Below are 54,393 nucleotides of genomic sequence, written 5' to 3' on the forward strand. Positions count from 1 at the left end.
GCCGCGTGGTCACGCTGACCGAGAGCTCGAAGCCCGGCACTTTTTCGAGGATCGTGCGGGCGATGGTGGACTTGCCGGCGCCGGACGGCGACGACAGGACAAGCATCAGGCCCCTGCGGCGGATGCCGTTGGAAGAAAGGTCCGGTTCCATTGCCCGCTACTCCAGATTCTGCACCTGCTCCCGGAACTGGTCGACGACCGCCTTCAATTCGAGGCCGATCGCCGTCACGGAAGCGGCGTTGGATTTGGAGCACAGCGTATTCGATTCGCGGTTAAATTCCTGCGCAAGAAAATCGAGCTTGCGCCCGATCGGCCCGCCAGTGGCGAGAAGCGCACGGGCGGAGGCGACATGGGTCTTCAGCCGGTCGATCTCTTCGCGGATATCGGCCTTGGTGGCGAGGAAGGCCGCTTCCTGGTTGAGGCGGTTCTCGTCGAGGGCGGGCGCGGCATCCATGAGAAGCCGCACCTGCTCTTCGAGGCGGGCGCGGATATTGGCGGGCTCGCGCGAAGTGTCCGCTTCCGCCCGCAGGGTGAGCGCCTCGATTGCGGCGAGGTGGCCTTCGAGGACGACGCCGAGCGATACGCCCTCCTCGCGACGTGCCGCCGCCAGCTCGTCCAGCGCCGTATCCAGCGCCCGCAGGGCGAGCTCGTCGAGCCGTGCGCGGGCCTCTTCGTCGGCGCTGGCATCGGGCATCTCCATGACCCCGCGCAGCGCCAGAAGGCCATCGGCCGTCGCCGGGGCGGCGCCGTGTTCCCGCTCCAGCCGGTGGGCGAGTTTGGCCACCTCGGCTAGGAACGCCTCGTCGACCACGGGGCGACGCAACGCCTCGCCGCGCGTAACGGAAAGGCTCGCCTGTATGTTGCCGCGGGAAAAGCGCTTGCCGACAGCGCCTTTGGCCGCCTGCTCCAGCCGCTCGAAGCCCGGCGGCAGGCGCAGGCGCGCCTCCAGCCCACGGCCGTTGACCGAGCGAAGCTCCCAAGTGACCGCGGCCATCTCGTCGACGAGCCCGGCGCGGGCAAAGCCCGTCATGCTTTGTAGTGCCATCTTCTTCCCCACCGCCTGCGGTGCCTGCCGCGAGCGGCCGCGTCAGTTGCGCTCATCGCCCTCTTGGGCATCGTTCTCGGCGGCCTCCGCCTCGGCCCTCCGTTCGCGCTCGATCTTGCGCCAGCGCGCCACGTTCTCGTTGTGCTCTTCGAGTGTCGTGGCGAAGACGTGTCCGCCCGTGCCGTCGGCGACGAAGTAGAGTTCGTCCGTCTGCGACGGATTGGCCACCGCCTCCAGCGCGGCACGGCCCGGATTGGCAATCGGCGTCGGCGGCAGGCCGTCGACCAGATAGGTGTTGTAGGGCGTTTCCTTGGCAAGGTCGGAGCGGTAGATGGGGCGGTCGGCCGGTTTGCCCTCGCCGCCGAACAGCCCATAGATGACCGTGGGGTCGGATTGCAGGCGCATGCCCCGCTCCAGCCGGTTGAGGAAGGCGGCGGCCACGCGCGAGCGCTCGTCGGCCTGGCCCGTCTCCTTCTCGACGATGGAGGCCAGTGTCACGAATTCGTCGATGTTCTGCAGCGGATGGTTCTCGGCGCGCCTTTCCCAGATGCTCTGGACGAGTTCTTCCTGCTGGGCTCTCAGCTTGGCGATAACCTCCTTGCGCGGCATGCCACGGGTGAAGCGCAGCGTGTCGGCGGCGAGGCTTCCCTCGGGAGGCGTTTCCTCGGGTATCTCGCCCGACAGTTCCTGGGTTGCAGCCACCGCCTTGAACACCTGGGCGACCGTACGCCCCTCGGGGATGGTGAGCGAATAGAGCACGGACTTGCCGCTCTCCAGAAGCTCCATGATCTCGGCCATGGAAGCGCCGGCCTTGATCTCGTATTCGCCGGCCTTGAGGCTAGCGTCGGCGCCATGCACGCGCAGGCCGATGAGGAAGATGCGCTGGTCGCTGATGAGGCCCTGGCGCTCCAGCATCTCGGCGATCTCACGCACGCCGGTATTGGGCCGAATGAGGATCGTCTCGGCCGCCGTCGACGGTCCCGGGCTCTCGAATTCGCGCTTGCCGAGATAGAGGACGACGCCGGTGACGATCACCAGGAAGACGACGGAAGAGACGACGAAATTCAGAAACACGACAAACTGGTTGCGCGACTGGCGCGAGCGCTTGGGCGGAGGTGGCGTTCCCGCCTCGGGGCGCAGCGCCTCGCGCGCCGACCTGGCGGCGAGCGGCCTTGCCGCCTGCTCAGACCTTCTGCCGAAATTGTCCGATTCTTCCGTCATCGCGTCAGCCGTCTCCTCTCCCGCGATCAGCGGATTCATCGCCACAAAGTGAGGCACAATAGCGTCAAATTTCCGGCGTCAAAGCCCCGATCGCACGCGCGATCAGGCTTCGAAGCGCCGGAACACCAGCGAGGCGTTGGTGCCGCCGAAGCCGAAGGAGTTGGACAAGGCCACGTCGATCTTGCGCTTGCGCGGCTTGTGCGGGACGAGATCGATCACCGTCTCGGCTTCCGGGTTGTCGAGATTGATGGTCGGCGGTGCCACACCGTCTCTGATGGCCAGGATCGAAAAGATCGCCTCGGCGGCACCCGCGGCCCCGAGAAGATGCCCGATAGAGGACTTGGTGGACGACATCGACACCTTGCCCGCCGCGTTGCCCATCAGGCGCTCGACCGCCTTGAGCTCGATGGTGTCGGCCATGGTGGAGGTGCCATGGGCGTTGATATAATCGACGTCGGCCGGCGTCAGGCTGGCACGCTTGATCGCCGCGCTCATGCAGCGGAACGCGCCATCGCCGTCCTCGGCGGGTGCCGTGATATGGTAGGCGTCACCCGTCAGGCCGTAGCCGACCACCTCGGCGTAGATCTTGGCGCCGCGCGCCTTGGCGTGCTCCAGTTCCTCGAGCACGACCACGCCGGCACCCTCGCCCATGACGAAACCGTCGCGGTCGCGGTCATAGGGGCGCGAGGCCTTTTCGGGCGTGTCGTTGAAGCGGGTGGAAAGCGCCTTGCAGGCGGAGAAGCCGGCAATCGACAGGCGGGTGACGGGCGATTCGGCGCCGCCGGCCAGCATCACATCGGCATCGCCCAGCATGATGAGGCGCGAGGCGTCGCCGATCGCGTGAGCGCCGGTGGAGCAGGCGGTGACCACGGCGTGGTTCGGCCCCTTCAAGCGATGGCGGATCGACACCTGGCCAGAAACCAGATTGATAATATTGCCGGGAATGAAGAACGGACTGATGCGGCGGGGGCCGCGCTCACGCAGAATGAGTGCGTTTTCGGCGATGCCCTCGATGCCGCCGATGCCGGAGCCGATCATGACGCCGGTGGCGTAGCGGTCGGCTTCGGTTTTCGGTTCCCAGCCCGAATCGGCCAACGCCTGGTCGGCGGCGGCGATGCCGTAGATGATGAAATCGCCGACCTTGCGTTGCTCGCGCGGCTCCAGGAAGGCATCCGGATCGAACGCCCCCTCCCCCTCGCGCGGGATGCTGTTGGCAACTTTGCACGGCAGGTCGTCGACCTCGAACTGGTCGATGCGCCTTGCCGCGCTCTTGCCGGAAAGCAGGCTCTTCCAGCCCAGCTCGGCGCCAAGGCCAAGCGGCGAGAGGAGCCCGATGCCGGTGACGACGACGCGTCTCATTTTTACGGAATGTCCCGCCATTGTGGCAGTTTCAGCCGGGAGCCAGCGCGCCGGCGTCAGGCAGTCGCCTTGTCGATGTACTTCACCGCGTCACCGACGGTGAGAATCGTCTCGGCCGCGTCATCAGGAATTTCGACGCCGAACTCTTCCTCGAAAGCCATCACCAGTTCGACGGTGTCGAGGCTGTCCGCGCCGAGATCGTCGATGAAGCTGGCCTGTTCGATGACCTTTTCGGCGTCGACGCCAAGATGCTCGACAACGATTTTCTTGACGCGTTCTGCAGTATCGCTCATGTGGGAACCCTCGACTTCATGAATTTCCGGTCTTCGTTAGCGGCAGGCTTGCCGCTAATCAAGCTGAAAAGATGACCGGATCAACGGCTTTCTCGCCCTTCACCAGCCGTCCTCGCCTTCTTTGATAGACAGCCAGCCGTACCGCGCGCGCCATATCACGATGCAGGGCAGGCGCCAAGCCGCTCCGTCAGAACCGTTTGATATTCTACTGCGGCGGGCACCTGTCGCGCCGCAGCGAATTCTCAAGCGGTCTCTAGATCATCACCATACCGCCGTTCACATGGATCGTCTGGCCGGTTACGTAGCCGGCTTCCGCGGAAGCCAGATAGACGACCGCGGAGGCGATCTCCCCGCCGGAGCCCATGCGCTTCATGGGAATGACACCCATGATGGCGTCGCGCTGCTTCTCGTTCAGCTTCTCGGTCATGGCCGATTCGATGAAGCCGGGGGCAACGCAGTTGACGGTGACGTTGCGGGTGGCGATCTCCTGGGCCAGCGATTTGGAAAAGCCGATGAGACCGGCCTTGGAGGCGCAGTAGTTGGCCTGGCCGGGGTTGCCGGTGACGCCGACCACGGACGAGATGTTGACGATGCGGCCGAAGCGGCGGCGCATCATGGGGTGGGTCAGCTCGCGCGTGAGGCGGAAGGCGGAGGTAAGGTTGACCTCCAGCACCGCGTCCCAGTCCTCGTCGCTCATGCGCACGAACAGGCCGTCGCGGGTGATGCCGGCATTGTTGACGAGGATGTCGACGCCTTCAAGCTCCGATTCCGCTTTTGCGGCCATGGCCTTGACTTCGTTGCGGTCGGACAGGTTGGCGGGAAATATCCGCGCGCGCTCCCCAAGCTCGCCTGCAAGGCTCTCCAGCTTCTCGACGCGCGTGCCGTGCAGGCCGACGATGGCGCCCTGTGCATGAAGAGCACGGGCAACGGCCTCGCCGATGCCGCCGGATGCTCCGGTGATGAGCGCCTTGCGGCCACTGAGATCGAACATGACCTTGTCCTTCTTCGAATCTGCCCGGGAAATTCCTACCACAACGCTCAGGCGAGCGCCTTGATCGCCGCGTCTATATCCACTGGCGCATTGACCGCGATCGCCTCGATATCCCGGTTGATGCGGCGGGCAAGGCCGGTCAGCACCTTGCCCGAGCCGATCTCGTAGAGCGTGCCGACGCCGTTCCCGCCGAACCACTCCACCGTCTCGCGCCAGCGTACACGGCCCGTGACCTGCTCGACCAGGCGGGCGGCGATCTCGTCGGGATCGCGGAGGGGAGTGACCGTGACATTGGCGAGGACAGGCACGGCAGGGGCGCTCTTGGCCACACCGGCCAGGGCTTCGCGCATGCGCTCGGCGGCAGGCGCCATGAGGGCGGAGTGGAAGGGGGCGGAGACCGGCAGCATGATGGCGCGCCTTGCCCCCCTGTCGGTGGCAAGCCTCGCCGCCTCCTCCACGGCGGGCGCGGCGCCGGAGATGACAAGCTGGCCGCCGCCATTGTCGTTGGCGACCTGGCAGACCGTGCCCTTTCCGGCTTCCACGCAGACCGCCTCGACGTCATCCGTCTCAAGGCCGATGATGGCCGCCATGGCACCCTCGCCCACCGGGACGGCGGCCTGCATGGCGTTGCCGCGGATGCGCAGGAGGCGGGCCGTGTCGGCAAGCGAGAAGGTGCCGGCCGCGCAAAGGGCCGAATATTCGCCCAGCGAATGGCCGGCGACATAGGCGACCTTGTCTTTCAGCGACAGGCCGCCCTTCTCCATCACGCGGATAGCCGCCATGGAGACCGCCATCAGCGCGGGCTGGGCGTTGGCCGTCAGCGTCAATTCGTCCTCCGGCCCTTCCCACATGAGCTTGGAGAGCTTTTGGGCGAGCGCCTCGTCCACCTCGTCGAAGACCGCGCGCGCTTCCGGAAAAGCTTCGGCCAGATCGCGTCCCATGCCGACCGCCTGGCTGCCCTGGCCGGGAAAAGTGAAGGCGATGCTCATTGCCGGCTACTCCCACGTGTTTTGCTTGCCCGTTTGGGGCGCACGTGGTGGCGCAACAGCCAGGCCACGTCAAGCCTTTTGCCGGTGTCCGCGCCGGCGGCGGACACGAGAGGTGGCGGCCGCGCTGATCGGCCTGCCTGTCCTCAAGTGTGCGCAGCTTGCGCTGATCGCCGAGATGAACCCGGCAAACGATTGATTTTGCGGGATTCTGCGGCGGCCGTGTCAGGAAATGTAACCCTCTCCGAAACGCCGGTATGGCAACCGGAGACCAAGTGGCCTATATGAGACCGGCTTTGGCTTTCAGTGCCGTTCGGCGTGCCGCACCGTGGCGCGTATCGAGTGCCGTTCCATTCCCCAGCCATACGGTCTTCCATGCAGCACGCGATCTCCATTTCCAGACTTTCCAAAGTTTACGATTCGGGTCTTGCAGCCCTGCAAGAGGTCGACCTCGACATCCACAACGGCGAGATCCTCGCCCTGCTCGGCCCCAACGGCGCCGGCAAGACGACGCTGATCTCCATCGTCTGCGGCATCGTCAACGCGACCAATGGCAAGGTCAGCGTGCAGGGCCACGACATCATCAGCGAGTTCCGCGCCGCGCGGGAACTCATCGGGCTGGTGCCGCAGGAACTGCACGTGGAGACCTTCGAGACCGTGTGGGACACGGTGAGCTACAGCCGCGGCCTGTTCGGCAAGAAGCCGAAGCCCGAACTCATCGAGCAACTCCTCAGGGACCTCACCCTGTGGGACAAGAAGGACAATAAGATCCTCGAGCTTTCCGGCGGCATGAAGCGGCGAGTCATGATCGCCAAGGCCCTGGCGCACGAGCCGAAGATCCTGTTCCTCGACGAGCCGACGGCGGGCGTCGACGTGGAATTGCGCAAGGACATGTGGCAGCTGGTGCGGCGGCTGCGCGAGGAGGGCGGCGTGACCATCATCCTCACCACCCACTATATCGAGGAGGCGGAGGAAATCGCCGACCGGGTGGGCGTGATCAACAAGGGCCGGCTGATCCTGGTGGAGGAGAAGAACGAGCTGATGCGCAAGCTCGGCAAGAAGCAGCTCACGCTCGAGCTGAACGACGTTCTGGAATCGCTCCCCGAAGCGCTCGGCCGCTACGATCTCGATCTGGAGAACGGCGGCGAGCGCCTCGTCTACCGCTACGACACGCAGGCAGAGCGCACGGGCATCGGCTCGCTGCTTGCCGACCTCAACCGGGCGGGAATCTCGATCAAGGACCTCGACACCGAGCAGAGCTCGCTTGAGGACATCTTCGTCACCCTGGTGGAGGAAACGCGGTGAATTTCGAGGCCGTCAAAGCGATCTATATCTTCGAGATGGCGCGCATGCGGCGCACCCTGCTTCAAAGCGTGGTGTCGCCGGTGCTTTCCACCTCGCTCTATTTCATCGTCTTCGGCGCCGCCATCGGCTCGCGCATCGAGGAGATCAACGGCGTTCCCTACGGCTCCTTCATCGTGCCGGGGCTGATGATGCTGACGCTTCTGCAGAACTCGATCTCCAACGCCTCCTTCGGCATCTATTTCCCGAAATTCGTCGGAACGATCTACGAGGTGCTGTCGGCACCCATCTCCTTCCTCGAAATCGTGCTTGGCTATGTGGGGGCGGCGGCGACCAAGTCGCTCATCCTCGGCACCATCATCCTGGCGACGGCGCATCTCTTCGTGCCCATCGAGATCCGCCATCCCTTCTGGATGCTGTTCTTCCTGGTGGCGACCGCGGTCACCTTCAGCCTGTTCGGCTTCATCATCGGCATCTGGGCCGACAATTTCGAGAAGCTGCAGCTCATTCCGCTGCTCGTTGTCACGCCGCTGGTCTTCCTCGGCGGCTCGTTCTACTCCATCGAGATGCTGCCCGAATTCTGGCAGAAGGTGACGCTCGCCAATCCGGTGCTCTACCTCATCAGCGGCTTCCGCTGGAGCTTCTACGAGACGTCGGACGTGAGCGTGACGGTCAGCATCGCCATGATCTCGCTGTTCCTGGCGCTGTGCCTGGGGCTGGTGTGGTGGATCTTCAAGACGGGGTATCGGCTGAAGGTGTGAGGGATGGAGCCGGCGTGATTGCCGTGATGCCGCCAAGGCTGAAACCGGGCGATACGGTCCGTTTCGTCTCTCCCGCAAGCACGCCTGAGAGGGATCAGATTCTCCGGCGTGCCGAGTTGCTGGAGAGCTGGGGCCTCAAGGTGGAGTTCGGCGCACGCGCCTTTTCCAGCTTCGCCCGTTTCGCTGGCACCGATGAAGAGCGCCTCGCCGACCTCAACGATGCGCTCCGGGACCCCAACGTGCGGGGGATAATTGCTACACGCGGCGGCAAGGGCTCCTACCGGATTGCCGACCGGCTCGACTTCGACGCCGTTCGACGCGATCCGAAGCTGCTCGTCGGCTTCAGCGACATCACCATCCTGCATCTGATGCTTTGGAAGCAGTGTGGGCTGATCGGCGTGCACGGAGCGGTGACCCTTTGGGAGCCCTGCCGCGCCTTTATGCAAAATATCCTAATGGGGTCGGACGACATCGTGATCCAATCCCGCGCGGAGGAGCCGACATCCGCTCTAACGACGGAAGGGCGCGCGCAGGGCCGGCTTATCGGGGGCAATCTTGACATGCTCGCGACGGCCGCGGGCTGGGCATTGCCGAGCCTGAAGGGAGCTATTCTTCTGGTGGAAGCGGTGAACTCCCGTCTGGGTCAGGTCGACCGGCAGTTGACGATGCTCCGCAAGGGCGGCCACTTGGACGGTTTGGCGGCCGTCGCCGTCGGCCGGTTCACAGGCTTCGAGCTTACAGGCGACTTCACGATCATCGATCTGCTACGGGAGCATCTCGATCGACTGGATGTTCCCATTCTCGGTGGATTGCCGTTGGGCCATGACAAGGAGCCACTTGCCACCCTTGTGGGAGCTTCGGCGTTTCTGGACGCTGCGGCTGGAAAGCTTACGGCAACCAGAAGCACAGCAAATTCTCACTGAATGGCGCCGCTTACGACCACGCTATCTTAGGCAGATCAGGTGTGGGAGTTCGGTGGCAACGAGGGACCAGTTCTGCGCCCTGAACCAGACAAATCCGACTGTTCGACAAGCTCTCCATGAAGCTTGGCAGAGCGACGAAGCCGTGCGTTAGGCTCTGGCGGATTGATGAGCGCTTCCGCGAAACGCATCTGGTCTTCGGGCGTCAGACGCGGGACATTCGCCTGCTCCAAGGGTTGGTGTACACCTTTACTGTGCTTCTCCCAAATAGCCATGCGACGCTCCTCATGCGGTATACCCTTGTCATCGAAATCGGCGAACATCGCCCGAGACGAGATGGATAGGCAGACACCTTCGATCTCGTTCAGCTTTGTCATTGCCTCACGTCCGACGATAAACTTGCCAGTTCGGGCATCACGCTTGATAGAACTTCTCTCGGCCATATGCTCACAATATCACGGTTCACTCGCACTGCCAGGCATTCTCACCCGGCCACACCCTTGCATCCAGCCCAAAACCCTGTATATACGCGCCGTCTGCCGGTCCCAGTTGGGGGCTGAACGGAGGGCCGGGTGTTTGTCGCCCGTTGTGAAGGCAAAAGTCTTCCGCCTCCCGTGTCTCCGCTCTCGACCGTCTCCAATACGCGCCTTTCTTCTCCGGCCAAGCCGGCAAGATAGGTCGCTGAGGCTTTAGCCGCTGGGGCCCGACGGACGGAACAGAAGAAAGGCAAGACAATGGCTCTATACGAACATGTGTTTCTTGCCCGGCAGGACCTCTCGCAGCAGCAGGTCGATGCGCTCCTTGAGCAATACAAGGGTGTCATCGAGAACGGCGGAGGCACGATCGGCCGGGTCGAGAACTGGGGACTGAAGTCCCTCGCCTACCGGATCAAGAAGAACCGCAAGGCCTATTTCACGCTCGTGGACATCGACGCGCCGGCAGATGCCGTCAAGGAGATGGAGCGGCAGATGGGACTTTCCGAGGACGTGCTGCGCTTCATGACTGTGCGCGTTGACGCGCACGAGGAAGGCCCGTCGGCGATGATGCAGCGCCGCGACGACCGCGGCCCGCGCCGCGACGACCGTGGCCCGCGCCGTGACGACCGCGGCCCGCGCGGCGACCGCGACGACCGTCCGCGCTTTGATCGCGATGACCGCCCGCGCCAGCCGCGCGAAGCCAGTGAGGGAGGCCAATAATGGTCGACATCAACCAGATCCCGACGCGGCGCCCCTTCCACCGCCGCCGCAAGACCTGCCCGTTCTCCGGCTCGAACGCGCCGAAGATCGACTACAAGGACGTCAAGCTCCTGCAGCGCTACATTTCCGAGCGCGGCAAGATCGTGCCGTCGCGCATCACCGCGGTGAGCCAGAAGAAGCAGCGCGAGCTTGCCAGGGCGATCAAGCGGGCGCGCTTCCTGGGCCTTTTGCCCTACGTGGTGAAGTAAGACCGGCTGCGGGCGCATTTGCGCCCGCAGCCCCTCCCCGCGGCGGGCGCGGATCGAGGGACAGGAAAATCCCGAGTTGGGGCAAGGCCCCTAACTGCCAGAAGGGCAGGACAGCGAACCTGAAGCCGCAAGGCACCCGTTTCCTGACCTGCCTTCCATGCTCAAGCGGCGACTAGCCGCCGAAGCCCAAGCGGCTGATTGCCGCCTGAAGAAGGAAACGGAACGATGGAAATCATTCTCCTGGAACGCATCCCGCGGCTCGGCCAGATGGGCGACGTCGTGAAGGTCAAGGACGGCTTTGCGCGCAACTTCCTGCTGCCGCAGGGCAAGGCGCTGCGCGCCAACGAGGCCAACAGGAAAAAGTTCGAGACGCAGCGCGTCGAGCTCGAGGCGCGCAACCTGGAGCGGAAGAAGGAAGCCGAGGGCGTCGCCGAGAAGCTCGACGGCCAGAGCTTCGTCGTCATCCGCTCGGCCGCCGAGACGGGACAGCTCTACGGCTCCGTCTCGCCGCGCGACATCGTCGAGGTGCTGGACGAGAACGGCTTCAAGATCGGCCGCAACCAGGTCGATCTCAACCAGCCGATCAAGACGATCGGTGTGATGAACGTGGCGATCGCGCTGCACCCCGAGGTCGTCGTGACCATCAGCCTCAACGTTGCCCGCTCGGCCGAGGAGGCGGAGCGCCAGGCGCAGGGCGAGACGCTGGATTCGGCCGAGGCGATCTACGGCGAGGACGTCAACGAGAGCGCCCGGCCGGAGGAGTTCTTCGACCCGGAAGCCGAGTTCGCGGAGCCGGAAGAGGCGGAGGAGACCGCTGCCGAGGAGGCGCCCGCCGGAGGCGAGGAGGAAGAGAAGGCCTGAGCCGGGCCTTCCGTGGGTATGCTTTGAGGGGCCGGGCGGCAACGTCCGGCCCCACACTTTTTGTGAGCCAATATTTCAGGCGAATTGAGCCAATTGTGTCCAGAGGGTCGTCAGCGCCGTATTGGGCGGATTGCGGCGTTTCTCGCGATGTCAGCAGTCTTTTCGCCGTGGGTGCAGGCGAGCCTCGGGAACCCTTTTCAACCGAGGCGCTTGTGATACATAATCGCAACATCCCAGGCTAGCGGGGTGAGTGATGAACCAGTTGCTTGCGAAACTTGCTTCCCGCCTCGTGCGGTCGGGCTCCCTGAGCATCACGGACGCGGACGGCGCGGTGCACCGTTTCGGCGACGGGTCCGGCGAACCGGTGCATATCGTCATCCATTCGAGGAGAGCCGAGCGGGCGATCGCACTCGACCCGATGCTGGCGGTTCCTGAAAGCTATATGGAGGGCGAACTGGATTTCGAGCAGGGCGACGTCCTGGCGCTGCTCAAGCTCAGCTATCAGAACCTGGAGGGCGCCGGCGCTGAGGCGTTCGTCATGAAGCTGGGCGAAGGCGTGCGTTATCTTTTCCGCCGCCTGCACCAGTTCAACCCCGCCAGCCGTTCCAAGCGCAACGTCGCACGCCATTACGACCTCTCGGGCGAGCTCTACCGGATTTTCCTCGACGAGGATATGCAGTACTCCTGCGCCTATTTCCCTGACCCGGACACTTCCCTGGAAGAGGCGCAGCGCGCCAAGAAGCGCCACATCGCCGCCAAGCTGGCGCTGGAGCCGGGCCAGAAGGTGCTCGACATCGGCTCCGGATGGGGCGGGCTGGGGCTCTATCTGGCGCGCCAGTTCGACGTCGACCTCCTCGGCGTCACCCTGTCGGAAGAGCAGCACGCGGTCTCCCGGAAGCGGGCGAAGGAGGAGAAGCTCGACGGCAAGGCGCGCTTCGAGATCGCCGACTACCGGGCGCTTTGCGGACCGTTCGACCGTATCGTCTCGGTCGGCATGTTCGAGCATGTGGGCATCAACCACTACCGCACCTTCTTCGACAAGTGCGCACAGCTCTTGAGCGACGACGGCGTGATGCTCCTGCACACGATCGGCCGCACCTCCGGACCGACGGTCACCAATGCCTTCATCCGCAAGCACATCTTCCCCGGCGGCTACATCCCTTCCCTTTCGGAGGTGATTCCGGCGATCGAGAAGTCCGGCCTCTTGATCACCGATATCGAGGTGCTGAGGCTGCACTATGCGGAGACGCTGAAGAACTGGCGCGAGCGCTTCCTGGCCAATCGCGACAAGGTTCTGGAGATCTATGACGAGCGTTTCGCACGCATGTGGGAATTCTATCTCGCCGGCTCCGAGGCCTCCTTCCGCTGGCAGGATATGGTGGTCTTCCAGATCCAGCTCGCCAAGAAGCGCGAAACGCTGCCGCTGACACGCGATTATATCGGCGAGACGGAGAAGCGGCTGGCCGCCCCCAACGGGCGAAAGACGTTTACCGACGCGGCCGAATAGGAATATTATCCACCCTACGCTGGTGATTCGCTGTCAAGCATGGAAAACGCAGGAATGCGTTTTCCACGGTGCGCGGCGCGATTGCGTGTGGATAGCGGGATGCTTCGGCACAACAGCCTTACGCAGCGGCGCGCAAAGGTCTACGAGAGAACGGTTTTGGGGGCGCCGGATTTGTCCGCTGTTATCCGGCAGCCATAATAGCGACAAACGGAAATCCGATGGCTGAAGCAGTCCGCAAGCTGAACACGGCGGAAACGCCTCTTTATCGCGAGGCACCCAACAATATCGAGGCCGAGCAGGCCCTGCTCGGCGCCATCCTCGTCAACAACGACGCCTTCTACCGCGTTTCGGACTTCCTGAAGTCGACCCATTTCTACGAGCCGCTGCACCGCAAGATATACGAGGTGGCGGGCGAACTCATCCGCATGGGCAAGATGGCCAATCCGGTGACCATCAAGACGTTCCTGCCCGCCGACGAGAAAGTGGGCGAGATGACGGTGCAGCAGTATACCGCGCGGCTCGCCGCGGAGGCCGTCACCGTCATCAACGCCGCCGACTACGGCCGCGCCATCTATGACCTCGCCATCCGCCGGGCGCTGATCACCGTCGGCGAGGACATGGTCAACATCGCCTATGACGCGCCTGTCGATATGGCGCCGGGCGAGCAGATCGAGGATGCGGAGCGGCGGCTGTTCGAGCTTGCCGAGACCGGGCGCTACGACGGCGGTTTCGAAAGCTTCGGCGATGCCACCAAGATCGCCGTCGACATGGCCAACGCCGCCTTCATGCGCGACGGGCATCTGTCCGGCATCGCCACGGGCCTGCGCGACCTCGACCGGCGCATGGGCGGCCTGCAGCCGTCGGACCTCATCATCCTTGCCGGCCGCCCCGGCATGGGCAAGACGTCGCTTGCCACCAATATCGCCTTCAACATCGCCAACGCCTACGAGCCGGCGCCGCAGGCCGACGGCTCCTTCGCCGCGGCCAATGGCGGCGTTGTCGGCTTCTTCTCGCTGGAAATGTCGTCGGAGCAGCTGGCCACCCGCATCATCTCCGAGCAGACGGAAATCCCCTCCTCCAAGATCCGCCGCGGCGAGATCTCCGAGGCCGATTTCGAGAAGCTGGTGGGCTGCGCGCAGATGATGCAGAAGATCCCGCTCTTCATCGACCAGACGGGCGGCATCTCCATCGCCCAGCTCGCCGCGCGCGCAAGGCGGCTGAAGCGCCAGCGCGGGCTCGACGTTCTCGTCATCGACTACGTGCAGCTCATGCAGGGCACCAGTGCCCGCGCCCAGCAGAACCGCGTGCAGGAGATCACCGAGATCACCACCGGGCTGAAGGCGCTCGCCAAGGAGCTCGCCGTGCCGATCCTCGCGCTCTCCCAGCTTTCCCGTCAGGTGGAAAGCCGCGAGGACAAGCGCCCGCAGCTTTCGGACCTGCGCGAATCGGGCTCCATCGAGCAGGACGCCGACGTGGTTCTCTTCGTCTACCGCGAGGAGTATTATCTGGGCAACCGCGAGCCGAAGCCCGGCACGGAAGAGTACATCAAGTGGGAGAGCGAGATGAACGAGGCGCGCGGTAAGGCCGAGGTCATCATCGCCAAGCAGCGCCACGGGCCTACAGGCTCCGTCAATCTCGGCTTCCAGGGCGAGTTCACCCGCTTCTCCGACCTTGCCGAGGATTCCCACCTGCCGGAGCGTTTCGAGTAGAGGTGCCCTATTTGCCCGACATGACCGGCAGCGGGCCAGCGCCGCATCTGGCGGGGGGGCGGCTGACCGTCGATCTTTCCGCGCTGGCGGCGAATTACCGCCTTTTGGCAAAACGCTCGGCGCCGGCGCAGGCGGCCGCCGTGGTGAAGGCCGATGCCTACGGGCTTGGCCTTGGCCCCGTGGCGCGTGCGCTCTGGGCGGCGGGATGCCGGCGCTTCTTCGTGGCGCTGCCGGCGGAGGGCCTGGCGCTGCGCACCGTCCTGCCGGATGCGGAAATCTTCGTCTTCAACGGGCTTTTCGGCCCGGAAGCGGCGGCCGCCTACCGCGAGGGGCGGCTGATCCCGGTTCTCAACGCGCAGAGCGATCTTTCCATCTGGGAAGCCTATGGCTGGGACGACGGCGATACGCCGCGCCCCTGCGCCATCCATGTCGAGACCGGCATGAACCGGCTTGGCCTGGCGCCGGAGCGGGCCCGCACCCTGGCGGAGGAAAACGCGCTGACGAATGCGCTCACCCCGGTCCTGGTGATGAGCCACCTCGCCTGCGCGGACACGCCCGGCCACCCCATGAACCGGCGGCAACTTGAATCCTTTCAGGCACTTCGGGCGCTTTTCCCAGAAACCGAATCAAGCCTTGCCAACTCCGCCGGCATCTTCCTCGGCGGCGACTACCTGTGCGATGTCACACGGCCGGGCATCGCGCTCTACGGCGGGGCGCCGGTCAGCGACGCGGCAAACCCGATGCGGCCGGTCGTGACGGCGGAAGCGCGCGTGGCGCAGGTGAAGCAGGTGCGCGCCGGCGACGCCGCCAGCTACGGCGCCACCCCGCTTCATCGCGACACGATCATCGCCGTCGCCTCCACCGGCTATGCCGACGGCTACCATCGCGCCGCCTCGGGCGGCGGCGTGCCCTTGCGCGATGTGCGCGGCGGCGCCAGCGGCTTCATCCACGGGCACGAGGCGCCGGTCGTCGGCCGGGTGACGATGGACCTCACGCTTTTCGACGTCACCGCGCTCGGGCCGGACGCGGTGGCGGTGGGCGACCACATCGAACTGTTCGGGCCGAACATGCCGATCGATGCCGTGGCGGAGGCGGCCGGGACGGTCGCCTACGAGCTTTTGACGTCGCTGGGGCGGCGGTATCACCGCGAGTATGTGGGGGGTGGGGTGTGAGCCAATCGCTGAACTGCAACGACCTATCCATACGTGCGTCATCCCGGAAGCCGGAGCGAAGCGGAGGCTGTCCGGGACCCATTCCGGAATGTGGAAGAGTCACGGAATGGATCCCGGCTCGCGGGAGCAAAGCTCCCTTGGCCGGGATGACGCGCGCGGAGCGAGAAACAGCAGCCAACCGCACCAGGGCCGCCCACTGATGGCCAAGTCCCGCGTCCAGTTCGTCTGCCAGAACTGCGGCACCGTGCATGCCCGTTGGGCGGGCAAGTGCGATGGCTGCGGCGAGTGGAACACGCTTGTCGAGGAAGGCACCGTCGGCGGCATCGGCGCGGGGCCGCAGTCCCTGCGCAAGGCGCGGGCCGGCCGCGCCGTGGCGCTGACGACGCTTTCCGGCGACATCGAGGACGCGCCGCGCATCGTCACCGGCATCGGCGAACTGGACCGGGCGACGGGCGGCGGCTTCGTGCGCGGCTCGGCGCTTCTGGTGGGCGGCGATCCGGGCATCGGTAAATCCACCCTTTTGACCCAGGCGGCGGCCGCCCTTGCCGCGAGGGGCCACCGCGTCATCTACGTCTCGGGCGAGGAGGCGGTGGCGCAGATCAGGCTCAGGGCACAGCGGCTTGGCGTGGCGGAGACGCCGGTGGAGCTTGCCGCCGAGACCAATGTCGAGGACATCCTGGCCACCATCGGCGACGGCAAGAGGCCCGATCTCGTCATCCTCGATTCCATCCAGACGCTGTGGACCGACCTTGCCGAATCGGCGCCGGGCACGGTGACGCAGGTGCGTGCGTCGGCCCAGGCGATGATCCGCTATGCCAAGTCGACGGGGGCGGCCATCGTGCTCGTCGGCCACGTCACCAAGGAAGGGCAGATCGCCGGCCCGCGCGTGGTCGAGCACATGGTGGACGGCGTTCTTTATTTCGAGGGCGAAGGCGGGCATCACTACCGCATCCTGCGCACGGTGAAGAACCGTTTCGGCCCGACGGACGAGATCGGCGTCTTCGAGATGGGGGACAAGGGCCTGCGCGAGGTGCCGAACCCATCGGAGCTTTTCCTGGGCGAGCGTAGCGCGGCCGCACCCGGTGCCGCCGTCTTCGCCGGCATGGAGGGCACGCGGCCGGTGCTGGTGGAGATCCAGGCGCTCGTCGCCCCCTCCCCGCTCGGCACGCCGCGGCGCGCCGTGGTGGGTTGGGATTCGCCAAGGCTTTCCATGGTGCTGGCGGTGCTCGAAGCCCACTGCGGCGTGCGTTTCGCCACCCATGACGTGTACCTGAACGTGGCCGGTGGCTACCGCATATTCGAACCGGCGGCGGATCTGGCGGTGGCGGCCGCGCTCGTCTCCTCGCTCACCGGGCTTGCCCTGCCCGCCGATTGCGTCTATTTCGGCGAAATCAGCCTCTCGGGCGCCGTCCGCCCGGTCGCGCATGCGGCAAGCCGGCTCAAGGAAGCCGAGAAGCTCGGTTTCGGCCAGGCCGTCATGCCGCCGGGAAACGAAGAGCCCGCTGGCGGCATTTCGGCGCAGGCATGGCGGCCGGAGGGACTTGCGGATCTCGTTGCCCGGATCGCCGGGTCGCGTGCGCCGTGAAGGAGAAAAACCTTGGCGGATTGGCTGGCAGGATACGGGAAGAAGCGGTATTGGGCGTGCTTCCTAAAACGGAGTTGGGTTGACGATGCCAATCACGCTGCTTGACGGAATCCTCGTCGGCTTCACGCTCGTCTCGGCGATGCTGGCCATGGTGCGCGGATTCTCGCGCGAAATCCTGTCCATCGCCTCCTGGGCGATTGCCGCGATTGCCGCCTATTTCTTCTACCCGTTGGTGCTGCCCTATGTGACGCCCTATATAGGCAATGCGATGGTCGCTCTGGTGGCGGCGGCGGCAGGGGTATTCTTTGTCGCGCTCATCATCGTGACGGTGATCACGATGAAGCTGGCCGACTTCATCATCGATTCCAGGGTCGGCGCGCTCGACCGCACGCTGGGCTTCCTGTACGGCGCGGTGCGCGGCATCCTGGTGATGGCGGTGGCGCTTTTGTTCCTGAACTGGCTCCTGGGTGCGAACCCGCCGAGCTGGGTCGCGGAAGCGAAGTCGCGCCCGCTCCTCGAGGGCGTCGGAGTGTGGCTGCAGGACCTGCTGCCCGACGACCCGGAGACATCGATCCTCGACCGCGTGTCGCCCGGCTCGAATGCGGCGGGCGAGGCGGAGACGAACAACTGACGGCCCGGAAGGCCGCCAGAAGGTAAGCAAACCAAGGCACGAGGCGGCCAGCGATGGCGGACGACACAAATTTGCCTTTCATGGGCGAAGCCGACGATCATTTCCACGACGAGTGCGGCGTGTTCGGCATCTTCGGGCGCCAGGACGCGGCGGCCATCGCCACGCTGGGCCTGCACGCCCTGCAACACCGCGGCCAGGAGGCCGCCGGCATCGTCTCCTTCGACGGCACCCAGTTCCATGTCGAGCGGCATATCGGGCTTATCGGCGACACTTTCACCAAACCCACCGTCATCGAGCGGCTGAACGGCTCCCGCGCAATCGGCCACACCCGCTATTCGACCACCGGCGGCTCGGGCCTGCGCAACGTGCAGCCTTTCTTTGCCGAGCTTGCCGAGGGCGGGCTGGCGGTCGCCCATAACGGCAACATCACCAACGCGATGACCGTGCAGCGCCGGCTGCAGAAGCAAGGCTCGATCTTCTCCTCCACGTCCGACACCGAAACCATCATGCACCTGGTGGCGACCAGCAAGGAGCGCGACACCAACGCCCGCTTCATCGACGCGGTGCGCCAGCTGGAAGGCGCCTTCTCGCTGGTGGCGCTGACATCGAAGAAGATGATCGGCTGCCGCGACCCCCTGGGCATCCGCCCGCTGGTGCTGGGCGACCTCGACGGCGCCTCTATCCTGGCCTCGGAGAGCTGCGCGCTCGATATCATCGGCGCCCGCTTCGTCCGCGACCTCGGGCCGGGCGAGATGGTGGTGGTCACCGAACAGGGGATCGAGAGCTTCTTCCCCTTCAAGAAGGCCAAGCAGCGCTTCTGCATCTTCGAATACGTCTATTTCGCGCGGCCCGATTCCTCGGTCGAAGGCCGCAACGTCTACGAGGTGCGCAAAGAGATCGGCGCCGAGCTGGCGCGCGAGAACCCGGTTGAGGCCGACATCGTCGTGCCGGTGCCTGATTCGGGCACGCCGGCGGCCATCGGCTTTGCCCAAGCGGCCGGCCTTCCCTTCGAGCTCGGCATCATCCGCAACCACTATGTGGGCCGCACCTTCATCCAGCCGACCGATTCCATCCGCCACATGGGCGTGAAGCTGAAGCACAACGCCAACCGCCGCCTGATCGAGGGCAAGCGCGTGGTGCTGGTGGACGATTCCATCGTGCGCGGCACGACGAGCCAGAAGATCGTGCAGATGGTGCGCGATGCGGGAGCGACGGAAGTGCACATGCGCATCGCCTCGCCGCCGACGCGCGCTTCCTGCTTCTACGGCGTCGACACGCCGCAGACGGCGAAGCTGCTTGCCTCCCGCATGTCCGTTGAGGAGATGGCGGCGTTCATCCGCGTCGATTCGCTCGGGTTCCTCTCCATCGACGGGCTTTACCGCGCGGTCGGCGAAGCGGCGCGCAACAACGGTGAGCCGCAGTTCTGCGACGCCTGCTTCACCACCGAATACCCGACGGAGCTGACCGACCACCACGGCACCGACAACGTGCGCCAGCTCTCGCTGCTGGCGGCGGGCGGGCAGTAGGCGCCACGCAAGCGGGATCATTCATCCATGACAAACTCCCTCGACCTTTCAGGCCGCATCGCGCTCGTCACCGGCGCCTCGCGCGGCATCGGCTATTTCGTCGCCAGGGAGCTGGCGGCGGCGGGCGCCCATGTGGTCGCCGTGGCGCGCACCGTGGGCGGGCTTGAGGAACTGGACGACGAGATCAAGGCGGGCGGCGGCGAGGCGACGCTGGCGCCGCTGGACCTGGCCGACATGGCCGGCATCGACCGCCTGGGCGGCGCCATCCACGAGCGCTGGGGCAAGCTCGACATCCTGGTGGCCAATGCCGGCATCCTCGGCACCATTTCGCCCATCGGCCATGTGGAGGCGAAGACCTTCGAGAAGGTGATGGCCATCAACGTGACGGCCACCTGGCGGCTGATACGCTCGGTCGACCCGCTTCTGAGGGCCTCCGACGCAGGGCGCGCCATCGTCATGTCGTCGGGTGCCGCCCATTCCGCCCGCGCCTTCTGGGCGCCCTATGCGGCGTCCAAGGCCGCCGTCGAGGTCCTGGTGCGCTCGTGGGCGGACGAGACCAAGAACATGCCGCTCAGGGTCAACTCGGTCAACCCGGGGGCCACGCGCACGGCGATGCGGGCGCAGGCGATGCCCGGCGAGGACCCGCAGACCCTGCCGCATCCGGGCGAAGTGGCGGCGAAAATCCTGCCGCTGGCAAGCCCGGCGCTGACGCAGACCGGGCTCGTCTTCGACGTCCCCAAGGACCGCTTCCTGCACTACCGGATGCCGGAATAGGGCCCTTTCCCCCAAAACGCGATTGACCTTGCCCGGTCTTCGGTTACCCTCGCGCGGAGCGGCCACCAGAAGCCGCGGCAGGGAGAGAGCGCCGTCGGCCATTGTTGCGGTGAATCAAGTCGCGGCTCCAACTTATTGTTTATGTGAAAAATTAGACCGATTGCGGAGACCGGCCTGCGGCTGGGAGGTGCGGAAGAATGACGATAGCCATTGCGCTTGTGGCAGCGATCCTGGCTTTGTGGCTCGCCGCCGCGGTCTATTGCCGAATGCGGCGGGGCATGAGCCTGCACCAGGCGATGCTCTATGCGCCGCTGAAGGTTCTCTTCCGCATCGGCGACGGCGCCATCGCCAGGGCCCGCGCGGCGCAGCCGCCTGTCATCTATGCGGTGTGGCACAGCTCGCGGCTGGAGCCGGCGCTGATGCTCGCCCTCTTGCCGGATGATACGCTGCATATCCTCGATGAGGACTCGGCTGAGGCGTGGTGGCTCGATCCATGGCGGGCGCTGGCGCGCAATATTGTCTTCAACGCGCAGCATGTCTTCGTCAGCCGGCGTCTGGTGCGCCGTTTGAGGGGCGGAGGCCGGCTCGCTGTCTACCTGCCCGACGAGGAGGCGCCCGATCCCAAAGCCTTCCGCCTCTTCCGGGCGATCGCCCGCATCGCCGCAAAGGCGGAGGCGCGCGTGGTGCCGATCCACGTGGAAGGCTCTGAACGGTCGCTCTTCGCGCTGGCGCCGAACGGCGGGCGGCGGCCTCTGCCGCGCCTTTCGGTGGCCACGCTCGAACCCCTGACCATCGCCGAAATGATAGCGCTCGCGCCGACCGAGCCAAAACCGATGGCCGCCAACGCGCTGTTCGGCCGCATGCTGGCGGTCCGCCGCACGGCACCGCAGAAGATGGAAGACCGGGAGATGGCGTAATGTAACGCCCTCAGTCCTCGCCGTCCTTCGCGGCGGCTTCCTCGCGGGTCGCACGGCGCGAATAGGCGCGCACGCTGAAGACGAGGAAGACGAGATAGGCGATGGCCGAGGCCGTCATGGTCTGCCAGGTGTAGCTGGCCAGAAGCAGCGCGTAGAAGACGACGACGAGCATCAGGGGCATCACCAGCTCGCGGCGCACGCGGCTGCCGGAGCTCTTGCCTGAATAGACCGGCAGGCGGCTGATCAGGAGAACCGCGATAGCCAGCGTATAGGCCGAGGCGACAAACGCTACCGCGCGGTCCGGCACGAGGCCGAGAAACCCGAGATAGACCGGTAGCATGACGAGCGCGGCGCCAGCCGGCGCCGGCACGCCGACGAAGTAATCCGCCTGCCAGGCCGGGCGGTCCGCATCGTCGAGCATGACGTTGAAGCGGGCAAGACGCAGCGCGCAGGCGATGGCGAAGAGAAGCGCGGCGATCCAGCCGATGGCCCCTGCCTTGTCGAGCAGGTAGGCGTAGAGCACAAGCGCCGGAGCGACACCGAAATTGACGATGTCGGCCAGCGAATCCATCTGCGCGCCGAACTTCGACGAGGCCTTGAGCATGCGTGCCACGCGCCCGTCCACGGCGTCGAGGAAGGCGGCGAAGAGCACCATGATGACGGCCGTCTCCACCCGCCCCTCGAAGGCAAGGCGAATACCGGAGAGCCCGGCGCAGATGGCCAGCACCGTGATCAGGTTCGGCACCATCAGGCGCAGCGGGATCTCGCGGATGCGCGGCCCCCCGCCGCCATGCGGCTCGAAGGGTGGAAACGGCCCGGCCATCAGGAGACGCGCACGAGCGTTGGCGCTTCCTGGCTGCCGAACTCGGCGATGACCGTCTCGCCGCCGATCGCCGTCTGGCCGACGGCCACGCGCGGCCGGGCGCCTTGCGGCAGGTAGACGTCGACGCGCGAGCCGAAGCGGATGAGGCCGAAGCGCTCGCCGACGGCGATCTCACCCGGCGCCTCGGCCCAGCAGAGGATGCGACGGGCGACGAGGCCGGCGATCTGCACCACGGGGATCGGACCATGCGGGCTTTCGATGACGAGGCTGTTGCGCTCGTTCTCACTACTCGCCTTGTCGAGATCGGCGTTGAGGAAGCGGCCCTTCCGATGCTCGATCAGCGAGATGCGCCCGCGCACGGGGGCGCGGTTGATGTGACAGGAGAAGACGTCCATGAAGATGGAAATCCGCATCATCTCGCCCGCCCCGAGGCCGAGTTCGGCGGGCGGCGTGGCAGGGCCGACGGAGGAGACCGCGCCGTCGGCCGGCGCGATCACCAGCCTGTCGTCAACCGGTGTGACGCGCGCCGGATCGCGGAAGAAATAGGCGCACCAGGCCGTGAGCAGCATGCCGATCCAGAAGAGCGGTTCCCAGATGAGGCCGAGGACGAGGGAGGCCACCGCGAAGCCGGCGATGAAGGGATAGCCCTCGCGATGGATGGGCACGAATGTCTTTCGGATCGTGTCGGTCAAGCTCATCGGTTCTCCGCGCCCCTGGTGGATATCAAATATGGATATCAGGTGCGGATTTCCTATCGGAAAGGCGCGCGGGCTGCAATGTGGGTGGCTTGATCCTGCTTCCCATTGGGCGGTCAGCGGCCCTCGGCGTAACGTTTCAATCGCTTGTCCAGCGTTCCGGTGTGCAATTCGAACATGTGGTTGTCGGCGTCATAGAAGTAGATCGATTGCCCTTCGCCCGGCACGCGCGACCGCCCTTCGCGTACCTCCAGACCGAGCCCGCGAACGCGCTGCAGATAATCCTCGTATTCGTCGTCAGCAATCTTGAACGCCACATGATTGTAGGTCCGCGTTGGAAGCGCTTCACCCTCCATCGTGGCGACCCAAACTGGCGGCTCGCCCCCTCCGATGAGGAAAAAGCGCTCTTTTGACAGGGAGAAGGTTTCCGTGCCGCTATCATAGACCTTTCGTGCATCGAAAACCGTTGTGAGAATTTCCTCCATACGGTCGAGGTCACGGACGATGAACGTCATGTGGCTGAGGCCCTGAACCAACTGTTCCTCCTTTTTCGAGAGTGAGACGTGCCTGGGGAAACAGAAGCTCTCAATGGGAAGGAAGAATGGCAGCAATCGGCCCTAAAGCCGAATTTAACCCGGGCCCTCGCCCCCTCAGTAGCTCGGCACCTTCCTTACCACCACGCCCATCTCGTCGGTCTCGCGGGCACGCCGCAGGCGCTCCTCGGCCTCGCTCGCCTCGCGCTGGCGGTCCCACATCTCGGCGTAGAGGCCGCGCGCGGCGATGAGCCCGTGATGGGTGCCGCGCTCGGCGATGCGGCCGTCCTTCAAGACGATGATCTCGTCGGCGCCGATGACAGTGGAAAGCCGGTGGGCGATGACCAGCGTCGTGCGGCCCCGGCTGACCAGGTCGAGGGCGGCCTGGATCTCCTGCTCGGTGTGGGTGTCGAGCGCCGAGGTCGCCTCGTCGAGGATGAGGATGGGCGGCGCTTTCAGGATGGTGCGGGCGATGGCGACGCGCTGCTTCTCGCCGCCCGAAAGCTTCAGGCCCCGCTCGCCCACCATGGTGTCGTAGCCATGCGGCAGGCCGTCGATGAAATCGGCGATCTGCGCCAGTTCGGCGGCGCGGCGCACCTCCTCTTCCGTAGTGTCGGGACGGCCGTAGCGGATGTTGTAGGCAATCGTGTCGTTGAAGAGCACCGTGTCCTGCGGCACCATGCCGATCGCCGCGCGCAGGCTCGCTTGAGTGACGTCGCGCACGTCCTGGCCGTCGATCAGGACGGCGCCTTCCTGGACGTCGTAGAAGCGGAAGATGAGCCGCGAGATGGTCGACTTGCCGGCTCCCGAGGGGCCCACCACCGCCACCGTCCTGCCGGCGGGGATGTCGAAGCTGATCCCTTTCAGGATCGGCCGGTCCCCGTCATAGGCGAAGGCGACATCGTCGAAGCGCACATGGCCCTGATCGACCGCGAGGGGTGCTGCACCCGGCCGGTCCCGCACCTCGGCGGGAACGTCGAGCAGGTCGAACATCTGCTCGATGTCGGTAAGGCCCTGGCGGATCTCGCGGTAGACGAAGCCGATGAAGTTGAGCGGGATGGACAGCTGCATCAGCATGGCGTTGATGAAGACGAAGTCGCCCACCGTCTGCGTGCCGCGCATCACCTCCCACGCCGACAGCCCCATGGCGGCAGCCATGCCGAGGCCGAAGATGACGCCCTGGCCGAAGTTCAGCCAGCCGAGCGAGGTCCAGGTCTTGGTGGCGGCCTCCTCGTAGCGGCCCATGGAGCGGTCGAAGCGGCCGGCCTCCATCGCCTCGTTGTTGAAGTATTTCACCGTCTCGAAATTGAGCAGCGAATCGATCGCCTTGGTGTTGGCGTCGGTGTCGGACTCGTTCATCTCCCGCCGGATGGTGATGCGCCAGTCGCTCGCCCGCACGGTGAACCAGGTGTAGAGCCACACGGTGACGGCGATGATGGCCACATAGGCCCAGCCATAGGCGACAGCGAAGATGACCGCCGAAAGCGCGAATTCCAGGAGCGTCGGCACCGTGTTCAGGATGGTGAAGCGGACGATGGTGTCGATGCCCTTGGTGCCGCGCTCGATGATGCGCGACAGGCCGCCCGTGCGCCGCTCCAGATGGAAGCGCAGCGACAGCGCGTGCATGTGCACGAAGGTGCGGTAGGCGAGCTGGCGCACGGCGTGCTGGCCGACGCTGGCAAACAGCGCATCGCGAAGCTGGTTGAAGCCGAGCTGGACGACGCGCACCAGATTGTAGGCGACCACCAGCATCAGGGGGCCGGCAAGGATGGCCGGCAGATAGGCGGGTGCCGTGCCCTCGCCCGACAGAACGTCGGTGGCCCATTTGTAGAAATAGGGCACGAGAACGAGGATCACCTTCGCCAGGACAAGGAAGACGGTGGCCATCACCACGCGAAACTTGAGATCCCGCCGGTCCGATGGCCACATATAGGGCCACAGGTTCACAAGCGTGTGGAGCATGGAGCCGGATTCGGCGGAGACGGTTTTTTGGGCCAATGCGTGTTGCCTCAGATTTCCCTGCCGTTCTCGTCCGCCCGCGCGGCGCAGGCATTGAGCAGGCCGCCCACCGCCTCGGAAAGCGCCAGCAGCGCCTTACTGTCCACCGCATAGCGTGAGCGCTGCCCCTGCGGGCTCATGCGCACCAACCCCGCCTCCAAGAGGATTTTCAGATGCTGCGAGACGGTCGACTGGGCAAGCTGCAGCCGGCAGACCACATCCTTGCAGCAGCAATAATCGACGCCCGAGAGATAGCGCAGGATCTCGATGCGCGCGGGATGCGCCAGGGCGAATAGGCCGCGGGAAAGCACATCGGGAGTGCAACAGCCGGAGGCGGGAGGTTCGGAGATTTTTGCCAAGCTGTTCATCGTTCATCGTCGATATACGATGAACAGAGGATTGCCAAGGGGTGTTGTGGTTTTCCTGAAGATCGGGGCGATCAAGGGCCTGCTCCGGTTCTTGGAAACGCCGGCGCCCCTACCCCTCCTCGTCTGGCGCCCTTTCCTCCGGCGAGACGGCCTGGTCGCCGATGGCGCCGAGGTCGGCTTCCTCGCCTTGTTCGGTCCTTTCGGGAAGGGCGAATATCTGCCCCGGCCAGATGCGGTCGGGATCGCGGATCTGGTTCTGGTTGGCGCGGTAGATGGTGGTGTAGCGGATGCCGCGCCCATAGACGCGGCGGGAGATGTGCCACAGCGTGTCGCCGCGGCGGATGATGACCGCGCCGTCGACCGGCTCGAGCGGCAGCGCCATCCCGGCGGTCTCGCCGATGCCCGTATCCTGTCCGCCCTCCCCGGCTCCGGGCGGCGGCCGATCCCCGTCGGCGGCGTCGGCGCTGTCGGACGTGTCGCCGACCGTCCCGGTGTCAGGTATTCCGGCCCTTGCGTCCGGAGCTGCCCTCCTGGCCGGGTCGGGCGCCACGGCGGCGATCTTTTCGCCTTCCTCCCGCTGGAAGGGAACGGCGGCACGGGCGATCACGCTGGCGCCGTCCTCGCCGAGAACGTCGGCGCGCACGATATAGTCGCCCACCGGAAGGTCGCGTTCGGTCTCGACAAGGAAGCTGCCGTCAGGATTGACGGTTGCCTGGCCGAGCAGCACGTCGTTGGCATAAACGCGCACATTGCGGCCGGGCTCGGCCCTGCCGGCCACGAACACCTGCCGCCCGTCGATCTCGACCGCCTCGATGAAGGCCGAGGCGTCGGCCTCGGCCGCCTGCGCGGGCGCATCTTCCAGCGCGGGTGCCTCCGCCGCCTGCGCGTCCTGCCCCTCCTGCGCCGGTGCGGACGTGCCGACCCCTTCGCCCGTACGTGCCTCGGCTTTTGGGGCTTCGGCTGCCGGTCCGCCGCGCTCTTCGGCGGGGGCTTCCTCGCCGGTCGCACCCGCCAACTGCTCCGTCGTCTCTTCGGCTTCGCCAGCGTCCTCGCTGGCGCCAGGCACTGCTGCCTGTTCCCCGGAAGGCGCCTGCGCTTGTGCCGGTTCGCCCTCCGCTTCGGCGCTTTGCCCGGCCTCGGGGGCATCGCCAGCCGGCGCATCGGCGTCCGGCGCGGTGATCAGACGGCTCGGCTGACCCGGCTGCTGTACCAGGGCGACGACCTCCCCGCTGCCGGCGGACGGGATCGACACGATGGCCGTCTCGGCGGAGGTGGCGGCTACTTTGTCGGAAGACGTGGCGCGCAGCACGATGTTGTGCTCTCCCGGTGTCAGCGGCCGATCGAGCACAGCGGCAAAATCACCCGATGGTCCGGCCTCGGTCGTGGCCAGAAGCGTGGAACCGCTAAGGACTTCCACCTCGGCGCCGGGGGCGGCCCTGCCGGCGACGACCATGGAGCCATCGCGCTCGACGCGCAGAACGTCGAACGAGGGAACCACCACATTCTCCGGCTTCGGCGCAGCCGCGTCTTCCTCCGCCTCCTCGGGTGCTCCCGTGCCGGTGGAGGGCCTGTCACCGCGCTGCGACGACGATGCCCCGGCGTCCGCATCTCCAGCGTCGAGCGCGGCTGCCATTTCGCCGTCTTCTCGCGCCGCCGGATCGAATGCGCCGGCAAAATAGGCGGTGCCCACGCCGAAAACGACCATTCCAGCGAGGAAAAGCAGCACCTTGAGCGGAGTAATCGCCATCAAACCCGATCCCTTGGCCCCTATTTTGAGCGGTCTATCCTGTTTTTCCAGGGCCTACAAGGAAAAGCCCGCGGCGGCCGTCCCGGCCAGGAAAACCACTTGCGCGTCATTTCCATCTTGACCCGACTCGGCCGTGCAATCACCAATAAAGGCATGAGCACGATCACATCCGTCTGCGTCTACTGCGGGTCGTCCACGGGCCGCGACGGCAGCTTTATCGAGGCTGGGCGCAAACTCGGCAACGACCTAGCGCGCGCCGGCTTGCGGCTCGTCTATGGCGCCGGCGCCACGGGCATCATGAATGCCGTCGCCACCGGCTGTCTGGAGGAGGGCGGCGCGGTGACAGGCATCATCCCGCGCTTCCTTATCAACAGGGAGGCGCCGGGGTCGTCGCTCGACAGGCTCGACGACCTCATTCTCACCGAGGACATGCACCAGCGCAAGCACCTTATGTTCGACCGTTCGGATGCCTTTGTGGCGCTGCCCGGCGGCATCGGCACGCTGGAGGAGATCGTCGAGATCATGACCTGGGCGCAGCTCGGGCGGCACGAGAAGCCCATCGTCTTTGCCAATTTCGGCGGCTTCTGGGGGCCGATGCTCTCGCTCCTCTCGCACATGAAGGCGGAAGGCTTCATCCATTCGGAAGAGCGGGTGCGGCCGCTGGTCGTCGACCGTGCCGAGGACATCGTGCCGGCGCTGACCCGCACAGGCGCCTATTCGGAAGGCGATCCGGCCATCATCGGCCGCCTCTGACGAAAGCGCGCCCTGAGCATCGGCCACGTGTAGATCACCAGCGCCGCCCAGATGAGGGCGAAGGCGATGGCGCGAACGCCGCCGAAGGGCTCCTTGAAGGCGAAGACGGCGATGAGGAAGATCATGGTCGGCGCGATGTACTGCATGATGCCGATCGTCGAATAGCGCAGGAGCTTGGCCCCGAAAGCATAGAAGATGAGCGGCACCGCCGTGATCGGCCCGCAGGCCAAGAGCAGCCAGGTATCCGCCGCTCCCGCAAGGCGGAAATGCCCCTCCCCCGTCCACTCTCCCCAGGCGATGTAGCCGAGTGCCGGGATGCTGAGGATCAGCACTTCGAGGAAGAACCCCTGGCTGGGGCCGACGGGCAGTGTCTTGCGCAGGAAGCCGTAGGTGGCGAAGGAGAAGGCGAGCACCAGCGACACCCAGGGCAGCCCGCCCGCGTCGACCGTCAGCACGACCACCGCCAGCGCGGCAAGCCCCACCGCGGCCACCTGCATCGCGCTCAGCTTCTCGCGCAGGAAGATCGCCGCCAGCGCGATCGAGACCAGCGGGTTGATATAGTAGCCGAGCGCGGTCTCGACGGCGCGGCCGGCGCCGACGGCCCAGACATAGACGCCCCAGTTCACCGCGATCACCGTTGCCGTCAGCGCCGCCATCGCCAGCGTGCGCGGGGAGCCGAGGGCCCGCCGGATGTCGGCCGTGCGGCGCAGGAGAAGGAGCACGACGCCGGCGATCGGCACCGACCAGACGACGCGATGCGCCACCACCTCGCTCGCCGGAATATGTGCCACCGCCTTCATGAAGAAGGGCAGCATGCCCCACAGGAGATAGGCCGAGAGGGCGAAGAGGAAGCCCCGCAGCGATTCATCGTCGCCGGCGGGCCGGGGAGCCGTGACCGTTTCAACCATATCCTATTCGGCCGCGAGGCCGGCCCTTTCGCGGTTCTTCACCAGCTTGTAGACGATGGAATCCATCAATGCCTGGAAGGAGGCGTCGATGATGTTGTCGGAGACGCCGACCGTCCACCAGCGCGCGCCGGTGGAATCGTGCGATTCGATGAGCACGCGGGTCACCGCCTCCGTGCCGCCGTTCAAGATGCGCACCTTGTAGTCCGCCAGCCCGAGGTCGGCAATCTCGCTCTGATATTTGCCGAGGTCCTTCCTGAGCGCGATGTCGAGCGCGTTGACAGGCCCGTGCCCCTCGGCGACGGAAAGCAGCGTCTCACCGTCGACGGTCACCCGCACGACGGCCTCCGATACGGTCTTCAAATTGCCCATGGCGTCGAAGCGGCGCTCGACCATGCAGCGGAAGCTGTCGACCTTGAAGAACTCCGGCACGCTGCCCAGCGTGCGCCTGGCGAGCAATTCGAAGCTCGCATCCGCGCCCTCGTAGGCATAGCCTATCGCCTCGCGCTCCTTGACGAGCGCGACGAGCGTATCGAGGCGCGGATCGGCCTTGTCGACCTTGACGCCGCGCCGCTTCAGTTCGGCGATGAAGTTGGACTTGCCGCCCTGGTCCGAGACCATGACGCGGCGCGTGTTGCCGACGGCTTCCGGCGGCACGTGCTCGTAGGTCTCCGGCTCCTTGAGGATAGCCGAAGCGTGGATGCCGGCCTTGGTGGCGAAGGCGGAAGCGCCGACATAGGGCGCCTGGCTGTTGGGCGCGCGGTTCAAAAGCTCGTCGAAGGCGTGCGAGAGGCGCGAGATATCCTTAAGCCCCTCGCGCGAAATGCCGGTCTCGAAGCGGTTCGCATAGGCGGGCTTCAGCATGAGCGTGGGGATCAGCGTGATCAGATTGGCGTTGCCGCAGCGCTCGCCGATGCCGTTCAGCGTGCCCTGGACCTGGCGCACCCCCGCCTCCACCGCCGCCAGCGAGTTGGCGACCGCCTGGCCGGTATCGTCATGGGCGTGAATGCCGAGATGGTCACCGGGAATGCCGGTGGCGATCACGGCTCTGACAATGTCGCGGATCTCGCCGGGCTGCGTGCCGCCGTTGGTGTCGCACAGGACCACCCAGCGGCTGCCCGCCTCGTAAGCGGCCCTGGCACAGGCCAGCGCATAGTCCGGGTTGGTCTTGTAGCCGTCGAAGAAGTGTTCGCAATCGACCATCGCCTCCTTGCCGGCGGCGCTTGCGGCCTCGACGGAGGCACGGATCGATTCCAAGTTCTCCTCGTTCGTCGAGCCGAGCGCCAGGCGCACGTGATAGTCCCAGCTCTTGGCGACGAAGCATATGGCATCGCTCCTGGACTGCACGAGGGCCGCAAGGCCGGGGTCGTTAGAAGCCGAAACGCCGGCGCGCTTGGTCATGCCGAAGGCGACGAAGGCCGAACGGCTGGTGCGCTTTTCGGCAAAGAAGGCGGTATCGGTCGGGTTGGCTCCGGGATAGCCGCCCTCGACATAGTCGACGCCGAATCGATCGAGCAGACCGGCGATGGCGATCTTGTCCTCGACGGAAAAATCGACGCCCGGCGTCTGCTGCCCGTCGCGCAGGGTGGTGTCGAAGAGGTAGATGCGTTCTTTTTTCATGTAAGCACCGGCTGCGCGCGTTCCTTGTTCGTCAGTGTCCTTCCGGCGGCCACTGCTTGGTGTCGTGGTCCGGATGCTGATGGTTGGTGTGTCTTATCCTGTCCAGCAGTTCGGGCGGATCGGTCTCCTCGGTGGCGGTGCTCTCCAGCTCAGTGAGTTCGGCAAACCACGGCATCCGCCCCTCGCTGCCGGCCTGCCGCGCCGGCTTCACGCGCTCAGGGCGATCCAGCGAGCCGAGCGCGATGCTGATATGGCTGGTTCCCTCGACATGGCGGAAGGTGAGCGGCGTACCGCAGTCGCGGCAGAAGCCGCGCTCCACCAGGTCCGAGCTTTTGAAGATGGCGATCGTGCCGCGCGTGACCTCAAAATCCTCCATCTCGACGCCGGCGAGCGGCGCGAAATAGGAGCCGAAGGCCTTCTGGCACATGCGGCAATGGCAGATGTGCGGGTTATGCGGCTCCTTGTGCAGCGCATAGCGGACGGCGCCGCACTGGCAGCCGCCGGTGATCGGTTGGACGTTCATTGGCGTTCCTCCGGTGGCCATTTCTCCGTGTCGTGGTCGGGGTGCTGGTAGGAGACGAGGTCGGCGAGATAGCTCTCCGCCGGCGTGTCCTCCATGGTGTCGTGCCCCGGCAAGGTGTGAAGCGTGTCGACGTAGGGCAATTTGCCCTCGATGCCCCACTGGACGACGGGCACGACCTCCTCCGGGTGATCGAAAGCGCCGATGGCGAGCGCCGGCCCGTCCGGCGCTTCGAAAGTAAGCGGCGTGCCGCAGCGCGCGCAGAAGCCGCGTTTGACGTGGTTCGACGACTGGAAGCGGCTTGGCTCACCGCGGGTCCATTGCAGCTTCGCATGGCTCACCGAGACCAGGGGCGCATAGAAGCCGCCGAGGGCCTTCTGGCACATGCGGCAATGGCAGATGGAACCTTCGCCAACCGCGCCTTCGACGCGGAAGCGCACGGCGCCGCACTGACAGCCGCCAGTGTAGAGGGGCTCGTTATCAAGGCTCATGGTTGCCTCTCATGCTTACGCCGGCTGATGACAGACGGCCTCGACATTGTTGCCGTCCGGGTCGAAAACGAAGGCGCCGTAATAGTCCGGGTGATAATGCGGCCTCAGCCCCGGCGCGCCGTTGTCGTGCCCGCCGGCGGCGAGTGCGGCCGCGTGGAACGCATCGACCTCCGCGCGAGAGCGGGCCGTGAAGGCCACATGCTTCGATTCGCCTCCCCCCGCGCCCTCGTGCAGCCAGTAGACCGGCCGCTCGCGGCCATAGCCGCCGATCTTGATGCCGCCCGTATATTCCTCCGGCACCATCATCAAAAGGCTCGCGCCAAGCGGCGCCAACGCCTTGTCGTAAAACGCCCTGGCCCGCTCGAAATCCGCGACCTTGATACCGATATGGTCAATCATCGCTTCGCCTCCTCGCTACGTTCACCGCTTCACCTCCCACCGCGTCCTGCGCTCACCCGTCTCCGGGTCCTTGTAGTCCATGAGCTGAACACCCTGACCCGACAGTTCCTCGCGTATCCGGTCCGCCTCCGCGAAGTTCTTCTCACGGATGAAGGCGAGGCGCTGGGCGATATCGGCTTCCACCGCAGCCGGATCGACCTCGGCGCCTGCTGCCTTGCCGGAAAACCACTCCTCCTCCGTCATTTCCAGGAGCCCGAGCAGCGCCGCACCCGCCTTCAGCCCGGCTTTCGCCCCGTCGCTCCCCTTCGCCGCCTGCGCGCGCAGGTCGTGCAGGACGGCGATGGCTTCGGTGGTGTTCAGGTCGTCGAGCAGGGGGGCGAGCGTGTCGGCGCGGTTGGCGCCGGCCGCGTCGGCGTCGCCCACGGCGCGGTACCAGCCGTCGAGCACGGCTTCGGCCTCCTCCAGCTTGCGCTGGGAGAAGTCGATCGGCTCGCGGTAGTGCGTCATCAGCATGGCAAGCCGCAGCACCTCGCCCGGCCATTTACGGCCGCCGAAATTCTCCGTCGCCAGAAGGTCGTGGATGGTGACGAAGTTTCCCTCCGACTTCGCCATCTTCTTGCCCTCCACCTGCAGGAAGCCGTTGTGCATCCAGTAGTTGGCCATCGCCTCGGTGCCGTGGGCGCAGCGCGACTGGGCGATCTCGTTCTCGTGGTGGGGGAAGATCAAGTCGAGCCCGCCACCGTGGATGTCGAAGACCTCGCCGAGATAAGCGGCGGACATGGCCGAGCACTCGATATGCCAGCCGGGGCGGCCGCGGATGGCCAGCTCTTTGCCGTCGATGGAGAAGGTCGCCTCCCAGCCGGGCTCCTCGACGGACGATTCCTTCCACAGGACGAAATCGGCCGGGTTCTTCTTGTGCGCCTCCACCGCCACGCGGGCGCCGGCCTGCTGGTCTTCCAACTTGCGCTTGGAGAGCGAGCCATAGTCCGGCATGGAGGCCGTGTCGAAAAGGATTTCGCCTTTCGCTTCATAGGCATGGCTGCGGTCGATGAGGCGTTGAATCAGGTCCACCATGTCGGTCTTGCCGTCGGCGCGCGGCAACACGAACTCCGTCGCCCGCGGCTCCACGCTCGGCGGCAGGCAGCCGAGTGCTGCCACATCGGCGTGGAACTGGTCGGCCGTCTTCTCCGTCACCCGGCGGATCGCTTCGTTGAGCGAGAGCCTGCCCGCCTCGATCTCGGCGCCGTAGTCGCGCAGGGCGCGGGCGTTGATCTTGTCGTCGACGTCGGTGATGTTGCGCACATAGGTGACGCTATCCTCGCCGTAGAGATGGCGTAAGAGGCGGAACAGCACGTCGAAGACGATCACCGGCCGCGCATTGCCGATATGGGCGAAGTCGTAGACGGTCGGCCCGCAGACATAGACCCGCACATTGGCGGCATCGAGCGGAATGAAATCCTCCTTCCGCCGCGTCAGCGTGTTGTAGACCCGCAGTCCCTTGAACCCGTCAGACATCTTCGATCCCGTCATTTTGCCCCTCATCTCGCTCCGTCATCTCGAACACTTGCACTTGCACAGCGCAAGCTGAACCCTCGGCCTGCTGGCCTGGGCGTTTTTCGTGTCGGGCAAGAAAAGGCGAAAACGACCGGACCAGCGGGAGGCGCTAGCCGATAATGCAAATGCCGATGGTGGCGAACAGCGTTTTCATGGTCGTCCTTATCGCCTTCACGCCCGCCCTCGTCAAGCACGGAGATTGCCAGTGGTCTGACCCAAACGGATGGTACCCATCCGTTTGGAAAAGTCAGCCCACAAGATTGGTAGGGCATGTGTTGCAACGGCCACACAGTGTGAAGGAACTATTAAGTTTGTTACCGCAATTTTATGAACTGGTCCCCGGCGTAAGGTGTTTAGGGCGCGAAAGACATGAATATGTCGGAATCAGTACCCACCTGCCACCGGAAGGGACGTGTAACCCAGGCAAGAACCATGGCCTCAGACAACGCCAGGCAAGAGAAAGCCGACACCGTGGAACAGATACCCGCGAAGAAGAAGCAACTCGTCGACCAATACCGAAAGGTCGGCCCTGCCGCCATCAACGCCGCGCTTTTGTGCAAGGGCAAGCCGAAGAAGAAGGATGAGCCCAAGCGCCTATACGAAGCGCGCGAGGAGGCTTAGGCCCAACGCGGCCATCACCAGGCCGATCAGGCTGTCGAGCACGCGCCAGGCGCGCGGCCGGGCGAACACCGGCTGCAGGAGCCGGGCGCCGTAGCCAAGCCCGTAGAACCACAGGAAAGACGCCGCCACAGCGCCCGCGGCAAAGCTCGTGCGTGCCGCGCCTCGATAGGCGCCGGACAAGGACCCCACCAGAAGCACCGTGTCGAGATAGACGTGCGGGTTGAGGAAGGTGAAGGCGAGGCAGGTGGCGACAGCCGCCTTCAGCCCCTTCGCCCCGCCTTTCGCCGCGTGCAGCGCATCGGGGTGCAGCGCGCGGCGAAAGGCCATGACGGCATAGGCGAAAAGGAAGACCGCGCCGCCGAGGGTGACCACCGCGATCATGGCCGGCGAGCGGGCCACCAGCGTGCCGAGCCCCGCCACGCCAGCGGCAATCAGTACGGCATCGGAGAGCGAACAGATAAGGCACAGGACGAAGACGTGCTGGCGCAGGAGGCCCTGGCGCAGGATGAAGGCATTCTGCGCGCCGATGGCGATGATCAGCGAGCCGCCGAGGAAAAGACCGGCCAGGAAGGGGGAATAGAGCGCGTCGTCCATGGATGGCGATTTGCCCGAGGCCGAAGGTGCTTGCAACAGGCAGAAGCGGCAAGGCATAGGGCCAGGGGGGCGATGGGGTGCTAGATTATCGAAGAACGCACGGCAGACCTCAAAACAGCCGCAACTGCTCCGCCCGTTCCGCGACCTCCTCCTCCACTACCTCCGGCTCAACCCGTTCCTGCACCTCCGGTCCCGTATTGGCCACCTTGTTCACCTTGCCCGAAACCGGAACCGCCTCGAAGAACCCCTCCTCCACCGGCACCAACAGATCCGCCACATCGCGCGGCTCGCAGCGCACGCAGTCGAGCCAGCGGGAAAAATGCTCCGGCCGGATGACGGCCGGCATGCGGTGGTGGATGCCGGCGAGGTCTCGGCTGGCCGCCGTGGTCAGGATGGCACCGGTGTCGATCTCGCTGCCGCCAGGCTCCGAATAGGTTTCCATCAGGCCAGCAAAGGCGATAAGGCCGCCGGAACGCGGGCGCACCCAGTAGGCCTGCGCGCGCCCCTTGCCGCTGCGCCGCCATTCGTAGAAACCCGACGCCGGCAGCAGCGCGCGGCGATGGCGCATGGCGGCGCGGAAGGCCGCCTTCCCGGCCGCCGTCTCCGAGCGGGCGTTGATGAGAAGCGGCATCTCCTTGGGGCTCTTGGCCCAGGAGGGAATGAAGCCCCAGCGCACGAGAAGCGCCCGCCGGTCCGGCAGGTTGGAGCCTTCAGGGCGCGGCGCGCCGCCGACGACCATCAGGATCGGCTGCGTGGGGGCGATGTTGTAGCGCGGCGGGAAGTCCTCGACGTCGGCGACGCCGAAGAGCGCCTCCACACCCTCCGGCTTGTCCGTCAGCGCAAAGCGTCCGCACATTTCCGTCCTGCCTCCAAGCGGTGCGGTCCTGACGGACGATACCCATCCGTCAAGACAAATCGCCCCCAGACCGATAGCTTGTGGTCAGACCATCAGGCCATGTGGTCCAAGACGGCGTTGCCACGCCGGGGGCCGCGGGTAGGGTAAGGTCATGCGCGGAGGATGCAACGATGGCCGGTGAGGATATCCACGCCGTTTCGGTGGCGGCCATGCGGGATGGCCGCTTTCTGCTGGTCCGGCGCGGGCGCGCCCCCTCGCGCGGGCTGTTTGCCTTTCCCGGCGGGCGCGTGGAGGCCGGCGAGAGCGAGGAGGAAACGGCGCGGCGCGAGCTGCGCGAGGAAACGGGGCTCACAGCGGGTGAAATCGCCCCCCTATGCGAAATGACGATCGACGGTGACGGCGGGCGGCGATACCGGCTCAAGGTCTACCGTGCGCTCCAGCTACGCGGGGCGCCCGCTGCCGGCGACGATGCCGACCATATAGGCTGGTACACGGTCGAGGAGATGCGCGACCTGCCGATCACCGCGAGCACGCTGGCTGTCGCCGAGGAGATGGCCGCCGGCGCCGGGAAATAGCATTTCTCTTGCGTTTCGACCGGTTTCCCGGCGACAAAAGGGCATGAGACCGTCGTCGAAGCCCTTTGCCGCAGCCGCGCTTTTCCTTGCCGCCGCCCTCGCCGCGCCGGCAGCAGCCGTCGAGGCGCCCTACGACCGTCAGCTCATGCGGCTGGCCGAGGTGCTGGGCTCAATCCACTACCTGCGCCGCCTGTGCGGCGAGGAAGACGGCGGCTGGCGCGCACAGATGGAGGCGCTGCTTGAATCGGAAGCGCCGTCCGAAGAGCGCCGGGCCAAGCTGGTGGCAAGCTTCAACCACGGCTACCGCTCCTTCGCCGCGATCTATTCGACCTGCACCGAATCGGCGGTGCAGGCAATCGAGCGCTACATGAGCGAAGGCGAGGCGCTGACGAGCGAGATCGTGCTGCGCTACGGCAATTAGAGTACTCCGCTTCCCGGCCGGCACCCCTTCGCGCCGTCGTCTTCCATTTAACGATTCACCCCTCGTTAACCGCGATGAACAGTGCCCGCACGCCGCCGCATTTGCCGTGGTAGTCCATTATCCGGGACACTATGGGACTCCGGCGCACTCCGACCCAGGATCGGCGCCGACGTGACGGGTGAGGTTGCCATGTACATGACTGTTGCCGACATCGAAGCGCAGATCGAGGAAGAGAAGCGCTCGACCTGCGCCGAATGCCATAGCGCGGCCTGGGCCGAAGGCCTGTGGGCCGGCATCGAGCCGGAGATCATCGCCGAGGCGGCGCTGACGACGGCGTTGAGCGAGCTCGGCAAGAACGGCGGCGAGGACGCGCTCATCTCGCTCCTGGAGCGTATGCGCGAGCGCGTTCTGGCGGGCGATTTCACCCCCCACCGCACCTGCCATTGAGCTTGCCACCGCCTTTGAGTATGTCTGGAGAGGCAGGCTGCTTCTAACAGCCCGTCTTAAATCCGGCGGCCGACAGATGCGCGAAGGTGGCGCCGATGATGACGTTTCTCCCACCGGTCTCCTTCGGCCGGCCATTCGTTGTGGCTCTGGCGGTGGCCGGGCTGGCTGGCCTTGCCGTCGAGGCGCGTGCCCTGAGCGAGGCACTGCCGGCGTATCAATCGGAGCGGGAGGAGCCGGGCATCCCCCTTCCCGATCTGGAGCTGCCGCCTTCCCAGGCGGGCGACCTGCCGATCGACGCCACGCGGCCCGACACGAGCCTTGATGCGGCTCTCCCGGAGGTGATCTACGACGTCGACCGGCTGCCGGAGCCGGCGCGGCGCATGCGCAACCTCATCATCAAGGCCGCCCGCAGCGGCGACCCGGAGAAGCTGAGGCCGCTCCTCGGCACGGGGCCGGAGAGGACCCAGATCTCGCTCGGCGGGATCGAGGGCGACCCGATCGATTTCCTGCGCGAGGTTTCCGGCGACGAGGAGGGCCAGGAGATCCTCGCCATCCTCATCGAAGTGATGAAAGCGGGCTTTGCGCTTCTCGACGCGGGCACGGACCGGGAGCGCTACGTGTGGCCCTATTTCTTCGCCCTGCCGCTGGAAGAGCTGACGCCGGCGCAGCGGGTCGAGCTTTTTACGCTTGTCACAGCCGGCGACTATGAGGAAATGAAGGACTTCGGCGCCTATATCTTCTACCGTGCCGCGATCACGCCGGAAGGGCGCTGGCTGTTCTTTGTCGCAGGTGATTGAGGAGAGGGAGGCAATATGCGCGACGCGACGATCCTCGCCCAGCCGGGCGCACGCGAACTGCCCCAGGCGCACGGGGGCAGCCGCACGCGGCTCGTGCGCCGGGTGGTCCTCTTCCAGGTGAAACTTTTCGCCGACGGCCTGCGCGACTTCGTGATGAGCCCCCTTTCCATCATCGCCGGAGTGCTCGGCATCCTCTTCAGCCGCGACCCCGAAGGCGCATACGATCGCCTCATGCGGTTCGGCCGCGAGACGGACCGGTGGATCAACCTTTTTCGACGCCTATGGCCAGGAACAGGACGGACAGGGCCAGACGCTGGATACCGTCGCCGACGAGATCGAGACGGCCATCCGGCGCGACTATGCCAATGGCGGCATGAGCGCGCGCAGCGCGGACGCGATGCTGGGCCTTGCCCGGCAGTTGCGGCGCCGGCGGTAGCGGTCTTGCCGATAGGCGCGCAGCCGCTTACCTAGACGGGAAGCCGCACTCGACCGGATTCGGGGATCGCCCTGCCCATGCCCACTGCCCAGATTGCCAACCGCGCCGTCGTCCTCGTTGCAGGGCCGGACGCCGAACCCCTTCTGCAGAACATCGTCACCCCCGACCTTTCCGCTCTCGAAGCGGGTGAAGCACGGCCAGGCGCGCTCCTCACCCCGCAGGGGAAGATCCTGTTCGACTTCCTCATCTCGCGCGCCGGAGCGGGTAGCTTCCGGCTCGACTGCCGAAGCGACACTGCGCCGGACTTCCTCAAGCGGCTGATGCTCTACCGGCTTCGGGCGAAGGCGGGGATTTCCCTTGAGGAACAGTCTCTTGTCCATGTTTCGTGGCAAACCGATTCACCAGCTTCCCAAGATGATCCAACGACCGTCACGGACCACCGCTTCCCCGAGCGGGTGATCCGGCATTATGGCGAAGGCGCGCGAGCCGACACGCCCGGGGAGGCGTGGCACCGCCTGCGGGTGATGCATGGTATTGCCGAGAGCGGCAGCGACTATGCGCTCGGAGACGCCTTCCCCCATGACATCCTGTTCGACCAGAACGGCGGCGTCGGCCTCAAGAAGGGCTGCTTCGTCGGCCAGGAGGTGGTCTCGCGCATGCAGCACCGCGGCACGGCGCGGCGGCGCCTGGTGATCGTCCACGGCGAGGCTCCCCTGCCCGCCTCCGGCACCGATTTGACGGCGGACGGTCGAGCGCTGGGCACGCTCGGCACGGTGTGCGGCAGCGACGGCCTGGCGATCCTGCGCGTCGACAAGGCATCAAGCGCCCGCCGGGCCGGGATGCCGATCCTGGCCGGCGATGTCCCCGTCGCGCTCGCCGTGCCGGCCTATGCCGCCTTCACGCTCGACGGCGGCGGCGAGGCGGAGACGGCTTGATGGCACCCCGCCCGGCGGAGCCGCCGCGCGCCTGGCAGCGCATGCTTTCGGGCCGCCGGCTCGACCTTCTGGACCCCTCCCCCCTCGACGTCGAGATCACCGACATTGCCCATGGGCTGGCGCGCGTGGCGCGCTGGAACGGGCAGACGGAGGGCGACCACGCCTTTTCCGTGGCGCAGCACTCGCTGCTGGTCGAGCAGATCTTCCGCCGGCTGAACGGCGATGCCGGCCCCGACTGGGCCATGGCGGCCCTCCTGCACGATGCGCCGGAATACGTCATCGGCGACATGATCTCCCCCTTCAAGGCGACGCTGGGCGGCGACTACAAGTCGGTGGAAAAGCGCCTGCAGCGGGCCATCCACCTGCGCTTCGCCCTGCCGCCAGAGACGCCAACAAGGCTCCTGGCGGAGATCAAGCGCGCCGACCGCATCGCCGCCTTCTTCGAGGCGACAAGGCTCGCCGGCTTCTCCGACCGCGAGGCCGCGCGCTTCTTCGGCCGGCCGCGCGGCTTCTCCGCCGACGCGCTGAGCCTTGCCCCACAGCCCGCCCGGCGCGCGCAAAAAGCCTTCCTCGCCCGCTTCCATGTGATCGAGAAGCTGCGCGCCAAGGCGCCCTAGCACGCCGCTCAACGGTTTATTCACCAATTTCCCCTAGGGCACGGGCAGAGGTCGAACTGCGGCACTACGGGGCGAAAGCCGGTATTGGCATTCCGAACAACCGATATATCCGACCCTGACAAAGCCGCCTAATTTGGTCAGGCTGCGGCTGGGGGCTCGTGTGTCATGGTTGAACGGAGATTTCTCATATGGAAATGGAAACCGCACTCGCACATCTGAGCGAGCTCGCCGTCAGCTATTCCCTCTCGATAGCGGGTGCGATCGTTCTGGTCCTCGCCGGCTTCATCGCCGCCCGCGTTCTGCAGCGTTGGGTGGGAAGCAGCCTCCGCCGCCTCCCCAATTTCGACGAGACGCTGGTGCGGTTCCTTTCGGAGACCGTGCGCTACATCGTGCTTGCGCTGGTGCTGGTTGCGGTGCTGGCGCAGTTTGGCGTGCAGACGGCCAGCATCATCGCCGCGCTCGGTGCGGCGGGCCTGGCCATCGGCCTTGCCCTCCAAGGCACGCTGCAGAACGTTGCCGCCGGCATCATGCTTCTGGCGCTCAGGCCGTTCCGGGTCGGCGAATATGTCGATGCCAGCGGCATTGCCGGCACCGTCGAGGAGGTCGGCCTTTTCGCCACCGAATTGAAGACCGCGGACGGGGTCTACGTCCTGGCGCCCAACAGCCAGCTCTGGAACACGGCCATCACCAACTACTCGCGCAACGCGCTGCGCCGCTTCGATCTGGCGATCGGCATCGGCTATGGCGACGATATCGAAAAGGCGCGGAAGATCCTGATCGACCTCGTGGAGGCGGACGAGCGCGTGGTCTCGGTGCCGGAGCCCGCCACCTTCGTCGCCGGGCTCGGCGACAGCGCGGTGCTGGTGACGGCTCGCTACTGGACGGCCACCGTCGACTTCTGGGATACGCAGTTCGACCTCACCCAGGCGGCGAAGCAGGCCTTCGACGAGAACGGCATCTCCATCCCCTTCCCGCAGCGCGACATTCACTACATCCCCGCGGAAGCGCCGAAGCCGCCCGCAAAGCCGCGCCGCGCGGCGTAGAAACGGCAACGGGTGCTTTCACGGCAAGGGCGGGCGCATAAGCCCGCCTTCTCAACTCATCAAAACTATTGAACGACCAGGCCTCATCAATTCGTTCAAATCATCACAGGCTTCGGCTAGGTTGCACTCTCCACCATCACGAGATTCCCCCATGGCCGAAGCTGCTCCCGCCCGTCCCGCCGCCCCGTCCTTCCCCTGGCTGATCGTCATTTGCGGCTGCCTCATTGCCGCCCTCACCTTCGGGCCCCGTTCGGCCATGGGCTTCTTCCAGCTTCCGATGCTGGAGGAGAAAGGCTGGGACCGCACGACCTTCGGGCTTGCCATGGCCCTCCAGAACCTGCTCTGGGGCATGGGCCAGCCCGTCTTCGGCGCCATCGCCGACCGCTTCGGCACCTGGCGCGTGCTGGCGCTTTCCGGCCTTCTCTACGCGCTCGGCCTGTTCCTGATGGCGACCGCCGAGAGCGAGGCGATGCTGCATATCGGCGGCGGCGTGCTCGTTGGCCTGGGCGTGGCGGCCGGCTCCTTCTCGATCGTTCTGGCCGCCTTTGCCCGCAACGTGCCGGCGGAAAGCCGCAGCCTCGTCTTCGGCATCGGCACGGCGGCGGGCTCGGCCGGCATGTTCCTCTTCGCGCCCATCAGCCAGGGGATGATCGACGCCTATGGCTGGTCCGATACGCTGGTCTATATGTCCATCGCCATGCTGGTCATCCCGGTGCTCGCCATTCCGCTCACCGGCAATTCGAAGAGCGGCAGGGTGCAGCAGGTCGAGTTCGAGCAAACGTTCAGGGCAGCGCTCCGCGAGGCCTGCGCCCATCGCAGCTACGTGCTTCTGGTTTCAGGCTTCTTCGTCTGCGGTTTCCAGGTGGCCTTCATCACCGCGCATTTCCCCGCCTATATCGGCGATATCGGCATCGATGCCCGCTATGCGGTGATCGCGCTGGCACTGATCGGCTTCTTCAACGTCATCGGCTCGCTGGCCTCCGGCTTCATCGGCCAGCGCTACCCGAAGCCCGCTTTCCTGGCGCTGATCTATATCGGACGCTCGATCGCGGTGACCGCCTTCCTCCTCCTGCCGCAGACGCCCACCACCGTGATCGTCTTCGCCATCGTCATGGGGCTCTTGTGGCTGTCGACCGTGCCGCCCACCAACGCGCTCGTCGCCGTCATGTTCGGCACGCGCTATCTCGGCATGCTGGGCGGCATCGTCTTCCTCTCGCACCAGGTCGGCTCGTTCCTGGGCGTGTGGCTCGGCGGCTATCTCTACGACCGGCTCGGCTCCTACGACGCCGTATGGTGGCTCGGCGTCGCACTCGGCATCTTCGCGGCGCTGGTGCATTGGCCGATCCAGGAAAAGCCGGTGGACAGGCCGGCGATGGCGGCCGCCGAATAGCGCGGAAGTCACGCGGCGTCTTCACCCTTCCCCAGACTGCGCCTCAGGGCTGAGAGGAACCCGCTTCGCGCTTCCGGCTCAGTGAGCCCGCGCGGCTCGTAGACATGGCGGTGGAGGAAGAAGCCGGTCAGCGCGAAGGCTTCCCCGAGCGCTTCACCGTCGCAGCCCGTCTCGCCGCCCGCCAGCAGGAACGCCGGCAGCGGCAGAAGCTTGTCGCGCCACGCCTCCCCCGCCTCGCGGCTGGCCGCCCTGCCCGTCTTCGGCGACACATAGGCAAGCTCCTCGCGGCTTCCCGTCAGCGCGCATCGGGAAAGGTCGAGGCCGAAGCCCAGCTCTTCCAGAACGGCAAGCTCGAAGCGGGCGACCAGCGGGCCGGCCACGGCCGCATCGTCGAGATGGGCGGAGACGACACGAAGCGTCTCGAAGAGGCCGGGGTGCGGGTCGCGCTCGGGCAGAAGGCGCAAGTGGGCGGCCAACACCTGGATGCCGTAGACGGCGACAGCCGAATCCAGGAGCCGGGCGGCGTTCAGCTCCACCGGCTCGACCTGAAAGGTGCCCAGATGCTCGTCGAGCCGCGCGCGCCAGGTGATTTCTACCCGGTTGCCCGGCTGCAGGACGGGCTGCATCTTGCGCGAGCGGCCGCCGCGCACGAGGCCGAGATGGCGCCCGTGGGCGGGCGTCATCACCTCCAGGATGGCGCTGGTCTCGCCATGCCGGCGGGTGCCGAGGATGATGCCTTCGTCGTGCCATTCCATGGCAAGGTTGTCGTCCCCTCACTCGGGGAATTCAAGCCCCAGCTCGCGGAAGCGTTCGGGGTCGTCGCCCCAGCCGCCGCGCACCTTGACGAACAGGAACAGGTGCACCTTCTGCTCCAGGATCGCCGCCATCTCCTCGCGCGCGGCCTGGCCGATGGCGCGGATCGAAGCGCCCTTGTGGCCGAGCACGATCTTCTTCTGGCTGTCGCGCTCGACATAGATCACCTGCTCGATGCGCACCGAGCCGTCCTTCCGCTCCTCCCACTTCTCCGTCTCCACATGGGCGGCATAGGGAAGCTCCTGGTGCAGGCGCAGGTAGAGCTTCTCGCGGGTGATCTCGGCGGCAAGCTGGCGCATGGGCAGATCGGAGATCTGGTCTTCGGGGTAATACCACGGCCCCTCTGGCAGCTTTTCGGCCAGATAGGCCATCAGATCGTCACAGCCGTCTCCCGTGAGCGCGGAGATCATGAAGGTGCGCTCGAAATCGGCGCGCTTGTTGGCCTCGTCGGCCAGCGCCAGAAGAGTCTCCCGCTTCACCCGGTCGACCTTGTTGAGGATCAGCACCTTGGGCTGACGGACATTGGCGAGGTTGTCGAGGATGGCTTCGGTATCGCCTCTGATGCCACGCTCGGCATCGACGATCAGCGCGACGACGTCGGCATCCCTGGCGCCTCCCCAGGCGGTCGTCACCATGGCCCGGTCGAGCCTTCGGCGCGGCCGGAAGATGCCGGGCGTATCCACGAACACGATCTGTGCCTGGCCGTGGATGGCGATCCCCCGGATCAGCGCGCGGGTGGTCTGCACCTTATGCGTGACGATGGAAACCTTGGCGCCGACCAGCCGGTTGAGCAGCGTCGACTTTCCGGCATTGGTGGCGCCGATCAGCGCGACGAAGCCGGAACGGGTGGCGGTTCCACCCTCGCCCGGTGAGGAAGCGGGCTCGTTCATGACGCGTCTTCCAGCGGTTCCCAAACGCCCTCGCGCACCAGAACCTCGGTGGCGGCGGCCTGTTCCGCCTCACGCTTGGAGCGGCCGCGGCCCTGCCCTTCCGCATAGCCGGCGATGGCGACGGTGACGGTGAAGACAGGGTCGTGGTCGGGGCCCTCACGGCCCTCGATCTGGTAGGCCGGCGGGGCGCCGGAGACCTGGTGCGCCCACTCCTGGAGCGCGGTCTTGGGGTCGCCGCGCGCCGCGCCCGCCGCCGTCGAGCGTTCGGCCCAGTTGGCGCGGATGAAGCGGCGGGCCGCTTCCAGCCCACTCTCCAGATAGATGGCGGCGATCAGTGACTCCATCACGTCGGCGAGGGCGTTGACCTGCTTGCGCACGGCACGCGAGCGCAGGTCGTTGCCGGTCCGGATCAGCGTTCCGAGATCCAATTCGTCGGCGATCGTAGCGAGCGTGTCGGCGTTGACCAGCCCATTGAAACGCACCGAAAGCTCACCCTCCGGCGCATCCGGAAAAGCCTCGTAAAGCATCTCGGCGATGGTGAGTCCCAGCACCCGGTCACCCAGGAATTCCAGCCGCTGATAGTCGGTGCCAGCCTTGCGGCGCGCGCTCGAATGCGTGAGCGCGCTTTCCAGGAGGCACGCGTTGCGGAAGGCGATGCCGGTGCGCTGTTCCACCGCCTCCACCAGCTGCGCTCCCTTGAGACGCTTGGCTGTCATGACGTTGCCGCTAATTGACCCAGGTGAAGAGGCGCGAGGGGCGGATATCGGTCGGCCACTTCCAGATCTCCAGCGGGCTGACGCCGCCGGCGATGGAGAAGAAGATGATGTTGGCGCGGCCGACGAGGTTCTCCTCCGGCACGAAGCCGACGGAGAAGCGGCTGTCGGTGGAATTGTCGCGGTTGTCGCCCATCATGAAGTAATGCCCCTCGGGCACGACGAATTCGCGCGTATTGTCGCCGACGGAGTTGGGCGAAAGGTCGAGCGTGTCGTAGGAAACGCCGTTGGGCAGCGTCTCGCGGTAGACATCGACGGGCCGTGTCATCTCGGTGATGTCGGGATTGTCGATCTCGCCGACCTTCTCACGCACCACCGCCGCGCCGTTGATGTAGAGCTGGCCCTCGCGCATCTGGATGCGGTCGCCCGGCAGGCCGATCACCCGCTTGATGTAGTCGAGCGAAGGGTTGGGCGGAAACTTGAAGACGACAACGTCGCCACGCTCCGGCTCCGAGCCCCAGATACGCCCGGAAAAGAGGGGCGGCGAGAAGGGAAGCGAGTGGCGCGAGTAACCGTAGGCCCATTTGGTGACGAACAGATAGTCGCCCTCCAGAAGCGTCGGGCGCATGGAACCGGAAGGAATGGAGAAAGGCTGGAAAAGCAGGGTACGGATGACGAGTGCCAGGAGCAGCGCCTGGACAATGACGCTGACGGTCTCGCCAAGACCGCCTGATTTCTTCCGGGATTTGTCGGCCACGCTCATGTCGTCCTCGGTTCAGGGCAGCGGGCCGAACATCTCCGCGGCCCTTTTTGCGCTTCGTCTTATCGGCTCATGCCGCTCACGGCAATGTGCTCACGCACTCGTGTTGCCCTTTGTCACACGTCTGCCACGGCTTCGATGATGACGAAGGCCTGGGCCAGGGGGAAATCGTCGGTGATGGTCAGGTGAACGAGCGCCTTGTGGCCGGGCGGCAGCATGGTCTCGAGCCTGGCCGCCGCGCCGCCGGTCAAATGCATGGTGGGCTTGCCGCCCGGCAAGTTCACCACGCCCATGTCGCGCCAGAAGACGCCGCGCGACAGGCCGGTGCCGAGCGCCTTGGCACAGGCCTCCTTGGCGGCGAAGCGCTTCGCATAGGATGCCGCGCGCAGGCGCCGGCGGTCCGACTTGGCGCGCTCGATCTCGGTGAAGACGCGATGGACGAACCGTTCGCCGTGGCGTTCCAGCGTCTTTTCGATGCGGCGGATGTCTATGAGGTCGCTGCCAAGACCGATAATCATCAAACCTCACCCGCCACCGCATTGGATTGCGCAACCGCGCGCCGGCGCGCCTTTTCGGCCAGGCGCTTGCGCCGCTGCTCGCGGAAGGTGACGGTGCCCCAACGCGTGAGGATGTAGGCGGCAAGGCCTACGGCGAACCCCAAAGGCAGCGAGCCGACCGCCATCGGCTTCAGGAAAGGCTGCCACAGGCTTGAAAACTCCATGTGCCACAAAAGATGGCCGATGTCCCTCGGTCCCATGCCGGTCGGATGGCGGCCGTAGAGGATAAGCTTGCCGAGTTCCAGCGTGGCGCCCCAGATGAAGGGGAAGGTAAGCGGGTTGCCGACGGCGGTGCCGATGGCCGAGGCCACAAGGTTGCCGCCCATCACCCATGCGACGGCTGCCGCGATGACGAAGTGGAACCCGAGGAAGGGGGTGAAGGAGGCGAAGACGCCGGCGGCGATGCCGGCGGCGATCGCATGGGGCGTTGCCCGCAGCCGCAGCGCGCGCTTGGCGAAATATTGGGCCGAGCGCCAGAAAGAGCGCCGGGGCCACACCAGCATCCTTACTCGCTCACTGAGGTCCACGCTTTTCCTTCGTTTGAACAGCATCTTTGTCTATCGCACCCCACGGCCTGCCGGCCAGCACTCCCCGAGCCGAGTATAAGCGGCTGCCGTTAACAGGGTCTTCCACAACACGGCCGACAAGGTTTTTGACCTCCTATGTAATGCCGGATCGTGCGAGGAAAACAGGCAACTTTCCAATAGCGGGAGCTGGCGGCCGAAATGAGGCTCGGCTACCCGTTCACCCGGCGTACGTCGCTCACGCAGGCCGCCTCCTTGAGCTGGGAGACGAGGCGGTTCAGGTGCTTCAGGTCCCAGACCTCGAGGTCGAAGATCATTTCGGTGAAGTCGGGCGCGGTGCGCGCCATCGAGAGCATGTGGATATTGGCGTCGTTGGTGGCGATCACCTGGGCGATGCTGGCAAGCGAACCAGGCTCGTTGATGGCGGTGATCGAAAGGCGCGCGGGGAAGCGCTCCTTCATGTTCTCGTCGATGTCCCAGCGCACGTCGATCCAGCGCTCCGGCTGGTCGTCGAAGGCGGTCAGCGCCGGCGACTGGATGGGATAGATGGTGATGCCGGAGCCCGGCTGCAGGATGCCGACGATGCGGTCGCCGGGCACCGCCCCTTCCGGGGCGAAGCGCACCGGCAGGTCGCCCGACACGCCGCGGATCGGCAGCGCCCCGTTGTCGCCGCCGGCCGCCTCCTTGCCCTTTTCCTTGCGGCCGCGGCGCGAGGAGCGGCCGGGGATCTGGAACAGCATGCCGGCGGCGTTGCGCAGGTTGAACCAGCCTTCCTCGCGCGCCTTCGGGCTCTGGGTGACGCGCTCGTCCTTGTAATCGGGGAAGACCGCGTGGACGACATCCTGCGACGACAGTTCGCCACGCCCGACGGCCGCCAAAACGTCCTCCACGTCCTTGCGGGCGAGCCGGTGCAGCACCGGCTTCAGCGCGTCCTTGGCGTAGGTCTTGCCGGCCCGCTCGAAGGCGCGCTCCAGAATGCGCGCGCCGAGGCCCGAATACTGCTTGCGGATGGCGTTCTTGGTGGCCCGCCTGATGGCCGAGCGCGCCTTGCCGGTGACCACCACCTGTTCCCAGGCCGCGGGCGGAACCTGCGCCTTGGAGCGGATGATCTCGACCTCGTCGCCGTTCTTCAGTTCCGTCATCAGCGGCATGATGCGGCCGTTGACCTTGGCGCCGACGCAGGTATCGCCGACATCGGTATGGACGGCATAGGCGAAGTCGATGGGCGTCGCCCCGCGCGGCAGGGCGATCAGCCTTCCCTTGGGCGTGAAGCAGAACACCTGGTCCTGGAACAGCTCGAGCTTGGTGTTCTCCAGGAAATCCTCCGGGTTGTCGCCCTCCGACAGCGCCTCGATGGTGTGCCTCAGCCAGGCGTAGGCGTTGGTGTCCTTGGATATCCGGTGGCCGGGGCCGTTCGGCTTCGAGCCGAAATCCTTGTAGAGCGAGTGCGCCGCCACCCCGTATTCGGCGATGGTGTTCATCTCGCGCGTGCGGATCTGCAGCTCCACGCGCTGGCGCGACGGTCCGACGATGGTGGTGTGGATGGAGCGGTAGTCGTTCTGCTTCGGCGTCGAGATATAGTCCTTGAAGCGCCCCGGCACCATCGACCAGGTGGAATGAATGGCCCCCAGCGCGCGGTAGCAGTCGTCCACCGTGTCGACGACGACGCGAAAGCCGAAGATATCGGAAAGCTGCTCGAAGGAGAGCGCCTTGGTCTCCATCTTGCGGAACACCGACCACGGCTTCTTCTGGCGGCTCTTCACCGTCGCCTTGATCTTGTATTTCTTGAACAGCTTGGCGAGCGCCTCCTCGATCTCGGAGATGACGCCGCGATTGCGCTCCAGAAGGCCGGCGAGCCTTTCGGTGACCGCATGGAAGGCTTCGGGGTTGATGTAGCGGAAAGCCAGCTCCTCCAATTCCTCCCGCATATCCTGCATGCCCATGCGGCCGGCCAGCGGCGCATAGATCTCCATCGTCTCCTCGGCGATCCTCAGCCTCTTGTGAACCGGCACGTGGTCGAGCGTGCGCATGTTGTGCAGACGGTCGGCGAGCTTGACGAGGAGCACGCGGACGTCCTCGGAGACTGCAAGCAGCAGCTTGCGCAGGTTCTCCGCCTGCGCGGCCTTGGTGGAGACGAGGTCGAGCTTCTTCAGCTTGGTCAGGCCCTCGACGAGGCGGCCGATATCGGGGCCGAAGAGTTCGTCGATCTCGGCGCGGGTGGCCGAGGTGTCCTCGATGGTGTCGTGCAGGAGAGCGACGGCGATGGTCGATTCGTCCAGATGCATGTCGGTGAGGATGGCGGCGACTTCGAGGGGATGCGAGAAATAGGGGTCGCCCGAGGCGCGCTTCTGGTGGCCATGCTTCTGCATGGCGTAGACATAGGCCTTGTTCAGAAGCGCCTCGTTGACGTCAGGCTTGTAGCGCTGCACGCGCTCGACAAGCTGGTACTGACGCATCATGGGCGGCCTCTCCTCATGCACAAAACATGCGCCGCGTCACCCACGCGGCGCATATCGACGTTGCATCGGCAGGATATGCCTGTGCGGGCCGCTGCGAAAGAGCCGCGCGGGCCGCGTCGACGATCAGAAATCGTCGCTCTTCTCCGGGGGGACGAGCCCCTCGATGCCGGCAAGCAGGTCTTCCTCGCTCATGCGATCGAAGGACACGCCCTCCTCTTCCGCCGCCTCGGCTTCCGGCGCGGCCTGGGGCAGGTCGGCGATGACCGGCAGGTCGGCCTCCGGCTCGTCCACCTCCACATGCTTCTGCAGGGAATGGATGAGCGCCTCCTTCAGGTCGCCGGGCGACAGCGTCTCGTCGGCGATCTCGCGCAGCGCCACGACCGGGTTCTTGTCATTGTCGCGGTCGATGGTGATCGGCTCGCCCTGGGAGACCTGGCGCGCCCGATGGGCGGCGAGAAGCACGAGGTCGAAGCGGTTCTCGACCTTGTCGATGCAGTCTTCAACGGTGACACGGGCCATTGTCTGCCCCTTTCATTGCACAAAACTTGCGGGAAAACCTGCGCGGTCCTTAGCTTTTCCGGATGCAAAATACAAGGCTTCCGTGCGGGATGCGACGAGCCGCCACCTCCCTTGCCTTTCATGCGGGGCCTGTCATGCCGGAACGACATCCGCGCAGGCTCGATAATTTTTCACTGACTATAACTAATTTGCATTGGCATGATTACAAGTCCGCACTATGTCACCTTGTATGCTGAACCATTTCGGCGCCGGCTGTGTAATGGCGCCATGAGCTATTCCTGCGCAGCCGATTGCCACGAAGGATATTTGTACCATGTTCGACCCCCGCGAAAAGATCGCTATGTTCATTGACGGTGCGAATCTTTACGCCACGTCACGCGCGCTCGGATTTGACATAGACTACCGCAAGCTGCTCTCCAGCTTTCAGAAACGTGCCTATCTGCTGCGTGCCTATTATTACACGGCCCTGGTGGAGGACCAGGAGTACTCCTCCATCCGTCCGCTCATCGACTGGCTCGACTACAACGGCTACAAGGTGGTGACCAAGCCTGCCAAGGAGTTCACCGATTCCACCGGCCGCCGCAAGATCAAGGGCAACATGGACATCGAGCTGGCGATCGACGCGCTCGAGCTCGCCGACGTGGTGGACCACTACGTGCTGTTCTCCGGCGACGGGGATTTCCGCACGCTGGTCGAGGCTTTGCAGCGCAAGGGCCGCAAGGTGAGCATCGTCTCCACCATCCAGTCGCAGCCGCCGATGATCTCCGACGAGTTGCGCCGGCAGGCCGACAATTACATCGACCTCGCCTCGCTGCAGGGAGAGGTCGGGCGGGACCCGTCCGAACGGCCGATGCGCCGTAGCGAGCCGCACGATTTCGAGCCCAACGAGGCCGAATGAGCCTCTGCGCCGAGCCGCCTCGGGACTGTTCCCATTGCCCGCGCCTCAGCACCTTCATCGCCGGCTGGCGCGAGCGCGAGCCGGCATGGTTCAACGCGCCGGTGCCAACCTTCGCACCGGCCGGCAGCGACGATGACGCGCGGCTCCTCATCGTCGGCCTTGCGCCGGGCCTGCGTGGTGCCAACCGGACCGGCCGCCCCTTCACCGGCGATTTTGCCGGCACGCTTCTCTACGAGACGCTGACCCGTTTCGGCTTCGCGCGCGGCACCTTCGACGCGCGCCCCGACGACGGGCTGGAATTGGTCGACGCCGCCATCACCAACGCCGTGCGCTGCGTGCCGCCGGAGAACAAGCCGGTGGGCGGTGAGATCAATACCTGCCGCAAGCATTATCTCGCCCCGACGATCGAGCGCTTCGCCAATCTCAGGGCGATCGTCACGCTCGGCACCATCGCCCACCAGTCGACGGTGCGCGCGCTCGGCCTCCCCGTCCGCGCCCTCCCCTTCGCCCACGGCGCGAACCAGGACGCCGGCAGCCTCCGCATCTTCTCCAGCTATCACTGCTCAAGGTACAACACGAATACGGGAAGGCTGACGGAGGCGATGTTCGTGGAGGTTTTCGGGAGGGTGCGGGCGTTTTTGAGTGAATAGTGAATAGTGAATAGTGAATAGTGAATAGTGAATAGTGAAGCTTAAGCCGTGATGCAGATTGAATTCAAGTCATAACTGCCGATACTTTACCTATTTCACTACTCACTACTCACTACTCACTATTCACTATTCCCCACCTCACCCCTTCTCCTTCAACAGCCGCGCCTTCTCCCGCGCCCAGTCGCGCTTCTTCTCGGTCTCGCGCTTGTCGTGCAGCTTCTTGCCGCGGGCGAGCGCCATCTGCAGCTTGGCGATGCCGCGCTCGTTGAAATAGAGCTTCAGCGGCACCATGGTCATGCCTTCGCGGTCGACGGCCTGGGCCAGACGGGCGAGTTCCTTCTTGGAAACCAGGAGCTTGCGGCGGCGGCGCGGCTCGTGGTTGAAGCGGTTGCCGGCGAAGTATTCGGGCACATAGGAATTGATGAGCCAGAGTTCGCCGCCCTCCACGGAGGCATAGGACTCCTGGATGTTGGCCTGCCCCTCGCGCAGCGACTTCACCTCCGTGCCGGTCAGGACGAGGCCCGCTTCCAGCGTGTCCATCACTTCATAGGCGAAGCGCGCCTTGCGGTTCTCGGCAACGGTCTTGATGTTGGGGTTCTTGTCTTTGGCCATGGAATGGGAATGCGCGCCGGCGCCGTCAGTTCATCAGCCCGGCGTGCATCATCGCCGCGTCGATCTTCTCGGCCGTCGAGGCCTCCACGGTCACGAGCGGCAAGCGAACGGAATTCTCCACCTTTCCAAGGCGCGACAGCGCGTATTTGGCGCCGCAGAGCCCCGGCTCAATGAACAGCGCCTTGTGCAGCGGCATCAGGCGGTCCTGCAGGTCGAGCGCCCTTTCCTTGTCGCCGTTGAGCGTGGCTTCCTGGAACTCGGAGCATAGCCGCGGCGCCACGTTGGCGGTCACCGAGATCGCGCCGACGCCGCCATGGGCGTTGAAGCCCAACGCAGAAGCGTCCTCGCCGGAAAGCTGGATGAAATCCTTGCCGCAGGTCATGCGCTGCTCCGACACACGCTCCACCTTGCCGGTGGCGTCCTTCACGCCCGCGATGTTTCTGAAATCGGCGGCAAGCCGGCCCATGGTCTCGGGCGTCATGTCTATCACCGAGCGCCCGGGGATATTGTAGATGAGGATCGGCAGCCTGGTGGCACGCGCCACGGCCGCGAAGTGCTCGTAGAGGCCCTTCTGGTTGGGCTTGTTGTAGTAAGGCGTGACGACGAGGACGGCATCCGCTCCCACCTTTTCGGCGTGCTCGACGAAGCCGATCGCCTCGCGCGTCGAATTGGAGCCGGCGCCGGCGATCACGGGAACGCGGCCAGCCGCCGCCTCCACGCATAGCCGCACCACCTCGCGGTGTTCATCATGGGTCAGCGTCGGCGATTCACCTGTCGTGCCGACCGGGACGAGGCCAGTCGTGCCCTCCTCGATCTGCCATTCAACAAACGCGCTGAAAGCGTCTTTATCCAGGCTTCCATCCTGACGGAACGGCGTCACCAGCGCTGTGATGGAACCCCTGAACATTTCCCGAAACTCCTCGATTCTGCTCCCGGCATACCCGCTTCGGCAGGCGGCCGACCGGCGCTTCTACCCGATCATGGAGCGCGGCACCATAGTGTTGCCACGCTAAGCCCGCAAGAACCGCATAGCGAATGGTTATTGGCACAACGCCATCATGCCCGATAACCCTTCTTTAACGCGCTTTTCACTGCCCATGAAATAGGATGGGGTGAATATTTGCGCCTTTGTGGCGATCATTGGGTGGCAGGGTTGTTGAAGACGAAAGCGGCGCTGACGGCGCTGGCACTGGGGCTTTCCGTATCCGGGGTGGGGGCACAGGCCGACAGCCTCCCCGGCGAGGCACCGCTGCCGACGCCGCGTCCCTACGCGCCGCTGGACAAGGCGGCGATGGCCGCCTCGCTTCCCTTCGCCGCCGGCATCCTCAACCCGCAAGGAAACCTAGTGTTATTGAAAGAGGGCCTTCAGGCGCTGTCGAAGGGGGATACCACGGCCGCCAGAAAGGCACGGGAAAGGCTAAAAGAGGGTTCTCTCGACCACGCGATCATGGGCTGGGCCATCGCCCTTTCCAATGCCGGGGGCGTGCGCAGCCGGGAGATCGCCGAGACCGCGAAGGCTCTTTCCAGGTGGCCCGGCATGGCGCGGCTGCGCGCCAACGGCGAGCGCGCGCTCTTCCGTGAGAACCTGCCGGCGAGCGACGTCATCGCCGCCTTCGCCGGCAAGCGCCCCACAACCTTCGAAGGCACGATGGCGCTCGCCCGCGCGCATACCGCCCTCGGCAACCGCGGCGCGGCGCGGGCCGTGCTCTCCCCTTTCTGGCGCAGCGAAAAGCTGGGGCCGAGGCAGGAGGCCGCGCTCCTGAAGGAATTCGGCGGCCTGATACCGGCAGCGGACCACCGCCACCGGATGGAGCGCATGCTGTACGATGACCGCGTGCGCTCGGCCGAGCGAGTGGCGAAACTTGCCGGCGGCGAGGCGCTGACGCGGGCCTGGGCGGCCGTCATCCGCAACCAGCGCGAGGCGGGCAAGCTGCTCGACGCCGTGCCGGAGGGCGAGCGCACGGCCGGCTACGTCTTCGCCAAGGCGCGCTACCTGCGGCGAACGGAGAAGTTCCGCGAGGCCGCACAGGTGATGCGGTCGGCGCCGCGGGATGTTGCAAAGCTGGTCGATCCGGATACCTGGTGGTTCGAACGGCGGGTGCTGTCGCGCGAACTCCTGGACATCGGCGAGGCGAAAACCGCCTACCAGGTCGCCGCCGGCCATGTCGGCGGAAACCGGGCAAGCAGGGCGGACGCGGAATTCCACGCCGGCTGGTACGCGCTGCGCAGCCTCGGCCAGGCGAAGACCGCCGCCCGCCATTTCGCCGGGATCGCCAAGATCGCCGACGGCCCGATTTCTCGCGCCCGCGCCTTTTACTGGCTCGGCCGGGCGGCGGAAGCGGGCGGGCCGGGAGACGCCAAGGACTATTACCGGCAGGCCGCCGCCTACGGCACGGCCTTCTACGGCCAGCTCGCTGCCGCCAAGCTCGACCGCTCCATCCTAGACGCCGCCCATCCGGAGCCGACGGACCTGGAGCGCCGGCGGTTTTCCGGGCGCAGGAGCGTGCAGGCGATCCGGCGGCTCGAGGCAGCCGGCGAGGACCGCTATGCCGGCATCCTCTACCGTGATCTTGCCGAAGACCTTTCGAATACCGGCGAGTTGGCGCTTCTGGCGGCGATGGCGGAAGAGAGCGGCAACCACTACCTGGCGCTGCGCATCGGCAAGGCCGCCGCCGGCCGCGGGCTGGAGATCGGTATGCTGGCGCATCCCGTGGGCGCCATACCGGCAAGCGCCTCCGTCTCGGACGCCGGCAAGGCGCTCGCCTACGCCATCGCGCGGCAGGAGAGCGAGTTCAACACGGGCGCGGTTTCCAGCGCCGGCGCGCGCGGGCTTCTGCAGCTCATGCCGGGGACGGC

60 protein-coding genes (2 of these 60 running past the window's edge) are annotated in these 54,393 nt (G+C 65.7%); 28 read left to right on the forward strand and 32 right to left on the reverse strand.

The annotated features are described in order from the left end of the window. From gmk to fabD, 7 genes are all read right to left on the reverse strand, one after another. On the reverse strand, positions 1-151 hold the 5' portion of the coding sequence (gene gmk / locus GPJ75_RS22405) for a guanylate kinase (protein WP_163271527.1). Its footprint begins 506 nt before the window's first position; 151 of the gene's 657 nt are visible here — the first part of the coding sequence; it begins with the start codon at positions 149-151; its stop codon lies off the left edge, out of view. 6 nt (positions 152-157) lie between these two features. Next, on the reverse strand, positions 158-1,045 hold the full coding sequence (locus GPJ75_RS22410) for a YicC/YloC family endoribonuclease (protein WP_163271529.1): 888 nt from the start codon (positions 1,043-1,045) through the stop codon (positions 158-160). Positions 1,046-1,087: 42 nt separating this feature from the next. Then, positions 1,088-2,266, reverse strand: a complete 1,179-nt coding sequence (gene mltG / locus GPJ75_RS22415; protein WP_163271531.1) for an endolytic transglycosylase MltG — start codon at positions 2,264-2,266, stop codon at positions 1,088-1,090. Positions 2,267-2,368: 102 nt separating this feature from the next. After that, positions 2,369-3,625: a beta-ketoacyl-ACP synthase II gene (gene fabF, locus GPJ75_RS22420; protein WP_163271533.1), complete on the reverse strand. Its 1,257-nt coding sequence runs from the start codon at positions 3,623-3,625 to the stop codon at positions 2,369-2,371. A 56-nt stretch (positions 3,626-3,681) separates the two neighbouring features. After that, the gene (locus GPJ75_RS22425; protein ID WP_159590735.1) at positions 3,682-3,918 is read right to left on the reverse strand and encodes an acyl carrier protein; all 237 of its coding nucleotides are present in this window, start codon (positions 3,916-3,918) and stop codon (positions 3,682-3,684) included. A gap of 253 nt (positions 3,919-4,171) precedes the next feature. Then, the gene (fabG, locus tag GPJ75_RS22430) at positions 4,172-4,909 is read right to left on the reverse strand and encodes a 3-oxoacyl-[acyl-carrier-protein] reductase (protein ID WP_163271535.1); all 738 of its coding nucleotides are present in this window, start codon (positions 4,907-4,909) and stop codon (positions 4,172-4,174) included. Positions 4,910-4,956: 47 nt separating this feature from the next. After that, entirely contained in the window at positions 4,957-5,898 is a 942-nt protein-coding gene (gene fabD, locus GPJ75_RS22435; protein ID WP_163271537.1) for an ACP S-malonyltransferase, read from the reverse strand. A gap of 372 nt (positions 5,899-6,270) precedes the next feature. Between fabD and GPJ75_RS22440 the strand changes: the two genes are divergently transcribed. The 3 genes from GPJ75_RS22440 to GPJ75_RS22450 are packed head-to-tail and all read left to right on the forward strand — an operon-like array spanning position 6,271 to position 8,881. Continuing rightward, complete coding sequence (locus tag GPJ75_RS22440; protein ID WP_163271539.1) at positions 6,271-7,200, forward strand: ABC transporter ATP-binding protein; 930 nt, start codon at positions 6,271-6,273, stop codon at positions 7,198-7,200. Then, on the forward strand, positions 7,197-7,958 hold the full coding sequence (locus GPJ75_RS22445) for an ABC transporter permease (RefSeq protein ID WP_159590725.1): 762 nt from the start codon (positions 7,197-7,199) through the stop codon (positions 7,956-7,958). Before GPJ75_RS22440 ends, GPJ75_RS22445 begins: the two co-directional genes overlap by 4 nt. A 26-nt stretch (positions 7,959-7,984) precedes the next feature. Further along, complete coding sequence (locus tag GPJ75_RS22450) at positions 7,985-8,881, forward strand: S66 peptidase family protein (RefSeq protein ID WP_163271719.1); 897 nt, start codon at positions 7,985-7,987, stop codon at positions 8,879-8,881. A gap of 35 nt (positions 8,882-8,916) precedes the next feature. Here the strand turns inward: GPJ75_RS22450 and GPJ75_RS22455 are convergent, their stop codons facing one another. Then, positions 8,917-9,255 carry a type II toxin -antitoxin system TacA 1-like antitoxin gene (locus tag GPJ75_RS22455; protein ID WP_163271541.1) on the reverse strand — a complete coding sequence of 113 codons (339 nt, stop codon included), beginning with the start codon at positions 9,253-9,255 and terminating at the stop codon, positions 8,917-8,919. 357 nt (positions 9,256-9,612) lie between these two features. Between GPJ75_RS22455 and rpsF the strand changes: the two genes are divergently transcribed. The 11 genes from rpsF (at position 9,613) to GPJ75_RS22510 (ending at position 21,004) form a co-directional block, all read left to right on the forward strand. Continuing rightward, positions 9,613-10,074, forward strand: coding sequence for a 30S ribosomal protein S6 (gene rpsF / locus GPJ75_RS22460; protein ID WP_163271544.1), 462 nt, complete (start codon positions 9,613-9,615; stop codon positions 10,072-10,074). Beyond that, entirely contained in the window at positions 10,074-10,322 is a 249-nt protein-coding gene (gene rpsR, locus GPJ75_RS22465; RefSeq protein ID WP_159590719.1) for a 30S ribosomal protein S18, read from the forward strand. Before rpsF ends, rpsR begins: the two co-directional genes overlap by 1 nt. Positions 10,323-10,547: 225 nt before the next feature. Beyond that, positions 10,548-11,183, forward strand: coding sequence for a 50S ribosomal protein L9 (gene rplI / locus GPJ75_RS22470; RefSeq protein ID WP_163271545.1), 636 nt, complete (start codon positions 10,548-10,550; stop codon positions 11,181-11,183). A 253-nt stretch (positions 11,184-11,436) separates the two neighbouring features. Continuing rightward, the gene (locus tag GPJ75_RS22475; RefSeq protein ID WP_163271547.1) at positions 11,437-12,690 is read left to right on the forward strand and encodes a cyclopropane fatty acid synthase; all 1,254 of its coding nucleotides are present in this window, start codon (positions 11,437-11,439) and stop codon (positions 12,688-12,690) included. Positions 12,691-12,908: 218 nt separating this feature from the next. Continuing rightward, entirely contained in the window at positions 12,909-14,399 is a 1,491-nt protein-coding gene (locus GPJ75_RS22480; RefSeq protein WP_163271549.1) for a replicative DNA helicase, read from the forward strand. 20 nt (positions 14,400-14,419) lie between these two features. After that, entirely contained in the window at positions 14,420-15,571 is a 1,152-nt protein-coding gene (alr, locus tag GPJ75_RS22485) for an alanine racemase (RefSeq protein WP_163271721.1), read from the forward strand. Positions 15,572-15,770: 199 nt separating this feature from the next. After that, positions 15,771-17,156, forward strand: coding sequence for a DNA repair protein RadA (radA, locus tag GPJ75_RS22490; protein WP_163271551.1), 1,386 nt, complete (start codon positions 15,771-15,773; stop codon positions 17,154-17,156). 85 nt (positions 17,157-17,241) lie between these two features. Beyond that, positions 17,242-17,787: a CvpA family protein gene (locus GPJ75_RS22495; protein ID WP_163271723.1), complete on the forward strand. Its 546-nt coding sequence runs from the start codon at positions 17,242-17,244 to the stop codon at positions 17,785-17,787. A gap of 53 nt (positions 17,788-17,840) precedes the next feature. Then, positions 17,841-19,313 (forward strand): amidophosphoribosyltransferase, encoded by a 1,473-nt coding sequence (purF, locus tag GPJ75_RS22500; protein ID WP_163271553.1) that lies wholly within the window; start codon positions 17,841-17,843, stop codon positions 19,311-19,313. Positions 19,314-19,340: 27 nt separating this feature from the next. Then, the gene (locus GPJ75_RS22505; protein WP_163271555.1) at positions 19,341-20,087 is read left to right on the forward strand and encodes an SDR family NAD(P)-dependent oxidoreductase; all 747 of its coding nucleotides are present in this window, start codon (positions 19,341-19,343) and stop codon (positions 20,085-20,087) included. A gap of 197 nt (positions 20,088-20,284) precedes the next feature. Further along, the gene (locus GPJ75_RS22510; RefSeq protein ID WP_163271558.1) at positions 20,285-21,004 is read left to right on the forward strand and encodes a 2-acyl-glycerophospho-ethanolamine acyltransferase; all 720 of its coding nucleotides are present in this window, start codon (positions 20,285-20,287) and stop codon (positions 21,002-21,004) included. Between the two features lie 10 nt (positions 21,005-21,014). Here the strand turns inward: GPJ75_RS22510 and pssA are convergent, their stop codons facing one another. From pssA to GPJ75_RS22540, 6 genes are all read right to left on the reverse strand, one after another. Then, positions 21,015-21,827 carry a CDP-diacylglycerol--serine O-phosphatidyltransferase gene (gene pssA / locus GPJ75_RS22515; RefSeq protein WP_163271561.1) on the reverse strand — a complete coding sequence of 271 codons (813 nt, stop codon included), beginning with the start codon at positions 21,825-21,827 and terminating at the stop codon, positions 21,015-21,017. Next, complete coding sequence (locus GPJ75_RS22520) at positions 21,827-22,525, reverse strand: phosphatidylserine decarboxylase (protein WP_163271563.1); 699 nt, start codon at positions 22,523-22,525, stop codon at positions 21,827-21,829. The genes pssA and GPJ75_RS22520 overlap by 1 nt, the downstream gene beginning before the upstream one ends. 113 nt (positions 22,526-22,638) lie before the next feature. Beyond that, positions 22,639-23,058: a FosX/FosE/FosI family fosfomycin resistance hydrolase gene (fosX, locus tag GPJ75_RS22525; protein WP_163271565.1), complete on the reverse strand. Its 420-nt coding sequence runs from the start codon at positions 23,056-23,058 to the stop codon at positions 22,639-22,641. Positions 23,059-23,172: 114 nt separating this feature from the next. Beyond that, positions 23,173-25,017: an ABCB family ABC transporter ATP-binding protein/permease gene (locus tag GPJ75_RS22530; protein WP_163271725.1), complete on the reverse strand. Its 1,845-nt coding sequence runs from the start codon at positions 25,015-25,017 to the stop codon at positions 23,173-23,175. 47 nt (positions 25,018-25,064) lie between these two features. Next, positions 25,065-25,421, reverse strand: a complete 357-nt coding sequence (locus GPJ75_RS22535) for an ArsR/SmtB family transcription factor (protein WP_163271567.1) — start codon at positions 25,419-25,421, stop codon at positions 25,065-25,067. Positions 25,422-25,530: 109 nt separating this feature from the next. After that, positions 25,531-27,168, reverse strand: a complete 1,638-nt coding sequence (locus GPJ75_RS22540) for a LysM peptidoglycan-binding domain-containing protein (protein ID WP_163271569.1) — start codon at positions 27,166-27,168, stop codon at positions 25,531-25,533. Positions 27,169-27,321: 153 nt separating this feature from the next. Between GPJ75_RS22540 and GPJ75_RS22545 the strand changes: the two genes are divergently transcribed. Next, positions 27,322-27,921: an LOG family protein gene (locus GPJ75_RS22545; RefSeq protein ID WP_163271571.1), complete on the forward strand. Its 600-nt coding sequence runs from the start codon at positions 27,322-27,324 to the stop codon at positions 27,919-27,921. Here GPJ75_RS22545 and rarD read toward each other — a convergent pair. From rarD to cysS, 6 genes are read right to left on the reverse strand one after another with little or no spacing between them, the layout of a single operon-like run. Beyond that, on the reverse strand, positions 27,882-28,829 hold the full coding sequence (gene rarD, locus GPJ75_RS22550) for an EamA family transporter RarD (RefSeq protein WP_163271573.1): 948 nt from the start codon (positions 28,827-28,829) through the stop codon (positions 27,882-27,884). The genes GPJ75_RS22545 and rarD overlap by 40 nt on opposite strands. A gap of 3 nt (positions 28,830-28,832) precedes the next feature. Beyond that, positions 28,833-30,446 carry a citramalate synthase gene (cimA, locus tag GPJ75_RS22555; RefSeq protein WP_163271575.1) on the reverse strand — a complete coding sequence of 538 codons (1,614 nt, stop codon included), beginning with the start codon at positions 30,444-30,446 and terminating at the stop codon, positions 28,833-28,835. Positions 30,447-30,477: 31 nt separating this feature from the next. Next, positions 30,478-30,969: a GFA family protein gene (locus GPJ75_RS22560; RefSeq protein WP_163271577.1), complete on the reverse strand. Its 492-nt coding sequence runs from the start codon at positions 30,967-30,969 to the stop codon at positions 30,478-30,480. Next, a complete protein-coding gene (locus GPJ75_RS22565; RefSeq protein WP_163271579.1) occupies positions 30,966-31,457 on the reverse strand; it encodes a GFA family protein in 492 nt (163 codons plus the stop codon). The genes GPJ75_RS22560 and GPJ75_RS22565 overlap by 4 nt, the downstream gene beginning before the upstream one ends. Positions 31,458-31,472: 15 nt before the next feature. Beyond that, the gene (locus GPJ75_RS22570; protein WP_163271581.1) at positions 31,473-31,856 is read right to left on the reverse strand and encodes a VOC family protein; all 384 of its coding nucleotides are present in this window, start codon (positions 31,854-31,856) and stop codon (positions 31,473-31,475) included. Positions 31,857-31,877: 21 nt separating this feature from the next. Next, positions 31,878-33,371 carry a cysteine--tRNA ligase gene (cysS, locus tag GPJ75_RS22575; protein ID WP_163271727.1) on the reverse strand — a complete coding sequence of 498 codons (1,494 nt, stop codon included), beginning with the start codon at positions 33,369-33,371 and terminating at the stop codon, positions 31,878-31,880. Positions 33,372-33,842: 471 nt separating this feature from the next. Here cysS and GPJ75_RS22580 point away from each other — a divergent pair, with 471 nt between their 5' ends. After that, positions 33,843-34,031 (forward strand): hypothetical protein, encoded by a 189-nt coding sequence (locus GPJ75_RS22580; RefSeq protein ID WP_163271583.1) that lies wholly within the window; start codon positions 33,843-33,845, stop codon positions 34,029-34,031. Here GPJ75_RS22580 and GPJ75_RS22585 read toward each other — a convergent pair. Then, positions 34,005-34,625, reverse strand: coding sequence for a LysE/ArgO family amino acid transporter (locus GPJ75_RS22585; RefSeq protein WP_163271585.1), 621 nt, complete (start codon positions 34,623-34,625; stop codon positions 34,005-34,007). The genes GPJ75_RS22580 and GPJ75_RS22585 overlap by 27 nt on opposite strands. A gap of 109 nt (positions 34,626-34,734) precedes the next feature. Beyond that, positions 34,735-35,481, reverse strand: coding sequence for an SOS response-associated peptidase (locus tag GPJ75_RS22590; protein ID WP_163271587.1), 747 nt, complete (start codon positions 35,479-35,481; stop codon positions 34,735-34,737). 170 nt (positions 35,482-35,651) lie between these two features. On the opposite strand from GPJ75_RS22590, the gene GPJ75_RS22595 reads away from it, so the two are divergent. The 9 genes from GPJ75_RS22595 (at position 35,652) to GPJ75_RS22635 (ending at position 42,142) form a co-directional block, all read left to right on the forward strand. Next, positions 35,652-36,056 (forward strand): NUDIX hydrolase, encoded by a 405-nt coding sequence (locus tag GPJ75_RS22595; protein ID WP_163271589.1) that lies wholly within the window; start codon positions 35,652-35,654, stop codon positions 36,054-36,056. 43 nt (positions 36,057-36,099) lie between these two features. After that, positions 36,100-36,477, forward strand: coding sequence for a TIGR02301 family protein (locus GPJ75_RS22600; RefSeq protein ID WP_163271591.1), 378 nt, complete (start codon positions 36,100-36,102; stop codon positions 36,475-36,477). 189 nt (positions 36,478-36,666) lie between these two features. Continuing rightward, positions 36,667-36,924: a hypothetical protein gene (locus tag GPJ75_RS22605; RefSeq protein ID WP_163271729.1), complete on the forward strand. Its 258-nt coding sequence runs from the start codon at positions 36,667-36,669 to the stop codon at positions 36,922-36,924. A 95-nt stretch (positions 36,925-37,019) separates the two neighbouring features. After that, positions 37,020-37,721 (forward strand): cytoplasmic protein, encoded by a 702-nt coding sequence (locus GPJ75_RS22610; protein ID WP_163271593.1) that lies wholly within the window; start codon positions 37,020-37,022, stop codon positions 37,719-37,721. A 15-nt stretch (positions 37,722-37,736) separates the two neighbouring features. Then, positions 37,737-38,192: a hypothetical protein gene (locus GPJ75_RS22615; RefSeq protein ID WP_163271595.1), complete on the forward strand. Its 456-nt coding sequence runs from the start codon at positions 37,737-37,739 to the stop codon at positions 38,190-38,192. A 42-nt stretch (positions 38,193-38,234) separates the two neighbouring features. Then, on the forward strand, positions 38,235-39,092 hold the full coding sequence (ygfZ, locus tag GPJ75_RS22620; RefSeq protein ID WP_163271597.1) for a CAF17-like 4Fe-4S cluster assembly/insertion protein YgfZ: 858 nt from the start codon (positions 38,235-38,237) through the stop codon (positions 39,090-39,092). Next, positions 39,092-39,709 (forward strand): YfbR-like 5'-deoxynucleotidase, encoded by a 618-nt coding sequence (locus tag GPJ75_RS22625; RefSeq protein ID WP_163271599.1) that lies wholly within the window; start codon positions 39,092-39,094, stop codon positions 39,707-39,709. Before ygfZ ends, GPJ75_RS22625 begins: the two co-directional genes overlap by 1 nt. Positions 39,710-39,897: 188 nt before the next feature. Continuing rightward, entirely contained in the window at positions 39,898-40,752 is an 855-nt protein-coding gene (locus tag GPJ75_RS22630; protein WP_163271601.1) for a mechanosensitive ion channel family protein, read from the forward strand. A 151-nt stretch (positions 40,753-40,903) separates the two neighbouring features. Then, positions 40,904-42,142 (forward strand): MFS transporter, encoded by a 1,239-nt coding sequence (locus GPJ75_RS22635; RefSeq protein ID WP_163271603.1) that lies wholly within the window; start codon positions 40,904-40,906, stop codon positions 42,140-42,142. 8 nt (positions 42,143-42,150) lie between these two features. On the opposite strand, the gene recO is transcribed toward GPJ75_RS22635, so the two are convergent. The 8 genes from recO to rpoZ all read right to left on the reverse strand — a co-directional run bounded on the left by recO (position 42,151) and on the right by rpoZ (position 49,377). Further along, on the reverse strand, positions 42,151-42,897 hold the full coding sequence (recO, locus tag GPJ75_RS22640) for a DNA repair protein RecO (RefSeq protein WP_163271605.1): 747 nt from the start codon (positions 42,895-42,897) through the stop codon (positions 42,151-42,153). An 18-nt stretch (positions 42,898-42,915) separates the two neighbouring features. Then, entirely contained in the window at positions 42,916-43,845 is a 930-nt protein-coding gene (gene era / locus GPJ75_RS22645; protein ID WP_163271607.1) for a GTPase Era, read from the reverse strand. After that, positions 43,842-44,561, reverse strand: a complete 720-nt coding sequence (rnc, locus tag GPJ75_RS22650; RefSeq protein ID WP_163271609.1) for a ribonuclease III — start codon at positions 44,559-44,561, stop codon at positions 43,842-43,844. The genes era and rnc overlap by 4 nt, the downstream gene beginning before the upstream one ends. 10 nt (positions 44,562-44,571) lie before the next feature. After that, on the reverse strand, positions 44,572-45,321 hold the full coding sequence (gene lepB, locus GPJ75_RS22655) for a signal peptidase I (protein WP_163271611.1): 750 nt from the start codon (positions 45,319-45,321) through the stop codon (positions 44,572-44,574). A 113-nt stretch (positions 45,322-45,434) separates the two neighbouring features. Next, positions 45,435-45,836, reverse strand: coding sequence for a holo-ACP synthase (gene acpS, locus GPJ75_RS22660; protein WP_163271613.1), 402 nt, complete (start codon positions 45,834-45,836; stop codon positions 45,435-45,437). Further along, a complete protein-coding gene (locus GPJ75_RS22665) occupies positions 45,836-46,426 on the reverse strand; it encodes a DUF2062 domain-containing protein (protein ID WP_163271615.1) in 591 nt (196 codons plus the stop codon). The genes acpS and GPJ75_RS22665 overlap by 1 nt, the downstream gene beginning before the upstream one ends. 185 nt (positions 46,427-46,611) lie before the next feature. Then, positions 46,612-48,858 (reverse strand): RelA/SpoT family protein, encoded by a 2,247-nt coding sequence (locus tag GPJ75_RS22670; RefSeq protein ID WP_163271617.1) that lies wholly within the window; start codon positions 48,856-48,858, stop codon positions 46,612-46,614. A 123-nt stretch (positions 48,859-48,981) separates the two neighbouring features. After that, positions 48,982-49,377, reverse strand: a complete 396-nt coding sequence (rpoZ, locus tag GPJ75_RS22675) for a DNA-directed RNA polymerase subunit omega (protein WP_159592729.1) — start codon at positions 49,375-49,377, stop codon at positions 48,982-48,984. A gap of 313 nt (positions 49,378-49,690) precedes the next feature. On the opposite strand from rpoZ, the gene GPJ75_RS22680 reads away from it, so the two are divergent. Next, positions 49,691-50,275, forward strand: coding sequence for a LabA-like NYN domain-containing protein (locus GPJ75_RS22680; RefSeq protein WP_163271619.1), 585 nt, complete (start codon positions 49,691-49,693; stop codon positions 50,273-50,275). After that, positions 50,272-50,925, forward strand: a complete 654-nt coding sequence (locus tag GPJ75_RS22685; RefSeq protein WP_163271621.1) for a uracil-DNA glycosylase — start codon at positions 50,272-50,274, stop codon at positions 50,923-50,925. The genes GPJ75_RS22680 and GPJ75_RS22685 overlap by 4 nt, the downstream gene beginning before the upstream one ends. Before the next feature lie 138 nt (positions 50,926-51,063). On the opposite strand, the gene smpB is transcribed toward GPJ75_RS22685, so the two are convergent. Next, entirely contained in the window at positions 51,064-51,537 is a 474-nt protein-coding gene (smpB, locus tag GPJ75_RS22690) for an SsrA-binding protein SmpB (protein WP_159592720.1), read from the reverse strand. A gap of 25 nt (positions 51,538-51,562) precedes the next feature. Then, positions 51,563-52,444 carry a 4-hydroxy-tetrahydrodipicolinate synthase gene (dapA, locus tag GPJ75_RS22695; protein WP_163271623.1) on the reverse strand — a complete coding sequence of 294 codons (882 nt, stop codon included), beginning with the start codon at positions 52,442-52,444 and terminating at the stop codon, positions 51,563-51,565. 249 nt (positions 52,445-52,693) lie between these two features. Here dapA and GPJ75_RS22700 point away from each other — a divergent pair, with 249 nt between their 5' ends. Next, positions 52,694-54,393, forward strand: the 5' portion of a protein-coding gene (locus tag GPJ75_RS22700; protein WP_425483184.1) for a lytic transglycosylase domain-containing protein. The gene runs 358 nt beyond the window's last position; only the first 1,700 of its 2,058 coding nucleotides appear in the window; the start codon lies at positions 52,694-52,696; its stop codon lies beyond the right edge, outside the window.

This window comes from Chelativorans alearensis (genome assembly GCF_010993735.1).
Classification (GTDB): domain Bacteria; phylum Pseudomonadota; class Alphaproteobacteria; order Rhizobiales; family Rhizobiaceae; genus Chelativorans; species Chelativorans alearense.

Coding starts and splice junctions, on each gene's coding strand:
- GPJ75_RS22530 (WP_163271725.1), bottom strand. CDS start 25,017: ATGCTCCACACGCTTGTGAACCTGTGGCCCTATATGTGGCCATCGGAC.
- GPJ75_RS22450 (WP_163271719.1), top strand. CDS start 7,985: ATGCCGCCAAGGCTGAAACCGGGCGATACGGTCCGTTTCGTCTCTCCC.
- pssA (WP_163271561.1), bottom strand. CDS start 21,827: ATGGCCGGGCCGTTTCCACCCTTCGAGCCGCATGGCGGCGGGGGGCCG.
- GPJ75_RS22590 (WP_163271587.1), bottom strand. CDS start 35,481: ATGTGCGGACGCTTTGCGCTGACGGACAAGCCGGAGGGTGTGGAGGCG.
- dapA (WP_163271623.1), bottom strand. CDS start 52,444: ATGTTCAGGGGTTCCATCACAGCGCTGGTGACGCCGTTCCGTCAGGAT.
- recO (WP_163271605.1), bottom strand. CDS start 42,897: ATGGAATGGCACGACGAAGGCATCATCCTCGGCACCCGCCGGCATGGC.
- GPJ75_RS22440 (WP_163271539.1), top strand. CDS start 6,271: ATGCAGCACGCGATCTCCATTTCCAGACTTTCCAAAGTTTACGATTCG.
- GPJ75_RS22425 (WP_159590735.1), bottom strand. CDS start 3,918: ATGAGCGATACTGCAGAACGCGTCAAGAAAATCGTTGTCGAGCATCTT.
- GPJ75_RS22600 (WP_163271591.1), top strand. CDS start 36,100: ATGAGACCGTCGTCGAAGCCCTTTGCCGCAGCCGCGCTTTTCCTTGCC.
- GPJ75_RS22545 (WP_163271571.1), top strand. CDS start 27,322: ATGAGCACGATCACATCCGTCTGCGTCTACTGCGGGTCGTCCACGGGC.
- GPJ75_RS22615 (WP_163271595.1), top strand. CDS start 37,737: ATGCGCGACGCGACGATCCTCGCCCAGCCGGGCGCACGCGAACTGCCC.
- GPJ75_RS22670 (WP_163271617.1), bottom strand. CDS start 48,858: ATGATGCGTCAGTACCAGCTTGTCGAGCGCGTGCAGCGCTACAAGCCT.
- rpsF (WP_163271544.1), top strand. CDS start 9,613: ATGGCTCTATACGAACATGTGTTTCTTGCCCGGCAGGACCTCTCGCAG.
- GPJ75_RS22635 (WP_163271603.1), top strand. CDS start 40,904: ATGGCCGAAGCTGCTCCCGCCCGTCCCGCCGCCCCGTCCTTCCCCTGG.
- radA (WP_163271551.1), top strand. CDS start 15,771: ATGGCCAAGTCCCGCGTCCAGTTCGTCTGCCAGAACTGCGGCACCGTG.
- fabG (WP_163271535.1), bottom strand. CDS start 4,909: ATGTTCGATCTCAGTGGCCGCAAGGCGCTCATCACCGGAGCATCCGGC.
- GPJ75_RS22625 (WP_163271599.1), top strand. CDS start 39,092: ATGGCACCCCGCCCGGCGGAGCCGCCGCGCGCCTGGCAGCGCATGCTT.
- ygfZ (WP_163271597.1), top strand. CDS start 38,235: ATGCCCACTGCCCAGATTGCCAACCGCGCCGTCGTCCTCGTTGCAGGG.
- fabD (WP_163271537.1), bottom strand. CDS start 5,898: ATGAGCATCGCCTTCACTTTTCCCGGCCAGGGCAGCCAGGCGGTCGGC.
- GPJ75_RS22665 (WP_163271615.1), bottom strand. CDS start 46,426: ATGCTGTTCAAACGAAGGAAAAGCGTGGACCTCAGTGAGCGAGTAAGG.
- GPJ75_RS22680 (WP_163271619.1), top strand. CDS start 49,691: ATGTTCGACCCCCGCGAAAAGATCGCTATGTTCATTGACGGTGCGAAT.
- GPJ75_RS22570 (WP_163271581.1), bottom strand. CDS start 31,856: ATGATTGACCATATCGGTATCAAGGTCGCGGATTTCGAGCGGGCCAGG.
- GPJ75_RS22580 (WP_163271583.1), top strand. CDS start 33,843: ATGGCCTCAGACAACGCCAGGCAAGAGAAAGCCGACACCGTGGAACAG.
- GPJ75_RS22495 (WP_163271723.1), top strand. CDS start 17,242: ATGCCAATCACGCTGCTTGACGGAATCCTCGTCGGCTTCACGCTCGTC.
- alr (WP_163271721.1), top strand. CDS start 14,420: ATGACCGGCAGCGGGCCAGCGCCGCATCTGGCGGGGGGGCGGCTGACC.
- mltG (WP_163271531.1), bottom strand. CDS start 2,266: ATGACGGAAGAATCGGACAATTTCGGCAGAAGGTCTGAGCAGGCGGCA.
- GPJ75_RS22595 (WP_163271589.1), top strand. CDS start 35,652: ATGGCCGGTGAGGATATCCACGCCGTTTCGGTGGCGGCCATGCGGGAT.
- fabF (WP_163271533.1), bottom strand. CDS start 3,625: ATGAGACGCGTCGTCGTCACCGGCATCGGGCTCCTCTCGCCGCTTGGC.
- GPJ75_RS22585 (WP_163271585.1), bottom strand. CDS start 34,625: ATGGACGACGCGCTCTATTCCCCCTTCCTGGCCGGTCTTTTCCTCGGC.
- rpsR (WP_159590719.1), top strand. CDS start 10,074: ATGGTCGACATCAACCAGATCCCGACGCGGCGCCCCTTCCACCGCCGC.
- cimA (WP_163271575.1), bottom strand. CDS start 30,446: ATGAAAAAAGAACGCATCTACCTCTTCGACACCACCCTGCGCGACGGG.
- GPJ75_RS22565 (WP_163271579.1), bottom strand. CDS start 31,457: ATGAGCCTTGATAACGAGCCCCTCTACACTGGCGGCTGTCAGTGCGGC.
- GPJ75_RS22685 (WP_163271621.1), top strand. CDS start 50,272: ATGAGCCTCTGCGCCGAGCCGCCTCGGGACTGTTCCCATTGCCCGCGC.
- purF (WP_163271553.1), top strand. CDS start 17,841: ATGGCGGACGACACAAATTTGCCTTTCATGGGCGAAGCCGACGATCAT.
- GPJ75_RS22510 (WP_163271558.1), top strand. CDS start 20,285: ATGACGATAGCCATTGCGCTTGTGGCAGCGATCCTGGCTTTGTGGCTC.
- GPJ75_RS22605 (WP_163271729.1), top strand. CDS start 36,667: ATGTACATGACTGTTGCCGACATCGAAGCGCAGATCGAGGAAGAGAAG.
- GPJ75_RS22410 (WP_163271529.1), bottom strand. CDS start 1,045: ATGGCACTACAAAGCATGACGGGCTTTGCCCGCGCCGGGCTCGTCGAC.
- rnc (WP_163271609.1), bottom strand. CDS start 44,561: ATGACAGCCAAGCGTCTCAAGGGAGCGCAGCTGGTGGAGGCGGTGGAA.
- GPJ75_RS22540 (WP_163271569.1), bottom strand. CDS start 27,168: ATGGCGATTACTCCGCTCAAGGTGCTGCTTTTCCTCGCTGGAATGGTC.
- GPJ75_RS22475 (WP_163271547.1), top strand. CDS start 11,437: ATGAACCAGTTGCTTGCGAAACTTGCTTCCCGCCTCGTGCGGTCGGGC.
- era (WP_163271607.1), bottom strand. CDS start 43,845: ATGAACGAGCCCGCTTCCTCACCGGGCGAGGGTGGAACCGCCACCCGT.
- lepB (WP_163271611.1), bottom strand. CDS start 45,321: ATGAGCGTGGCCGACAAATCCCGGAAGAAATCAGGCGGTCTTGGCGAG.
- rpoZ (WP_159592729.1), bottom strand. CDS start 49,377: ATGGCCCGTGTCACCGTTGAAGACTGCATCGACAAGGTCGAGAACCGC.
- GPJ75_RS22480 (WP_163271549.1), top strand. CDS start 12,909: ATGGCTGAAGCAGTCCGCAAGCTGAACACGGCGGAAACGCCTCTTTAT.
- GPJ75_RS22455 (WP_163271541.1), bottom strand. CDS start 9,255: ATGACAAAGCTGAACGAGATCGAAGGTGTCTGCCTATCCATCTCGTCT.
- rarD (WP_163271573.1), bottom strand. CDS start 28,829: ATGGTTGAAACGGTCACGGCTCCCCGGCCCGCCGGCGACGATGAATCG.
- GPJ75_RS22610 (WP_163271593.1), top strand. CDS start 37,020: ATGATGACGTTTCTCCCACCGGTCTCCTTCGGCCGGCCATTCGTTGTG.
- GPJ75_RS22560 (WP_163271577.1), bottom strand. CDS start 30,969: ATGAACGTCCAACCGATCACCGGCGGCTGCCAGTGCGGCGCCGTCCGC.
- GPJ75_RS22535 (WP_163271567.1), bottom strand. CDS start 25,421: ATGAACAGCTTGGCAAAAATCTCCGAACCTCCCGCCTCCGGCTGTTGC.
- rplI (WP_163271545.1), top strand. CDS start 10,548: ATGGAAATCATTCTCCTGGAACGCATCCCGCGGCTCGGCCAGATGGGC.
- cysS (WP_163271727.1), bottom strand. CDS start 33,371: ATGTCTGACGGGTTCAAGGGACTGCGGGTCTACAACACGCTGACGCGG.
- GPJ75_RS22520 (WP_163271563.1), bottom strand. CDS start 22,525: ATGAGCTTGACCGACACGATCCGAAAGACATTCGTGCCCATCCATCGC.
- acpS (WP_163271613.1), bottom strand. CDS start 45,836: ATGATTATCGGTCTTGGCAGCGACCTCATAGACATCCGCCGCATCGAA.
- smpB (WP_159592720.1), bottom strand. CDS start 51,537: ATGGCCAAAGACAAGAACCCCAACATCAAGACCGTTGCCGAGAACCGC.
- GPJ75_RS22505 (WP_163271555.1), top strand. CDS start 19,341: ATGACAAACTCCCTCGACCTTTCAGGCCGCATCGCGCTCGTCACCGGC.
- GPJ75_RS22630 (WP_163271601.1), top strand. CDS start 39,898: ATGGAAATGGAAACCGCACTCGCACATCTGAGCGAGCTCGCCGTCAGC.